We start from the raw sequence: 56880 nt of genomic DNA, 5'->3' as shown, positions 1-56880 counted from the left end.
TAATCCGGATGAGTTCTGGCAGATCCACCGCTCGGTGGTGGTTAAAGTGTCGGCCATCGATAAGGTGAAGAAAGGGCTCTCAGGTCAGATGTCGGCGTATGTGTCAGGGGAAAAGCTACCGATCAGCCGTGCCTCGCAAGCGTTGTTTAAGGGTATGTAGCGAACTAGCTTAAAGGCATGTAGCGAACTAGCTTAAAGGCATGTAGCTATTTATTTTAAATGGATGTAGTTAGCGAGTCTAAAATCGATGTAATAGGCTCTTATCAAAACACCACTTTAAATAAGCACAGCGATCTTACATAACGCTTAGTGATTTATAAAATAAAGATCCAGATCACAAAGATACTCATCCGGTTCAATATTAAATAATAATCGTTAACTCAATCTGTATATTGTCGGTGAATGACATTAAGAGGTTGTTATGAAAACATATTATTTAGCGACGGCTCTATGCCTCACCTTAGTTGGCTGTAGCTCAACATCAAAAACCACCGAAACGCCAATCCAGCCGGATCCGGCATGGACATCAGGCCAGCTAGAAAATGGCCTTACCTACCATGTTTATCCAGATCATGAAGAATCCGTATCTGTGCGTTTAGTCGTGCACGCCGGTTCAATTCAAGAGACTTCTCAACAAGAAGGCTATGCGCACTTCTTGGAACACATGGCATTCAATGGCAGTAAAAATTTCTCTGAAAATGACGTGATTCGCTTATTTGAAGATGCAGGCGCTAGCTTTGGCGCTGATATTAATGCTTACACCTCTTATGAAGAGACGGTATACCAGTTAGATTTGCCAGATAACATCCAATTGCAGTCTGCCCTGACGTGGATGCGTGACATTGGTGACGGTCTGGATCTATCAAGTTCAGAAGTTGAAAAAGAGAAAGGCGTGGTTCTTGGTGAGTTCCGTATGGCTCGCCTCGATGATAAGTCATTCGGAGATATATATTATGATCACTTCATTGAAGGCGGCCCGTACGAATCGCAAGATGCATTGGGGACTAAATCGTCGATCGTGAATGCCACTCCTCAAGGCATCACCAACTTTTATCAGACTTGGTATCAACCTCAAATAGTTGAGCTGGTCGTTTCTGGTGATGTGGATATCAAAACCGTGATTCCACTCATTGAAGAGAAGTTTTCTAGCTGGGAGCGAGGCGATACGCCGAGGCCAGAGAAACAGAAAACGACTTCATTCAATGAAGATGATTATGTTGAGTTCGCAGGAAGAGAAGCGCCAAGCATCACTTTGACGTTTAACCGAGGTTTAAATCGGGTTGAAAATCATGCTCAGCAGCATCAACGCTGGTTGGATGAAACCGCTCAACAATTGATTCGACAACGATTAGAAGCGGTATTCAATGATGCTGCGCTGCCGACTCAATGGATTGCGTCTGATAGCTATCGAATGGGGGCTCTTAATTATTCGTCAATAAGTGTTGGATTTCCGGCTGGTGGCCGTGAAGTGATCCAACAAGATCTGCTTTCTACATTGGCATCATTGCGTGATTTTGGTGTTTCGCAAACGGATATTGTTGGCGAACAGCACTATTACCAAGACTTGCTGGATAACATCGAGCATGACTGGGATAAATTGGATAGCGTTGAACACGCGAACTACAAAGCGAGTGCGTTAGTCACTGATCGAATCGTCCAATCACAGAACGACTATCAAGCAAGTTTGGAAGCCTTCATTGCTAACTTGAGCCTTGAAGTGATTAACGACAACATCAAGAATCTACTTTCTGATGATTACTTTATTGTTATTGGGATGGATGACTCCGAAGACAGAACAGCGATCATCAACTCTCTCGATAGTTTAAAAGCCACGTATAGCGAGGCGGGAATTGCGCCGCTTGCGATAGGAACAGCCAGTGCTTTTGCTGTACCTAGCTCACAAGGCGAGGTTGTACTTGCTGAACAAATGTCTGTCGACCCATACATCCAAAAGTGGACGTTAAGCAATGGCATCGACATGTGGTACCTGCGTGATTATGAGGCAGGTGATGATGTTGGGGTGATGTACATGAGCCTCGGCGGAAAAGCCGCTTTGGATCCGAGCTTGTACCCAGCGGTTGAGGTTGCGTTACCTACCTTCGCTCGAAGTGGTGTCGGTGAATTTACGGGGTCTGAGCTTTTAGCGCATTTTGATCGTGAAGATATTCGAGCCGATTCCTTTATTGGCAACACCCGCCATGGTGTTGAATTTAGTATTAACAAAGATGGGCTCAAAGATACGTTTGCTGCGCTGTATACCTTCATCACTGCGCCTAAAATTGTTCCCGAGCAGTTAGAGGCAGTGAAGCAGGAATTTGTACAAGGTCAAGAATCTTTCTTGAGTAGCCCTGTTGGTCAGTTTGAACGAGCGGTAAACCACAATATTTATCGTCAGGAAAGTGGTCATTATCTTGTAGATAAAGAGCGTGTTGAAACGGTTTCTGTGGAAGACGTCGCTAATCTTCATCAGCAGCTGTTTGGCCAATTGAGACATAACCAATTGGTGGTCGTGGGTGATATCGACCCAAATGAATTAAAGCCTTTGGTTGAGCAATACTTGGCTTCGATTCCATTAGAAAATGCCGAGGTTCCGGACTTTAAGGTGGCTTACAAGCAGCCATCTGAATCACGTATTGATGTAGCGATCAACAATGTGAATAGTGCAGAGTACATCCTACGAGTTATCTCTGTGCCTAATATTGAAGTTAAAATGTCGGCAAAAGATGTTTTCATGGAAGACTTACTGCAGCGCTTGCTGGCGACTCGTCTAGATACCTATATTCGTGAAGAGTTGAGCTTAGATTACTCGCCATATACCTATGCAACGTTACGAGACAGCGAGCCGAGTTATGAGTGGGTTATTGGTGCGATGATAGCGCCAGAAAATGTAGACCAAGTCGAAGTGGCGATCGATAAAGTGATTGCAGACCTTTTACAAGGCGTTTCTGAAAAGGAAATGCACGCAGTCGTGAAACAGTTTGAAGCGGACTTCACGCCTCTCGAGAAGAGCTCTATCGACCAAGCGTGGTATGTGTCTCGCTACTTGCTCCATGATTACGGTGTCGAAGCTTTGTCTCAAGTAGAGCGTGTTGCGAGATCGGTCTCTGTAGAAGAGATGAATGTGTTAGTGCAAAGCATCTTTGGTGAAAATAGCCGTAAGGTTAAGAACATCATGCGTCCTAAAGCCTAAAGCCTAAAGCCTAAAGCCTAAAGCCTAAAGCCTGAAACCAACAGAAAGAGACAGCTGAAAGCCAAGCGAGCACCGCTTGGCTTTCTTGTTTTTCCACCATTCATAACGTCTATGCATCACCTGTTGTTAAGCAGTTTTAGATCTATGTAAATCTAAATTTCGAGAACGCTTAATCGGTTGCATCGTATCATTTTCTAAAAAAATGTTTTAAATCAAGACAGCGTTTCATTTGTATTGTAGATTGACGATCTACGAGAATGTTGTTTGGATATTAGATTGCTTAAACTGGGTACCCGATTAGTCTTAATGTTGTTTTTACTGAGCTTTGGCTTAGTGAATTCTAACGGCTATTCGTTTCCTTCTAAGCCATTTCAAATATACTCGGCTCAAGAGCAATCTTCACAGAATGATCTTTGTAAACAAGCCGCTACGGATAATCCGTCGAGCTACTTAGAGTGCGATAAGGCTCAGTTTGGCACCGTGCCTTCTGGTGACAGTTCCAACTATCACGACACCGAATCAAGCCTTCAAGCAGCAAACTTCAGACGCATGCTCAGTAACGAGCAAGAAAGCGTGGCCGATCTTGAGCCTGCTTATCATCTACTGATCGACTTCTCTCCCCCTTCATTACTGGCTTCTCTGCTTTTCAACACACCACTGTTGGATTCCAAGCAGCACTGGACCAGCATTGTGAGTTCTCCGTCCTCCCGGCTTGCTGGGTGGAAAGAGGGCAACATCCAATACTCGCATTTCCGAGAACTTCTTAGCTAATCGTTTGACCCTAAATTGGTCGTATCGATGGTCACTTGTGCCCGTTGAGCTCGCCAGTTAACCAACACAAACATAGCGACATCAGCTTTAGCATCACTATCTTTCAATCAGCTTGTTCTGGTTGTGATTAGCCATAGCTCGTGTTCGCAAAACATTAGACATACCAATCGTAGTAAATAACTGAACACCCTAGCTGGTTAAAATGCTCGATAACTGCGTTAGAATTTTTGATTGTAGAATAGCTACTTATCGAAAAATCCTGCCTTGTTCTCAAGCCTTTTTCCTTCGCTAGTGTCGATCATTTATTCACCGTGATTGGTAAAAAGAAGAGATCTTGACTGTGAAAAAACGCATTCAAAGAAAACAAATAAACCACTACTCAAAGTGGAAATACGTGGTGCTTATCGCCACTATCATCATCATGGTTCTGAGTGCTTTACCTTCTTGGTATGGCGAGAATGCATCGGTTCAAATTAACAACCGTTCTGAACAGACCATCGACGCGAGTCAAATTACCCAATACCTTGCGAGCGAAGGCATCCAAGCCAAATCGGCATTTCAAAAAGACAACCGTTTGGTTGTGATCTTGGAAGATGCAGAACAACAGGCGAAAGCCAAAGAGGTGCTGAATGAGCGCCTATTGGATAACGCGACTGTTGCGCTAGCGATGGAGCCAGCAGCACCAAAATGGTTGACTGACATGGGCTTCGCGCCGATTCAGCTAGGCCTTGACTTACGTGGTGGTGTGCAGTTCCTGCTAGAAGTGGACATGGAACCGGTTTACCACGCACAAGCGCAATCTGTGGTCGATGAAATCACCAGCCAAGTGCGTTATGCACGCGGTAAAGTGGTGAACAACCAAGTTGAGTTTAACTTCCGTACTGATGCAGATTTCGAGAAAGCACAGAAACTGATTCGCGAAGAGTTCCCACAATGGCAACGTGACCGTTCAGATAAATCGCTAACGTTAACTCAGTCTGAAGAAGAACAAAGAACGCTACGCAACCTAACGGTTCAACAAAACCTGCAAATCATGCGCAGCCGTATTGAAGAGCTAGGCATCACTGAGGCATCGATTCAACGCCAAGGCGAAAGCCGTATCCGAATCGAATTACCGGGTGTACAAGACCCTGCAGCCGCGAAAGATGTGATTGGTGCTACGGCTTCATTAGCGTTCTACTCTGTGTACGACAACGCAACGCGCAATACTCAAACTCTGAAAGATTCAGATGGCAATCGTGTCGTGGTTGCTCGCAAAGCAGTGCTGAGCGGTGAACACATTATCGATGCACGCAGTGGCATTGGTGAAATGGGCAGTGCAGAAGTAAACATCACGTTGGATTCTTCTGGTGGTAAGAAAATGTCTGAGTTTTCTCGCCATAACATCGGTAAGCCAATGGCGACCGTTTACAGCGAATACAGCCGTGACAGAGCCGGTAACAGCGAAAAAACCAGTGAAGTGATCAGTGTGGCGAACATCCAATCTCAACTGGGTAGCCGCTTCAGAATCACTGGTGCAGGCAGCATGGCAGAAGCACAAGAGCTTGCTCTACTGCTACGTGCCGGTTCATTAACAGCGCCTGTTACCATCATTGAAGAGCGTACTATTGGCCCATCTCTGGGTGCTGAAAACGTAACGAATGGCTTTGCTGCTTTGGCTCTTGGCCTTGGTCTGACTCTAACGTTTATGGCGCTATGGTACCGCCGCCTTGGTTGGGTCGCGAACTGTGCATTGGTGGTTAACATGACCACGTTGTTTGGTTTGATTGCCTTGCTACCGGGTGCGGTATTAACTCTGCCAGGTATTGCGGGCTTGGTACTAACCGTCGGTATGGCGGTGGACACTAACGTGCTTATCTTCGAGCGTATTCGAGACAAGATGAAAGAAGGGCGCAGCTTTGCTAGCTCTATCGATCGTGGTTTCGATAGCGCATTCTCGTCAATTTTCGATGCTAACGTCACCACCATGATCGTTGCTGTGGCTCTATACACAATCGGTAATGGACCGATTCAGGGCTTCGCTCTGACACTGGGCTTAGGTCTTCTAACCAGTATGTTCACGGGCATTTTTGCTTCACGAGCGATCATCAATTTGGTTTGGGGGCGTGACCAACGCCACGATGTAAGGATTTAAGCATGAGTACTTCAAAAATGACTATTTCAGACCGCTATTTTTCAAATAGCTATATTTCGGATAAGAATATGACTCGCCTTCGTAAGGTGATGTCTGTGATTTCTATTGTGCTGTTCATGAGCTCTGTGATGCTGGTGGCGGTGAAAGGTTTTAACTGGGGCTTGGACTTCACAGGCGGTGTGGTTGCCGAGGTTCAGCTCTCTGATCAAGTAACCAAAGATGCGTTAAAAACAAAACTTGATACGGCTTTCCAACAAGATGTTCAAGTGGTTGGTATGGCAGAACAGGATCGTTGGACAATCCGTTACAGCCAACTGACAGACGCTCCACAGCCAAACTTAGTGGATGCTTTGTCTTCTGTGAGTGACCAAGTAAAAGTGCTTAACAGCAGCGTGGTTGGCCCTCAAGTCGGTCAAGACATGGTTGACCAAGGTGGCTTGGCGGTATTGGTGTGTTTCCTAATGATCATGCTGTACCTGAGTGTTCGTTTTGAATGGCGTTTAGCACTCGGCGCCCTTGCCGCGATCATCTATGACGTGACGCTTATCTTGGGTCTGTTCGCTTTTACTCAGTTCGAGTTCAACTTGACTGTGTTAGCGGCTGTGTTGGCGATTTTGGGTTACTCGTTGAATGACTCGATCATCATTGCCGACCGTGTTCGTGAAATGCTGCGTGGCAATCCAAACGGTGACACTGATAACCTGCTTAACGAATCGGTTAAAGCGACCTTCTCACGCACCATGGTGACTTCAGGTACAACGCTGATCACCGTATCTGCACTTTGGCTACTTGGCGGTGCTGCACTACAAGGATTCGCGATTGCACTGGTTGTCGGTATTGTCAGCGGTACGTGGTCTTCAGTGTCTGTCGGTATCACACTGCCTAAGTTACTTGGCCTACAGCCTTGTCACTACCAAGTGAAAGCGCCGGTCGAAGTTGAGGGCGAGTACCCTTAAGCTCTCTATTGGTTAACTGTACGACTTAGTCAATAACGTCAACAAGCCCTTCGTTTATAACAAAACGAGGGGCTTTATTTTTTATAAGAGTCAGACAGTTACAGAAAAGAGAGCCTATTTCAAAAAACGATGGATTGAGCAAGCAAGCCCTCATGATATGAAGTATGTTTAGATGACGTTCGTAGAAATGAGGCAAGGGAATGGAATATCGACATCAATGTCATGTAGGCGACCATGGTGATGCGCTAAAGCATCCAGTATTGAGTGCACTTGTTCAGTCATTAATGCAGCAACATTCACGCCTCAATGTTATCGACACCCACTCTGGTACAGGCTGTTATGACCTCACTACCGCTCCAAGCAATCACGCGGGTGAGTTTGCTGAAGGGGTCGGGTACTTGTGGCGAAACAAGGCTTATCTTCCTCCGGCATTTGCTTCTTTTATGTCGGTGCTGGAATACTACAATCCGAATCAACTTATCTCTCTTTATCCGGGTTCTGCAGCCATCACCTACCAACAAGGCCGCAGCCAAGATAGCTTCTATTTTTCAGACATTCAGCAAGATGAAGCCGACCTATTACAAACCAACATTGAGAAGCTGCAACGCGATCTTGATGTCTCAAGTAAGCTCACCATTACCGCGGGCGATGGCTTGAAAGCACTGCCTGACGACATAGCAAAACACGACAACCATCACCTGATTGTTATCGATCCACCCTATGAAACCGATTCTGAATATCTCGCGGTGATCGATGCCTTGGTTAAGGCGTATCAACAGTCTGAGAAGGTATCAGCCCTCATTTGGTACCCGCTTTACACGGATGACAAGAGCTCACTGATTCTGAACCACTGCGTGACAGCGGTGAAAGATGGCTTGCTACCAAGTCCGATTAAGTCGGAGCTTCGTCTTCGAGATCCCAAGGGTGATGATCGCCTGATCGGCAGTGGTTTGTTGCTGTTCAATCCGCCACAAGGCATCGCTGGAATGGTCGCAGAGACGCTCGATTATTTACACAGCCAACTCGCGACTAATGGTGAAGGTTACTGGCAAATGAGAAGCTTATAGATCTGATTTTTATGGGTTTTATGATGGTTTTCTAGACATCACTCACTAAATCACTGTTATCTATGTGGTTTAAATTGACCAAACGCTAACTTTTATCGATTGATTAATTGCAGTGAATCATTTAAAAATAGAATATCAATGCGCACAAGTGCATAATGGCTCATAAGTTAAATAATTACCCCTAATTAATATCAGATTGTGGTTTACCCCCTAAACTGCATTAGGCTCGCACTAGTCATGCGAGCCTTTCTTTTGCCTGTCGTAAAACTCAAGGCATCACTATCACTTCAAGATCCACTACAACGCTGGATAATCGATGTAGCCTTTTTCGTTGCCGCCGAACAGAGTGGCGCCATCGAGATCGGATAGTTCGCTGCCGTTTTGTAGGCGTGAAACGAGATCCGGGTTTGCTACGAATGGGCGACCAAATGCGACGAGATCGGCGTAGCCTTTGCTTAGTACTTCTTCGGCGCGTTCTGGTGTGTAACTGCCAGCGACGATGATGGTGTTGGAGAACAAGGCTCTTAGCTCGACACGGAAGCTTTCAGGGATAACTGGAGCATCATCCCAGTCGGCTTCTGATAGGTGCAGATAAGCGATATTACGAGCTTGCAGTTCCTTTGATGCTTCTAAAATCGTTGGCACGATGTCTGGGCAGTTCATGTCTTTGAAGGTGATGAATGGGGCTAAACGTACGCCCACTTTGTCAGCACCGATCTCTGCAATCACTGCATCAACCACTTCAATCAAAAAGCGAAGTCGGTTCTCACGACTGCCACCGTAGTTGTCGGTGCGCTTATTTGAATTGGTTCTTAGGAATTGATCGATAAGGTAGCCATTACCGCCGTGGATCTCGACGCCGTTAAACCCTGCCTCGACCGCTTTTTTCGCTGAGTTAGCAAAATCTTGAACAACACGATCGATGTCTGCTTGGGTCATCTCTCTTGGTTGGATGCAATCGACCATGTTGCCGTTACCATTCTCATCAGAGATCCAAACCTGAGTTTCAATTGGTGCTAGTGCTGAAGGGGCAATCGGCAACTCGCCCTTTTGAAAGGTAGGATGTGATACTCGGCCTACGTGCCATAGTTGGCAGAATATCGCGGCACCTTGTGCTTTTGCTGCTGTAGTGACTGATTTCCAACCTTCAATTTGTGCATCGGTATAAACGCCGGGTGTAAATGAGTAGCCTTGAGAGTCATCAGAGATTTGTGTCGCTTCAGTGATGATAAGCCCAGCACTTGCGCGTTGTTGGTAATAGGTTGCCATCATGTCGTTTGGCACGTTTCCAGGTTGGCTAGTACGAGCGCGTGTCATGGGTGCCATAACCACGCGGTTTTGCAGTTCTAGGCCTTTCAGTTCTGATGTTTCGAATAATTTGTTCATGGTTTCTACCTTGTTTTAATGCTGTGATCTTTCTTTTTGTATTGGGGCTATAAGTCGCGTTATTTGCTTTCTGCTGGGCTGAAAATAGAGTTGCTCTGTGGCTTTTCAGCTCGGTTAGCTTTGGCTATTAGCAGCAAACCAATCACTGGGACAACAACGGCTGCGAATGGAATCATGCCTGCGCCTAGTTGGCTGTCGAGAACCATGCCGCCAAGGAATCCACCAAAGGCATTGGCTAAATTAAACGCTGAGATATTCGCGGTTGCTGCTAGTTCTTGGCCTTCGCCACCGTGGTTCATTACTCGAAGCTGCATGGCTGGAACGTTGGCAAATGATGCAATACCAAAGACAAATGCTGCTGCAACGAATAGGATTTTGTTGTCTACCACAAGGCCAACCACCACCAATGAAACGATCATTGCGACGGCCCAAAACATTGAAGCTTTGCCTAGGTTTTTATCTGAAGAACGTCCGCCCAAGGTGTTACCGATGATTAAGCCGACACCAACAATCACTAAGATCCAAGTAACAGACTCTTGACCGTAACCGGTGATGTGCATAGCGATTGGAGCAAGGTACCCGTATAGCGTCATGAAGCCAGACCAAGCAAAAGCAGTGATTGCCAAGCTGATCAGCAGCATTGGGTTTTTGAACGCTAACAGCTGAGTTTTGATGTCTTTTGCTTCACTGTGACCGGTCGATTTAATTGATGTCAGGATTGAAATCATTGCGATGGTGCCAAGTGCTGCTACTGTGAAGAAGGTGGTGTGCCAGCCGAATTGCAAGCTAACCCACGTACCAGCCGGAACCCCAAGAACGTTAGCGAGCGTTAAGCCTGCGAACATCTGACCAACCGCACGGCCTGCCATTTTTTCAGACACTAAGTTGGTCGCAACAACCGCACCGATGCCATAGAAAGGACCTTGCACTAAGCCTGCGATAACACGGCTTGCCAGTAGTAATGGGTAGCTTGGCGCTAAGGCCGACAACACGTTACCGATGATGAACAGTGCCATTAAGCCAATCAGCACTATCTTCTTATTAAAGCGCGCAAGGTAGATGGTTAAGATCGGGCCGCCGATAACGATAGCCAACGCGTAAGCACTGATAAGGTAGCCAGCTTGACCTTCTGTGATTGAAAGTGATGTGGCGATCTGTGGAAGAATGCCTGCGATAACAAACTCAGCCGTGCCAATTGCAAATGCAGCGAGTGTCAGTATCCAAACTTGGAATGGCATTTTTTCTTTATGGATGGTTTCTTGTGTCATGGCTTTTGATTTCATGATGAGTTACCTATTTAAATTCTTGTTTGTTAGGACGTTGAGATAAACGTCCTAACGATGTTCTTTGTGTATTTGTGTATTTGTGTCTTTGCGGGGGTTTAGCCGAGTAGAGCGCCGCCATCGATGTCGATGATTGACCCTGTTACGTATGGGTTGTTAATCGCGAATAGGTAACCCATAGCCACTTCTGAAGGCTCGCCAACCTTGCCTGCGGGTAGATTGTTTTTGGCGTTGTCGTACATGCTTAGACGAGCGGAATCATCCATGTTTTTGTAGGCTTCCGTCATGGTCAGGCCCGGGCTTACGGCATTGACGCGAATGGGTGATAGCTCTTTCGCCAGTATTTTGGTTACGCTTTCTAGCGCGGCGTTGATGGCGGTTTTTACGTAAGTGCCAGCCACTACTTTGCGAGACAACATGCCCGTCGTGAGCGTGATAGAGCCGTTTGGCGTCATGTAACGTGCGGCATGTTTGGCTACGTTTAAGCTGCCCCAAAACTTAGTGTCAAAAGCTGTCTTAGCGTCTGCGGTTGCTACGTCTGTTACTTTTCCTGCGGGCGCTGATGAGCCAGCCGTTACGATTAAGTGGTCAAACACGCCAATCGATTCGAAGTATTCACAAATTGACTTTTCATTGCTGATATCAAGGCCTGTATGTCGGCTAGCGACGTGCACTGTGTTGTTTTCGTTTCTTAGTTGCATCGCTAGTGCTTTGCCGATGCCTGATGTGCCACCAATGATGACGAAAGTGCGTTGCTCTTGTTTAGTCGATTCGTTAGTCATGCTCTGAATTCCTGCGTTGTTCTGTTGATGTTTGCCATTATATTTATTCGACTAAATTTGATAATTGGTTAAAATATAAATTCATTATTCGGTTAAACTGAATAATGTGACTGAGTATTCAGATCGAGAAGTAAGACGAAGAGGTGGAAGCGAGAATCGTATGGATAAGTTTTCAGATATGGCAATGTTCGTCAGTATTGTTAAGCATCACGGGTTAGCGGCGGCGGGGCGTGAACTGGGTTTATCGCCTGCGACCATGACAGCAAGGCTTCAGGCACTTGAAGAACGATATGGTGTGAAGTTGTTGAATCGAAGTACGCGTCATGTGTCTTTGACCGACTCTGGAGAGTTGTATCACAAGGCGTGTTTGGAGATATTAGATAATGTCAGTGAGGCCGAAAACCTGATTCAAAATGGCGTCAAAGAGGTCAAAGGTCCACTCAAAATCGCCGCGCCGAAAGACATCGGAAAGCAGTACATTCTTCCGATTCTCTCTGAGTTCTGTCAGCAATATCCCGACGTGATCCCTTACCTCTACCTGAACGATAACCTCTCGAACATTGCTGAATCTGGCATGGATATCGTGGTCCGTTATGGTGAATTGGTCGACAGCAGTTTGATATCCAGACGCTTGTCGCCAAGCCGGCGTGTACTGTGTGCCTCACCTGAATATCTTGCCAAGCATGGAACACCGTTAACGCCACAAGACTTGGTTGAACACGACTGTTTAGCCATGCTGCGCAGCAATGAAGAGCTCAAGACATGGCACTTCCAAGATCATGACATGAAGAAGTCGATTACCGTTGTGCCGAAGCGATTTTCAGACGATGGCGAAGTGATTCGCTACTGGGCATTAAAAGGCGAGGGCATTGCTCTTAAATCGGTGCTGGATGTGCAAGACGACATCAATAACCAACGCCTTGTGACGCTGCTCAATGGCTACATGAAGAACTTCAACACCGCGATGTCGGTGTCGAGTGCCGATTTGAATGTGGTGTACATCAGCAAAAAGTATCAGCCTAAACGTATCCGGTTGTTTCTTGATTTCTTGTTTGAGCGGTTTGGAGATTGCGTCAACCCGAGTTGTTGATTTCAAAGTTACGAAAGTAAAAGAAATACAACGATGGCAACCGCTAACGCTCTTGGGATAAAGGTATCTTTGTCTATCATGAGAACCTCTTATCGTGCCTCAAATGAATGAGGCACGAGTTATTTGTTGGGGTTAACGAAGGTGTAGGTAGAACGGAGAGAAGGTATCAATTAAATCAACTAAACGTTGAAGTTGCTTGATATCACCCTTGGTTGCCTTCGCCGTTGATTCTTCAACATTGATGTCTTTGACTAGGAATAAATGAACAAGGTCTTGTTTTGACATCTCGACGGTGAGATCGGCGCTCACAGAACTAAAACCATTGTCGACAGCCATCGTGCGGTTAGACACGTTCACGAGGTATGGGCTTCCATCTACGACAAGGTTGATAACGTGCGTTTCGTTGGTGTTCAGTTGCTCCGCTATGAGGCGAGTTGGAATCAGTGACATCACGTCATCAGTTGGTGCCTCTACGAACTTGCTGGCATCGCCGAAGAAGTTCATTGTATCTAGTACACCATCTAGTTCTCCGCGAAGCTCTGCTGCACCTGTGAGTGCCCAGTGACGCCAACCCGGAGTCGATTGTTCCCAGCCCCAACGCTCTAGTGCAACGGCTTTTTGTCCACGAGCATACATATCGCTGTGATCGACGCGGATAACATGCGTTAGGATCTGCATCGCTTCACCGTACTGTTGTTTTTCGATCATGCGGTCTGCGGCCTTTTTAATGGCGTCTGGGCCACCCATCATATCAACATACAGTTGCGCCATGTCCTTGTGTGGTGGCTTAGCAAACTCACTGGCATCACCATTGAACCAACCAACATTGCCTGCATAGATATTGGCAACATTTTGATATTCTGAGCCACGCAGCGGGCGCAAGTAGTCATGATCCTTGAGTTCTTCTGGAAGGCGAATGCTGTCCGAAAGCTCATGCATGGTATAGCCTTTGTTGATATGGCGAACCGTTTGATCTTGCATGTAGCGCAGTGAATCCGCGTAGGCTTTCATCACATCTTCAACCCGCTCTTGGCTGACTGCAGAACGGCCGTGGTGTAGCGAAAGCGTTTTTGGCTGATAGCGGCGCATGCGGTCTATAGAGTCTGCCCATTCAAGGCCGTCACGGTACTCGGCACCACGAATGGTGTAGAGATTTGGAATGGTTTCACCTTGAATGGTATCGCCACCGACCATGTCTCCCGTTTCATGTACGTAGAGTGCAACACCATCTGGCGCTTCACCAGGTGTGTGGAAAAACTCCAATGTAAGCCCATCGACCTTCATGATCATCAGATCGTCAACTAAGATATTTGGCGCGAAGAAGGATTTGTTTTGCGATTGCATCACGATGTCTGCTGGGTAGCCAACACCTTGGTTTACACCTTTATCGTAGTCATTGTTATGAGGGATAAAGGCACCAAATGCATACGCGGTTCGAATCGACTGTTGATTAAGATAAATACCAGACTCTTCATTCATTTTCTTTTGGAAATCAACATGAGCGATGACATTAATTTTGCCTGATTCGAAGTCTTCTCGCGTTGCTAACCCCTCGGTTCCTGCCCATTGATCTGGGTGGTGGTGAGTATAGAAAATCGTATGAACTTCACGCTCGTCCCCTGTCGCTTCACGGTAAGCTGACAGCATGGCTTCACCAGTTTCAGCCGTTGAACCAGCGTCGATAATGATCAGTCCTTTGTCACCTTGGAGGAAGGTGATCGAAGCACCCTCAAAACCAAATGCGTTGTACATGCGGTCTGATAACTTAAAGATCACAGGGTTGGTCATTGCTTCTTCCATAGCTGCTAGCTCTGGATGAATTTTGCCTTCTTGCAAAGCCTTTTCCATGTTTTCTTTGTTGTATTCAGGCGTGAATAGAGGTTCACTTCGCCAAATTATTTCAGGGAATGACCCCGCTAGTTTTGTCGAGGCATTTTCAGATAAAGGAAAGTAACTTTGCTGCTCAGCAGACATGGTTGGAGAGAGGAACTCAATACCATTAGCAAACGGGTCATAGTTATTGGAAAGTACGACGTCGTACTCGCTCATATCGAATGAGTGGTCATGGTCGCCGTGAGTTAAACGTTCTGATGCATGATGAGAGTGAGCCATCACATTGCAAGACGCTAAAATTGAGAGAGCAATAATGGTTTTTTTCATAGTGTTACCCTGGTTCTGTATTTCGTATGAATCAGACTCAGAATCCATCCTGTTTCGTCATTCTTCAAAAGTTGAAGGATACGAGGTTGTGTAATGTGCCTCGTTGATGACGATATCTTAGGCAGTTCTTAAGCGGCGAACCATTGGGTAGTAGCTATAAAAAGCATAGATTTTATCTATATAAAGTGAAATATATTGCCATTAATTACGATTTATCACTTATTGCATAGTTTTTATTTATTTTTTGAAGGTGTTGTTAGATGCTTTTTGATGTGCTCTCGAACTTGAGCATGTCGTTGATCTTGAATACTACGTTTGTGATAAATCATTTTCATTTCGTAGTCACGCAGTGTAAATGGTGGTTCTAGAACTTTTAGCCCTAGCTCTTCTGCTAAATCAAACATGGATTCACTGACAATGCACACGGCGTCTGAATTACGGGCATTCAACAGTAGATTCGATTGGCCGGAAACTTCTCGAACCACGTTACGATCAAATGCTTCTTCAGTTCGGGTTTCTAGCGCGCTTACGTTTTTGTCTTTTAGGCGCAGCATGATGTGCTCGGCGTTTTTGAATTGCTCAAGAGAGATGCTATCGCCAATTGTTGGGTGGTCTTTACGGCATGCGAGTGCGAGCTTTTGAGAGCCGATCGATTCAACAATAAAGGAGTGATCAGTAACAGAGATATCGTCGACAACAATATCCACCTCTCCGGTTCTTAGTTTATCTAAAATACTGTATTCAATGGCGGGAGTTTCAACAAAGTAGACCCCTTCATAGCCAGGAAGTGCCTGCATGATCACTTCTGGGCAGCAGATTTTTAGTTTTCTCTCTTCTTTAAATACTGAGTCGAGGCGACCTAATATTTCTCGACATTGCTCAGCAAGATAATGCGCATCTTCTGTCGGTTGAATTGAACGACTGGTGCGATAAAACATGATTTTTCCGCTCTGCTCTTCAAAATTTTTGATCGCGGCGGTCATCGATGGCTGAGTCATATTCATATGTTCTGCTGCTTTCGAAATACTATTGAAATCATAGGCTGCGAGAAAGTGTTTAATCAGATTTAGATTCATATAGGTGTGCCCTGTAGAAAGAGATTAAATAGTTTGAATACGACTCGGTGATCGTTGTGTCGATAACGGTAGAGTCAGTAGCGTCGAGATTTAGCTTAAATTATGTATTGAAAACATGCGCTATATATTTGTTGGAAAACACATTTTTTTACCAAAATAACAAATCAAGATATGATGGGTGAAAAGTGACCAGTACAAGGAGTGCTCATGAAATTAGTCGGTAACACCGTTATCCAACCTTTTCACAAGGCAACCTGCCATTGCGGTGCGGTTGAACTAGAGCTCAGCTTACCTAACGGGATAGAAAAGCCACGCCGCTGTGATTGTTCTATCTGTCGTCGCAGGGGAGCGATTGTGGGCTCTGTTGCGCTGGATGGCATCAAGATCCTCAAAGGTGCAGAGCATCTCAAGCTTTATCAATTCAATACCAATACCGCGAAGCATTACTTCTGCTCAAACTGCGGCATCTATACCCATCATCAACGCCGTTCTAGCCCAAATGAATACGGTTTTAACATCGGCTGTTTGGAAGGGGTAAACCCTTTTGATATTGGTGATGTGGTGACCAATGATGGTGTCAATCATCCAGCTGATCGTTAATTTATTGAGCATTAAAAAGGGAAGAAATTATGTCTGAATATGGAGCGCTCATTCGCTGGAAAAAAGCAGAAGATGAAGTCTTTAGCGACAATCAATACAGTCGCGGTCATACGTGGGAGTTCGATGGTGGTGTCACTGTGCCTGCTTCGTCCTCTCCACATGTTGTGCCACTGCCGTTTTCGGTGGAAGCGAATGTTGATCCAGAAGAAGCGTTTATCGCGGCACTTTCTAGTTGCCATATGCTGACGTTTTTGGGCATTGCCGCAAAGCAGAAGTACGTGATCGACTCTTATGTCGATGATGCCGTCGGTGTGCTGGAAGAAGATGAATTTGGCCGCTCGTCTGTCACTAAGGTGACTCTGCGGCCTAAGATTGTGTTTCTAGGTACCAAAAAGCCCACCGCCAAGCAGCTCGACAAACTGCATCACTTGGCACACAAAAACTGCTTTATCGCGAACTCGGTAAAAACAGAGATTGTGGTCGAGATGCGAGATTGATTTAAAACAATCACAAGATTTCTTTAAAAGCTTCGTCCTTTTTATCTCGCGATCGTCTTAAGGGTATTCATGCAATTTCGTTGATTGCACAAAGACCGAACACACTATTTGAGGAATCCTTCATGACAGCGTTTAACAGTGCATCGAATTACGGTGAAAATGCATTTATCAAAAGCAAACCAGAGATGCTTGAGAGCATTTACAACACCACCGATGTATTTCCTTACTGGGTTGCCGATATGGATTTTCAGGTGGCGGAACCGATCACTCAAGAGCTGAATCGCTTGGTTGAGCGTGGAGTGTACTCGTATGAGTTCAATGAACAGGCAGTGTTTGAGGCGCTATCACAATGGTATTCAAAGCGTCATGGTTTAAGCCTGTCTGCTGACAAATTCGTTCAGGTTCCGGGAGTCTTACCAGGCATCGCGTTGTTACTGCGCCAGTTTACCAATGAGGGTGATGGTGTGCTTATTCATACGCCGGCTTACCATCAGTTTGCTAATTTGGTGAATAAGGCAGGCCGTCAGGTCGTGAATAGCCCGTTGATTAATGACGGACAGCGTTATCAGATTGATTTCGATGGTATGGAGCAACAGATCATCGATCAACAAGTGAAGACCATGATTTTCTGTAATCCGCATAACCCGACTGGGCGAGTGTGGACACCTCAAGATATTGAACAAGTCATCGAAATTGCTAAACGTCACGATGTGCTGATCATCAGCGACGAAGTCCATTCCGACATTATCTTTGAAGGCCATTCTTTTACGAGCTTAACCAGCTTTGATTACGACAAGGTTATTGCCTTGATTGGTTCTCCGGCGAAAACCTTCGGCATGCACAGCATCTCAAACGGCTATGTGTACACCAACAATAATGAGTTGTTTGAAGCGTTCAAAACTAATGTGGTGGCGATGTATCTTGACCATGGTAATGCGTTCAGTACGTTTGCAACCGTGGCGGCCTTTGAGAAAGGTGGTGAGTGGCTAGATGGCATGTTGGTGTATCTGCAAGACACGGTGAAATGGATCACTGAGTTTGCGGAGAAGCGTATTCCTCAGTTAAAAGTCTCCCAGCCGCAGGGCACTTACCAAGTGTGGTTTGATTTCTCAGGATTGGATTTCTCGGAAGAAGAGCTAAAAAATGTGGTGTTTGAGCAGGCTAAAATGGGCTTAACCCCAGGTGGTTGGTTTGGTGCGCAAAGCCCTAACTTTATGCGAATGAACATCGCAACGTCACGTGACAATATCGAGCAATCATTTAGGGCTTTAGCAGACGCGATTGATGGCTTTGAGAGAGGAAGTCAGACTTCTTCAACTTGTTGTGATAGCGGCGCTTCAAAAAGCTGCTGCTGATATCGAGCGTTAGGCTTTAAAGAACGAAAAACCGCGAGGCTGCTTAGTGCATCACTGGCGGTTTTTTTGTGTCTGTGTAATCCTAGGTAGGCTTTAATTGAGTGACAGTTAGAAAGTTCTGAGAAATAGGTAGAGAGCTCTTGAATGGTAGGAATAGATTGGTTAGCAGAGAGTTATGTTTAGCGTCCCATTGAATAGTTTTGTACATCGTGTGAGTGATAAAAGCCAAGTGATGGCGAATGCTGCGGAATGTGGATGTCAGTTGAAACGAGTTCGTCGTTCGCGTAATTGGCTGTTGGTCGCTCAAGAGCATCAACTCATTGAATTTAAAACGATGTTAACCCACGAAAAAGACGATTGGATAGCAATCGCAATCGACAAAGTGCTGCCTAAACCTGTGGTGTGTTTGGCATCTCTGTTGGCCGCTACACCTTCAATGACTGTGGCTCAGCTGGTGATCGAATCTGGATGTTCAATGGCTGAAGCAAGACGCGCGATTGATGAACATGAAGGGTTGTGAGTGCGAGCTTTAAGTAAGTTGATCGTGTTGTGACAAGAGAATCGCGAGCAGCAAAAAGCCCGTAACGATATTGCGCTGGAAAACGTCATATCGTTACGGGCTTTATCATCTGTGCTGCTGTTAAGCTAAGCCATGCGGCTTATGAAGCATTGATTCGATTAAGAATTCGCTACTTTTACACGAATCGTGTTTTTGCCAAGCTTTGACAAGTTCAGCTTGTTTAGTGCCGCTTTAGCTTCTTCTTGTTCTGGCATTTCAACAAAAGCAAAGCCTTTTGAGTCGCCAGTTTCTTGGTCTAAAACTAGGCTGCACTCTTTTACTGAACCGAACTCAGAAAATAGCACACGGATGTCTTGCTCAGAGGTAGAGCGCGATAGGTTACGAACTAGAAGTTTCATAATAAACCTTGAATATGAATTTACGCCGAGCATTGTCGCACACTTTCATGCTCACCCTCACAAATAATTACTCTAATCATTTCTTTGGTAACGCGTCGCTCTATTTACCGATTAAGCGAGCTGTTTACCTGCTAGCCGCGGTTTATCGTGATATCTGATACGAATCCATGCTCGGTGCTGGTTAACGCCTGCTGCAACATCTGAGCGGCTTCTTGCGCGGTCATAAAGCTCGAGGTATCCATGTCTTTACCGCTTGTATTCCAAAACTCGGTCGCCATTCCTCCAGGATAAACCGCCACGATTTTCATCGGGTGACCTTTTAGCTCCAACCTTACCGATTCGATAAAGCCTTTCACGGCCCATTTTGCCGCGCAGTAGGTGGACTCTTCCGCTTTAGCACCTTGTGCCGCCGTCGACATCACCACAGCAATGGTGACCGATTGATCTTTGTAGCGCTGCACAAGCTCGCGAATCAAAAAGATCGAAGACTCAATATTGTTTTTCAGCATGTCGCTGATGGTGGCTGGGTCTTGCTGTTCTATCTTACCGAAGTAGCCACTGCCAGCGCTGTGGATCACCAGCTTAGGCATTTCAGGTAACGCATCCAATAACTCACTCACTGAGTGCGGGTCACAGAGATCACACGCTTGGCTAATGGTATTCGCTGGCAGGCCTTGCGCTACTTCGGCTAAACGTTGTGCGTTGCGACCTGTAATGGCTACACGCTGAGCGTTGGTTGCGGCGTTAGCATATTGCTTCGCGAGCGCTGCCCCTAAACCGCTGCTTGATCCGGTAATTAAAATCATACTGTCTTAAGTTTGTAGAGTTGATTCGAGATAGTAAGGGGCTAGGCTAAGATTTTCTGAGATCTATGGCTAAAGTTGGTCGATGACTTGATTGATGAGCTGCTCGGTAAAGCTGATATTAAAGGTTCGAGTATGGTGAAAGGGTAGGTTATTGCATCTCGAGAGGGAAGTGCGTCAGAAAGTAAAAGCGCCGGCATAGAGCCAGCGCTTTTGAGTAATCATAAGTGATTATTCGTCGTCGAACTGTTTGATCGTGAACGCGTCTTCGATTCGGTTAAGCTCTTCTTGTTCTTTCACTCGCTTCTCTTCTTGCAGAGTCGCTCTCGTTTCGTTGAAACGTTTTTTCTCTGACTTAGTCAGGAATTTTACAGCTTTTTTGTTGGTCAGTGCGTAAGCAACTACGTCTTCACCTTTTTCTCTGCGCTCGTTTACGCGTTGTGAGAAACGTTCATTGTCGCGAGCTTTACGCTCCGCTGAGGTCAACTTGCTCATGCTTTAAAGCCTTTTCAATTATTCATGGTAGGGAATCTACGCTTAGCGAAACAAATGGGAACTGCTTAGTGTCAGTCTAGTCCATTTGTATGCTGGTGGCGCATCTTAGCACAGTGGCTTGAGCATGCAGGTATGCTATTCGAGGGATTAAACAAAACAGCCCACAATTTTCGTTGTGGGCTGTTTTGTAACGTACTGTAGTTATCGATGAAGTCATCGATTTAAAACTAAGAATCAGAAGCGGCAGCTAAATCAGATCTTCTCGATGTATAAGATGACCTCTCCGACTTTAAATCCAAATTTGGACATCTCAGTCTTGTTGAACAAGCGCTTGTCGTCCATCAAGAACATCCAATCATCGAGCACCACTTCATAAGTGCTGCCGTCTACTTCAATTTCTAGATCATATTTCCAATACAGCGCTGAACCTTGGGTCTCACCATAAGCGGTTCCAACGACATCGTTGGCGGTGCCCGAATAGGTGTTTTCGCCCGTTTTGAGCAGATTCCAAACGCGAGTAGAGCGCTCGCCATCAGCAAAAGAGAACCACTCTTTTATTTCTCCGTTGTCACCGTCCCAAGTCGCGATCAGTTTGGCATCAAAGCGGCGCAGTAGGTTACCAGAGCGGTCGAGCACCATGCCATAGGCCATGAGCTCGCCATTAAAAAAGGTTTCAAGCTTGAGCTCTGGCGTAGTGTCGACATGGTCTTCTAAACTTGCAGAGCCACAGCCCACTAGCCAAGTGAGTGAAAAAAATACCAGAGCGAATTTTATTATTGCTGTTTTTGGATTCATTTGTTCAAACCTAAAAGTTGTTTACGAAGACCGGGTTCAGAGGTGTTTTCAGATAACCAAATCGCTAGAAAGGCTTCGCCGAATTGTTTGTCTTGAATGGTGCCTATCGGTTGTTCATCGAAATAAAAGCGACTCACGTTATCTTCAGCGACACGAATCGTGAGTGTGCTTCCTTCTTCCACGTTCGGCCACATCGCGTACAAGGGTTTCAACCAACGTTGAATGTTGCTGTTAGAGTAGCCAAGCTTGTTCCACTGATCTTCGGTCGCGTCTACGAGGTCTTTGCTATCGATAGAGCGGTAATACTCAAGCTTCAAAGCTCGTTCAGAGTTGGTTGGCGTCGCGTAGAATTCTGCGGAGTAGAGAGTCCAAAATAGGTAGCTCATTTCACCCTCTCCACGTTTATTTAGATCGTCGACAGCAGAGGCTTTAACGCTTCCAGCAAATAACAGCGCAGCAAAAATTAACGAGAGAGTAATAAAGCTTAGAAGTGTGTTTTTTGCTTGCTGATGAGGGCGAACAATACCTCGCTCAGGTTTGAACGTTTGTGTCGGGTTGCGTGGATAAGCCATAAGTCACCTCGTTATTGCCATTTTAGGTTGTATTAAGTTGGAGTAGGCGGCCACCAGTAAGGGCAACAAAATCCCCCAACTTATTGCAAGGGCAGCAACTACCGATGCATCTGGCCAAGTAGTAAGAAGAGCACCTGCTTTGATGCCTCCCCAATAACTACTAGTACCTGCTACGAACCCTATGACAAACAAGATCACTTTCGAGCATTTTAATAGCCAATTTAGGCTGTGGTTAAAACTGATTAAGAACATGATCCACAGGCAGACAAGCCACACCGGGAACCAAGATTGATTCGCAATTTCAGAGTCGACGGCAAACACGCCGAAGTGCAGTAAGAGGCTATCAAGCAACAGCCCCAATGGTAATAAAATGAGTATCTTCAGATCGCTACTGCGAGTCGGTGATAGAAGGAAGTGAACCACTACAATCAGTGGTGTGACGAACGGGGCTTGCGCGGTAAAGAAGGCACTGCAAACCCAGGTCGCTTGAAACAGTACGAGATTAATAATCCAAAACCGCTTCATCTTTTGCTCCAAAGTAACGAGGTTTTCTTGCGACTACATGGTGAGTGCTGATCACGCGCTCTTTGAATGCGCCTTCACAGTAGCAGAAGTAGAAGATCCACAAGCGCTTAAACTCTTCTGAATAGCCGAGGGACTCTAACTCTTCCCAACTATTTTCAAAGGCGATGTTCCAATCATTCAGTGTTCGAGCGTAGTGCAGGCCAATGTCATCAATTTCTTGAACCACAAGGTCGGTGCTGGTCGCAAGGTGTTGGGTCATTACTGAAACCGAAGGTAGGCAACCGCCGGGGAAGATGTACTTCTGAATAAAGTCGACACCTTTGCGGTATTTGTCGTAACGACTGTCAGCAATAGTAATCGCTTGAATCAGCATCTTGCCTGAGGGCTTAAGTAACGACGAACACTTTTCAAAGAAGGTTTGTAGATATTCATGGCCGACCGCTTCTATCATCTCGATCGAAACCAACTTGTCATACTCACCAGTGAGATTGCGATAATCCTCTTTAAGCAGGGTGATTTTGTCGGTTAAACCAAGTGCTTTTACTCTCTGTTCCGCAAGCGTATGTTGTGCATCTGATATTGTGGTTGTGGTGACATGACAACCGTAGTGCTGCGCCATAAAGATGGCTAAGCCGCCCCAGCCTGTGCCTATCTCGACCACGCTATCTTTCTCCGACAGTTCTAATCGCTCACAGATGGTTTTCATTTTGTTTTGTTGAGCCTTCGACAAGGTATCTGCGTCTTCGCTGTAGATAGCGGAAGAGTACTGCATCGAGCTATCTAAGAAGCGCTCATACAGTTCGTTGCCAATATCATAGTGAGCGAGAATATTTCGCTTAGAGCCTTGCTCTGTGTTGGCATTCTTACGACGCAGCAATAGGTTTTTTAAGCGGGAAATCCATTGTGTCTTGTCATCAAGCTCATCCAATTGGGCTTGGTTACGAGCCATGATTTGAATCACACGCGTGAGATTCGGGCTGGTCCATTTACCATCGATGTACGCTTCAGATGCCCCAATACTGCCGTTGATAACTACATCTCTAAAAAAGGTCGCATCATGAATTACGATTCGACCTTTCAAGTCTGCTTCTCGGTCGCCGAACACCGAATGCTGGTCGCGCTCAATGATCTCGAGCGTCGCGAATTGCAGGCTTTCTAAAACCTTAAAGATTAAAGCTCGATATTTACAGTTGCTTGAAACAGCAACGGCTTTAGCTTGTTGTTCAATATTGTTGTTTTGTTTGGCAAGCTGTTCCATGTAAACCTCGCTGATAACTCATTCTAATATTTTGTGCCAACTAAGCTGAGTTCAGCTCCTTGATTGGAGCGAACCCAAGCTTCAATTGAGTTCTTTCATGTGCGCTTAAGACGTAGAGTCTGGATGCGCCACAAACGGTACTTTTTTCAGGAATAATTTGAGAGCCTGATAATAAATTCCCATCACGACTTTTATCGTCATCGCCGGAATCTTGAATACCGTTCGTCTAATGTTTGTCTTGGTTACTGACTGTTTCGTCAGAGCCAGTGTCGCATCGAAAAGCTTATCGTCTCGGCGGCTTTCGATGTGAACTAACGTGCGTTTCGCTGGTGGCTTAATTTTCCAAAAATAAGTCATGTTCAAATCCATGAACGGCGAAACGTGAAACTCTTTTTTTACCTTCAACTCTTGGTGCATGTCGATGAGATAGTAGTGTCTTTCTCGCCAAGGCGTGTTGCTCACCTCAGCCAACATGTATTTGCAATCTCCAGTTTCGTCGTAACAGAAGAAGCAGTTGATTGGGCTGAAATAGATGCCTAAACAGCGGCACTGAGCCAGCATCGTCACACGGTTTGAATCAGACCAAACCCCACCAAGTTGTTGCACTTTGGAAGCTATACGTTGCTTAAGTGATTTTGGTTCATCCGTGGTGACATTTTCTTTTTTTTCAGCGAGATAATCCGATTCGACAAACCGAATCGGGTTGTACCAACGAGTTCCGAACAGCGCACTGCGCGCTGTGGTTTGGGGCAGCTCATCAAGATCTAACCCCATCATATATAGCTGATAGCTAAACTCATGGGTGATGTCGCCAAAGCGGCGATGTCTGACGTTACCCCAATAGATACCGCTGAGCTCTTCACTCTTTTCGGATGCGATCCCCATCTCGGGTGTCAGGGTTTGACTGTTCATAGCGCGGAACTCGTACTCAAATCTAAACCGAAGCGTTTGGTTACATCGAGTGCACTGTGGACACCGTCTTCATGGAAGCCGTTGTACCAGTACGCGCCGGCAAAGTGCGTCTGGTTTTTGCCACAAATCTGCTCACGCTTGTGCTGAGCTTCGACCGTGTTCGAATTAAGTACCGGGTGATGATAAACAAAGCTGCGAATGATTTTTTCTGGGTCGATGGCTTCGCTTTGATTCAAGGTGACACAGAAGGTGTCTTGGCTTTCGATGCCTTGCAGAATGTTCATGTTGTACGTGACACAAGCAGGTCGTTTACTGTCGCCATCCAACATGTAATTCCAGCTTGCCCAAGCCAGTTTTCTATCTGGGAGTAAGCGAGTATCGGTGTGCAGAACGACTTCATTACGGCTGTATGGGATCTCGCCCAGTACCTGTTGCTCTTGTTTTGTTGCATCACCAAGCAGACGTAAGGCTTGGTCTGAGTGGCAAGCAAAGATTACTTCGTCGAAGTCTTGTGTGCTGCCATCTTCAAATTCAATCGTGACGCCTGTTTCTTGGCGAGTCACTTGTTTAATCGATGTATTCAGTGCAACAGGTTTGTTTAAGCGTGAAAGGATGATTTCAACATAAGAACGCGATCCCTTTGGAATCACATACCACTGAGGACGGTTTGCGATATCGAGCAATCCGTGGTTGTAGAAAAACTGGATGAAGAACTTCAGCTCAAACTCTTCCATCTCTTCCAAGCTTGTCGACCAAATAGCCGCGCCCATCGGCAGGATATAGTGCTGACTAAAAAAGTCGGAAAATTGATTATCGCGTAGGAAGCTGCCAAGGGTAACGTCTGGTGTGAATTTATTGCTTTCAAACTGAGCCTTACACAGTTTGTTGAACTTGAGAATGTCAGACACTAAAGACCAGAACTGAGGTTTGAAGATGTTACTCCTCTGCGCGAATAACGAATTAATGCTGTGGCCGTTGTATTCAAACTTGGTAGTCGTGTTGTGGACGCTGAAGCTCATCTCAGTCGGTTGCCTTTCGACACCGAGTTGTTCTAGAAGCTGATTGAAATTCGGGTAGGTTCGATCATTGAATACGATGAAACCTGTATCTATCGAAAACGCCGAGCCTTGATGTTCAATATCAACGGTAGCGGTGTGCCCCCCTACGTAATCGTTCTTTTCGAATACTGTTACGTCGTGGTGCTTATCTAATATATGCGCGCAAGTGAGTCCAGAGATACCTGAACCAATAATGGCGATTTTCTTCATTGTTATACCATCCTTGAAGCGAGTTTTTGCCAAACTGGAGTTGGAAGCATTCTTAGTAGCTTCATCAACATGATGAATCGTCTTGGGAAATCAATTTCACTCTTTCCTTGAGCGATACCATTTACGATTCGCTGAGTTGCGGCCTCACTACTAATAATCATAGGCATAGAGAACGTATTTCGCTCGGTTAATGGCGTTTCAACAAAGCCTGGGTGCACAATTGAGACATGAATGTTGTGCGTTGCCAGATCAACCGAAAGTGTTCTGCCTAAGTAGGTGAGGGCTGCCTTTGAAGCGCCATAAGCCTCGGCTCTTGGCAAAGGTAAAAAGCTGGCGCTGGAGCTGACTAAAACCAAACGGCCGCCTGGCTTGATGTTTTTTAACCAGGCTTTAAGAGCGTAGCCAATTGAAATTAGGTTTATGTTGATGACGCGCTCGAACAGCTCGGCATCAAAATTCACTGGGTCGTCGATGTACTCACAATCACCCGCATTTAGAATCAGCAGGTCGAGCGGTTTGTCTTGGTCGAGTTCTGGGAAGTTGTGGTAATCAGTCAGGTCGAAACAGAGCGGCGTAATGGATGAATGCGCGACGTCTGTCTCGTGCGAATCAACTAAGGCTTGCAGCTTGTCTGAGTTGCGGCCACAAGCAATCACCTGATGTCCTTGCTGAGCGTAATCTTTAGCTAGGGATTGGCCGATACCTGAGGTCGCGCCTGTAATCATAATACGCATTATCGGCTCGCCCTCTTTTTGATGGATTTGATCGCGCAGCCCAGTACTGGAATGTGTTCATACAACATAGAGCCGACGTCGAGATAGTCTCTGTGGTAGACCACTTGACCGTCGAGCATCTTAAGGTGGCTGTGTCCTTGTACTTCGATCGGCTTTTGCCCATTTAATTGTTTGTGAGCAAACTGCATCGTCCAGTAAACAGAAGCTTCGTCGTTCGCTTCGAAAGTGTGTTCGATATGAAAGTAACAGCTGGTTACTTGGGTGTAGAGGTTCTCGAAGTAGTGCGTAAGCGCCGAAATACCGCTGACATGATGCAGCGGATCTTGGAATTCAATATCAGGGTGATAAACCGTCTTAAGCACGTCGAAATTGTCGGTTCCGAGTTCTCGATACATGTTGAGAAAGTTATCAAGCCATAGAGAGTTATCCATAATATTCACTCTAATTATTTGAAGAAGGCTAAGGCTCTCAATCGTGCTTCTTTATGCTCAACGATGGGTTGCCAGTATTCGCTGTCTATTCCGTTTTTAGCGATAAATTCATGTGGGAAATGCACATGCTTATCTGGGATATTTTGCAGCTCTGGTATGTACTTACGAATAAAAATTCCTTTTGGATCAAACTTTTCACTCTGGGTGATTGGATTGAAAATTCGGAAGTAAGGTTGAGCATCACAGCCAGTACTTGAAGCCCACTGCCAGCCACCATTGTTGGCACTAAAGTCACCATCGATAAGGTGTGACATAAAGAAACGTTCGCCCCAACGCCAGTCAATAAGCAGGTGCTTGGTTAGGAAGCTTGCCACCACCATTCTTAGCCTGTTGTGCATCCAGCCCGTTTCAACCAGTTGACGCATTGCTGCATCAACCAATGGATATCCTGTTTTTCCTTCGCACCAAGCTTTGAAGCTAGGGTGATCGTGATACCAATCTAAACCATTGTATTTTGGCTGAAAGTTAGCACCTTTAACCAGTTTAGGATGGTGGAACATCAAATGCTTATAAAAATCTCGCCAAATCAATTCATTGAGCCAACAAAAGGCCGGTAATTGCGTATCAAATAACAGATCGGGTTGTTGCTGAATCAATTGAATCGCTAACCAACGTGGGCTCACGGCGCCAATCGCTAAATAAGGTGATAGCCCTGATGTCCCTTTAACTGAGGGAATGTCTCTCAGACGTGCGTAGTCGTTGACTTTATTGCCTAAGAAATTGGGGATCACATTGCCCAATACATCTTGGCTTAATGGCCAGCGACTCGAATCCACACGAGGAAAGTCGAAATCATAGTCAACGGAGAGGGTTAAGGCTTGTAAGTCGTCAGGAAGCTGTGTTTGTAAACGTTCAGCTGACTCGACAGGAGCTGGACTGCAGATGATGCCTTTCACCTGAACTTCTTTTAACCAAGCGTTCTTAAAGGGCGTAAAAACTTTGAACATCTCGCCTTGTTTGTTGAGAACGCTACCGAGTGGCAGCATAACGTCACAATCGCTGATCTTGAGGTTTAAGCCGCTTGAAATTAGCTTTTTATCGCGAGCCTGTTCATCGACCTCAGGCTCAGAGTTTGCGTAGACGCACTTGGCATCAAGCTGCTGGCATAAGTCGATGAGCTGTCTGGATTGGTCGTCAAAATCGGTCGCTTTCAGATGAAGCAAAGTCATCCCAAATTCAGCGAGCTGGGAATCGAGTTGTTTTAGATGACGATAGATGAAATCAGCTTTGATTGGTGCAAGGTGGTGTTGCTGCCATTGCTGTGGGGTTGAAATAAAAACGGCGATAGATACGCCGTTTTCAATTGCTGCGACGAGAGCTGGGTTATCGTGAATCCTCAGGTCTCGTCGTATCCATAAAATGTCGCTCAATATCCGTATCTCAGCTTAAGTTCTTGTGGGTGAGGGTTTAGGTAAACCTGTGATTCCAAGTACTCGTTTGGGTATTCCATTAGGTAGTGATTGATCAGTGTCAGCGGCACTAGCAGTGGAATCACGCCCTCTCTGAAAGAATCTATCTGGTTGGTGAGTTCTTGCTTGTGAGCGCTACTCAGTTGTTTCTTAAAGTAACCTTGCAAGTGATGCAGCGTATTGGCGTGACTGCCTCGATTAGCATGATGCGATAACGCCTTCATCAAACCTTCGATGTATTGAGCCGCCAATTCGTCGATGTCTAACTCATTACCCGCTAACAGTTTGCCCAAACTTTTGTATCCCTCAACGTGGTGACACATGACTAAGTACTTGTGAGCGCTGTGGAACTGAATCAGTTTGTGTTTAGTCACACCTTCATCCACAAGATCGAGCCATTTTTGATAAGTGAACACTCGAGTCATGAAGTTTTCACGCAAAATGGGATCGTTAAGGCGGCCGTTTTCTTCAACGGGAAGTAACGGGTTACCGTCCATAATTTGTTGGGTGAACATGCCTACACCAGTCGATTCAGAGCCGCGACCATGGTGGTGGTATACCTTCACGCGTTCCATTCCACAGGTTGGGCTTTTTTGACACACAATAAAGCCAGCAATGTGTTGGTTGTTCTTTGAGTAGTTTTGACCGAACTCGATCAGTTCGTTGGTCACATCACCTGAACCATCTGGGCGAGAAACGTGAATGATGTCATCTAACATTCTTGTTTGACGAATGGTTGGGCGAGGAGTTGGAAGGCCGACGCCCATTTCAGGACAAACCGGTTCTAACTCTACGTAATCCGCAAGATCGTCTGTGCAAAAGCGAGAACGTTTGTGTCCAGTATCGAACCGAACTTTATGACCGGCGACACATGCACTGATGCCTATTTTTATTTTTTTATCCATTGGTCAATTCCTTACGATCATTGCTCATCGTTATTCTTATATTATGTGGTTTGTTGCTTATTCCACATTACTTTAGTTCGGTTTTTACTTTTCTACCTAGCCAACTGTGCGAGTCTTGTGACGAGCCCAGTAAATACTTCAATCTAATAAATGTATTTACCTAGTGGGTTGAACAGTTGACTCACGCCTTTAGTGAAGTACAACGCATCACTTGAAACGGTTAAACAGACACAACCTTCTTTTGTTGCAGGTTGATGAGTGTGATTGCCGTCCAACCAGATGAAGTCACCTTTGTTGTAGACACCCATTTCGTCTTCGAAACTGCCTTCTAGAAGAAGCGTGATCTCGAAGCCTTTGTGGGTGTGACAAGGCACTTGTCCATCTTTGTCGATGTGCAACAAGCTGGTGTGGTGTGCTTCGTCAGCAAAATCGAGTCTTGCTCGTGAAATTTTGCCTAGGTTCATCCAGTCCTTTCTCGCGACTGAGTTGAGGGCGCGAGGAATTGTGAATGTTGTGTCTGCGACGGTTACTTTCTGAACCTCTGGAGTCACTTCAACTGACTGTGAAGCATCGGCTGTGATTTGCTCAATCGCGTCAAAATCAAAGTCCATGTCGTCCATTGAGAAGTTGTCTAGATCTTCATTTGAGAAGACTGGCTCTGCGTCAAATGCACTATTCGCCGCTTCAGCGGTAAGCTGCTTAACTTGTTGTTGGCAGTGTTCACACAGTTCTACATGGCTAGAAACAATCAAAGAAACTGAATCAGCCAGCGTGCCATCGACGAAGTCTTTCAAGATTGCCGCGTTTGGGTGATGTTTAATCATGGTCTTGTTCCCCCATGTGAACTTTTAATTTGGCTAAAGCGAGTCTCAGACGTGATTTCACAGTTCCAAGTGGGACGCCAAGTTGCTGAGCGAGTTGCTCTTGAGAGAGCTCTTGAAAATAGACGCCTTTGACGATGGTTTTCTGAGCAAGAGGCAATTTCTCTATTTGAGTCATTACGTGTCGGCTCATCAAATGATCACCGAATGGCAAATCTTCACTTTGAGATTCGGCTACCATCGCATCTATCGGCCAGATATCGTCGGCTATCGTTTGTTCGGCTTTCGCTTTCACTTTACGCAACATATCGAACGCTGCATTACGCATTACCGTGTAGACCCAAGTGGTCGCAGCGCCTTTATCTACATTGTAGAGATGTGCTTTCTTCCAAACATTAGTCATCGTGTCTTGAACTAGCTCGTTGGCAGCCGCTTCGCCGCCTAACTTACTAATGCCAAAACGCTTAATCTTAGGAGCGAAGAACTTAAACAAACAGGTGAATGCCTGCTTGTCTCGGTCGGTACCAACCAACACCAACCAGCTCGAGAGCTCTGTCGGTACTTTGTTGTCTGTAGGTACTTTGTTATCGGGAATAATGACATGCTCCTTGCCGTTCCCTGAACTTCTGCTTTCCACTTGCATAGTAACTAACCATCATGCGAATTTGATAGGCACTACGTGAAAGGAGAAAGTCGGGATCACTTTAATTTAAATTAATTTCCACTATACAAAATTATAGTGAAGAAAGGTGCTTATTGCCCCGTAATGATTTGATTCAAAAAAGGAACTAGAGACGGAAAACTGGCTGGCTCAGTAAATTCTGTTTTCTTTTCCAGTGGGATAGGCATCATTTCGAGCAATCGCGCACAGATCCATTGTGGGCTCTCAAAATCAGGAGTGGGATAGAGTGTTCTTATCGAATCGTGGTCGCGAAACAACTGAACCAAAAATGCGGTAAACACGTTGGGCACTTTATATTCATCGGTAGGCCAGTGAGGCAACAAGCTGAATTGGCTTTTAATCAGTTCATCGTCGTCTCGAAACGAACCATGCAATTGCACCAACTTTTCGCCTTCGACATCAATTTCTAAGATCTGGTCGTCCGACATATTGAAGTCGACGATTGTCACTTTTGTTCCCCAAGAACTAAGATGCTCAGAGTTAGAGTTATCTTGAGTGGCGATAATGAAACCATCGCCCTGCGCTGCGTGAGCAACCATCGCGAGGTACTTTGGCTCAAAAATGCGCAGTCTTTGTCTGCCTCCCGGTAGAAGGAAGATGGGGAGGGGAAACACTGCGAGCTCCAGAGAAGACTCTACGGGTGTTTCTGGTTCGGCGTTTGTCCGCGTGGTCTTCCTAGGTGAATTCGGCACATAGTACTCCTTAGTTCAAATGTGATTTGAGAAGATATACGCGGGGAGGGTGGTGTTCGATCAATTCGCTTCGGCTTATGTTGGCAAAGGGATAAGTATTTTGTTGCACCTGTTCATAAATTCATTGTTTTTACCTTTTCTCATACGCGTCATTAGGTAATATGTGTACAAATAGTAAGCGAATGGGTAGTCGCCAGGCGATGCTTCTATCTGACGTTCTTCTATACCTAACATCGCATCAAAGGAATGGTCATGATTGTTATTTATGGTATCAAAGAGTGCTTAAATCCAATTAAGTTGCAGCTCTCTAATGTGTTGCAGCAGTGCTTAAACAGTGAAATGGGTTTACCCGATGACAAGCGAGCACATCGGTTTGTGCCATTGGAACGAGATGACTTCTTTTACCCAGAAGGAAGAACAGAAGCTTATACCGTCATTGAGATCAACATGATGGAAGGTCGAGCGGTAAATACCAAAAAGCGCTTAATCAAGAAGATATTTTCTGAGATAGAGAAGCAGTTAGCTATCTCTCCAATTGATATTGAAATCACCATTAAGGAGCAGCCATCGCACTGCTGGGGATTTCGAGGCATGACCGGCGATGAAGCTCAAGATCTGAAGTATAAAGTGAAGGTCTAGGGTTAACTCTTAACACGTAAGACTTAAGCAAACCTATCGAGTGACGGCTTTGGAATTTGATGCCCAAGCCGTTTTGTCTCGTTCTCGACACTAACCTTTCAGCACCTAAGCATCGTCACTCTCTTTCAAATACTGATGCCAATTTTCATTGATCACGTCAAAGTGCTCAACGCAGAACTCTTTTCTGTCTTTCAAATAGTCGTTTTCCACTTCATCGAGCAAGTTTTTATAGGCATCAGGATCGCTGCCATACACTAAGCATAACGTGGAGAAGTAACGCTGCAGGTCGAAACTGTGCTCGTCGATGTATTCCCCCAAGTCGTAATACTCCGGGCGGTCTTCTGACTCGAAAGCGAACATGTCAGCAGCGCTGATAGCGGCATCAGCCCCATGCTCTACGTAGTTAAGCAGTAGCACGGTTGCTAGGTTATCAACCGCATCTTCTTCTTTACCCAATATGGCAATGTTCTGATCTTCGATATACGCATGCCCAGCTTCGTGTAGTAGGGTGTGCAGCAAGGTATCAATAGCGCCGGTTTGCGCAGATTTCCCATACTCTTTTTCGTATTGGTTCTTCTCGAAATAATGGAATGACTCAGCGTAAAAACTGTAAGGGATCAGCACTTGATGGGTTTGCGGATCGTAGAGTGGTCCTTCTTCCCCGCCATATTGAATGGTTAATGGCTTCTCAAACATGAACAGTTGGTTTGATAGGTCGACCACGGTGTCATTAACGCCACTGCTTTGAATCTCTCGTTTGAGCTGCTCTTCTTCGGTATTTTGCGGTGTAGAGTACTCGACGATTAGGTTACTTTGGGTGGTTTGTTCACTAGATGCATAAGTTGTGGCAAACATTGCACTTAAGGCTAGGCTGCAGGTCAATGTTCGTTTCAATAATGTCATCGGCTATCCTTGTGATTACGTGGTGAATCAGAGTCGTGCTGGGGGTAACAACTCCAAGCTGTGTACCCTGATTTAGTTATTGCGTTAGAGTATAAGTTTAGACGGAATTTTGATGCATCGAGGACTGCAATTTTTGATGTAGGCGCTATCCTATCAATGAATAATCCGCTTAGCGTTTCGCCACAAAGAATAGGTGAGCTGAATGAGCGGTATCTATGTGATTCGTTTCTGTTGGTAATTAACAGATAAATTTCGGTTCAACAGAACCCTTGTGCTATACTCCGCGCCCCAATCCGAATTGGCTTGTTTAATCTTAGGAAATTATTATGAGTGTTAAAAACGAACTTCAACAAATTAACAACCGTCTAGACAAGTGTCGCCACAAGTTAGATGCTGCTAAAACTCGTAATGATCGTCCTGTTGTTCGTCAGTTCGAGGAAGAGATTAAGAAGCTAACTAAGAAAATTGCCCAGCTTAAACACAAAGAAAGCTACGATGTGAACCAAGAGCGTAAGTCTCTGGTTGATATGCCATTTAGCCGTGAAATCACTAAGGCTGAGCAAGCGGATATGGGTAAACTTAAAAAGTCTGTTAAAGGACTCGTAATTGTTCACCCAATGACGAAGATCGGTAAAGAACTTCGCATTGAGGTTATGACGGGTTACGCACCGAAAAAATTCTAATTACCAGCGATGGTGATGAAAGAGGAGCTAGAAATAGCTCCTTTTTGCTTTTTTAGGTATTAAGAAAGCAGAGTCAGCGGCATAGATACTCACGCCGTTTTCAACTTTTAGGAGGTGATTGTTGTCACAAATCCTTTTATCTCCTATAAAAGTTAACGTGCTACTAACATGGCACTAAGCGATCGCAGTAATGTGTTCGCTTTTCGAATCCACACTTTCTCTCCAGTTTGTATAAATATAGGTAGAGCAGCACAAATAATTACAGATAAAACTAGACTCATTAGGGAAGATGAGAACGTAAAAAAATAGAGGTTATATGAATCAATTAATTTCAATTGGACCATTAGAATCCTTCCTAATCGCGATTAGTGTTTTGTTTCTAGGTCATTTCGTCAATGCAAAGCTTCCGATTCTCAAAAAGTACAACATTCCAGAGCCCATTGTCGGCGGCTTGATTGTCGCTTTTGCTATTACAGCCCTGCACTTTAACGGCCTTGACCTTGAGTTTTCTTTGCCCCTGCAGAACACGTTTATGTTGATGTTCTTTGCAACGGTCGGCCTTGCGGCGAACTACACGCAGCTGATAAAAGGTGGTGCTAAGGTATTCCTATTCTTAGGGGTAGCGTCGGTTTACATCATTATCCAAAACGGTGTAGGCGTAACCTTAGCAACGGCACTAGGCCTTGAACCCTTGATGGGTTTGATTGCTGGCTCTATCACGCTTTCGGGTGGTCACGGTACAGGCGCGGCTTGGTCTCAAACCTTTGCAGACACGTTTGGCATTGCAAATACGCTAGAAATCGCAATGGCTTCAGCGACCTTTGGTTTGATCATCGGTGGTATTATCGGTAGCCCAGTGGCGCAAAAGCTGATTGATAAAAACCAGCTTGAATCTGAGTACGGCACTGGCACGCAAACGCACGAGCGCTTCCCTGAACTTGTTACTTACAACGAGTATGAAGAAGACAAAGTGACGGCGAAGAAGGTGATTGAAGTGTTGTTCATCCTTCTTATCTGTATCACGGGTGCGAAGTACCTAGAGCAGTGGGTGGCGACTTTTGAAATTTCTTGGTTGATGATTCCTGACTTCGTTTACGCGTTGTTTATCGGTGTGTTCATCACTAACGTGTTTGAAGTGACTAAGCTGCATAAGACTGACAGCGAAACGGTCGATATTCTTGGTACGGTGTCATTGTCACTGTTCCTAGCAATGGCGCTAATGAGCCTTAAGCTTTGGAACATCTTTGATCTTGCGATTCCGTTCTTGGCTATTCTTGCGGTTCAGGCGGTGGTGTTAGGTATCTTCTCTTACTTTGTGACGTTCAAAGTAATGGGTTCTAACTACGACGCAGCGGTTATGGCGGGTGGTCACTGTGGTTTCGGCCTAGGTGCAACACCAACGGCAGTAATGAACATGGGCTCTTTGGTGAATCGATACGGTCCATCGCCACAAGCCTTCATGGTTGTGCCAATTGTTGGTGCCTTCTTTATCGATATCGTTAACCTGATTATCCTTCAAGGTTACATCTCGTTTATAGGTTAATGTTCGCCTTTGCTTAAGTGCGATAAGCTCATCGCACTAAGATGAATACAAGAAAGCCAGCCTGTTGACTGGCTTTTTTATTGCTTGCTTATACTCGAGTTGCTCTAGTATAAGCATCAAATTTTCCCGAATTTGATGTGCATTTTTGTGTTGAATACAGCCGAACTATGTAATGAGTCGACTGCTTTTACACCTTTGTACTTATGATGGTGAACTTATTTGCAACTCCTTTAGTAAAGGAAATGCAGCCTTGATGTGCTCTCCCGTGACAATGAATCCAACCAACTGGTTATCTTCATTGAAGCCTTTGGCGACAATGCCTTTAGGATCGAATCGAGTTTCCCAGCTCTGAGCTGTGTGAATATCGCGCCCTGCCAGCTGAATAGGGTAACTCGGTGTTTTCACCTTGGTGATCATATGAGGCAAGCTGAGCTTTGCATCGCCCACTTTGATCTCTCCTTTATCCATAGTCAGCTGCTTCGCCAACACGTTTGCCGACAAGATTGCTGGCTGTAAGTAGGCCATCACACGACCTTCAATTTCAGCGCAATCACCAATCGCATACACATTGTTGGCGCTGGTTTTCAGGGTGTCATTGACCACAATGCCTCTGTTGACCTCTATTCCCGCTTGCGTGGCTAAAGCCGTATTTGGCCTTAATCCTGCTGCGGCAATAACGATATCTGCTCGTATTAATCGAGAGGCGGTAGTTTGTAGCCTGACTCCATCGTGGAGGTAAGTCGCTCGACAAATCGCCGAGTCGGTTTCGACGGTAACCCCTGCTTTTGTCAGCTCCCTTTCCAACTCAAGTGAAACGAAAGGCGGCACAAGGCTGTTCAATAGATAACTTGCGGGTTCGATAATCGTGACATCTTTGCCCGCAGTTTGAAGGTCGAATGCAAGCTCGACCCCAATCAAGCCTCCACCAATCACAGTGATACGTTGTGCGTCATCAACCTGAGCCTTGTGTTTTTCGAACTCTTCCAAGCTATTGAGAGTAATGGTCGCGCTGCGTTTAAGCCCTTCCGCTGGTGGTATGAAGGGCGTTGCGCCAGTCGCTAATACCAACTTCGAATAGTGAATAATTTGCCCGTCAACATGAACACACTGCTGCTTAGTATCGATTTCACTGACGAAAGCCTTGGTTTTGATGACTACGTTGTACTGCTCAGCCAATTGCTGAGCGTTATTAACGGCTAACGACTGTGGTGTTTGAGCCTGGCTGAATACGTGTGAAAGATTCGGCTTACTGTACTCAACCCCTGCATCTGCCGTGATCATGGTAATCGCGACATCTTGGTCAATTTTACGTACCATCTTTATGGTTTGTAGGGCGGCGAAACCACCGCCCACAATCACAATGTTCGACATGTTACTTCTCCACAAACACTTCTTTACCTAAATGGCATTCAGGGCAAAGGAAATCATCTGGCACTTGTGCCCAAGGTGTTCCCGGTTCAACGCCTTGGTAGGGTTCACCTAACTGTGGGTCGTACACCCATTCACACACAGTACAGCGCCAGCAAGTGCAATCTGCGCTATGTACAGGCTTATCTTGCGCTTCTTCTGACTTCTGCTCTGTCGTGTCTTTTAGCTCTGTTGGGGTGCTTGTCGGTGCTGATTCAATACGTTGAACGTTGCGCTCAACTTGTTTAGGCTCACTAACCTCGTCCGCATCGGTGCGCCAAACTTCGGCCAGTGTCATCCCGTAGTCAATACATTGACGAAGTGCGTCTGTATCTGGTTTCCAGTGGATGTGCTGAGGTGCGCTCACCTCGAAGTTGGCTTCACGTAAGCGAGCATCGATGCGTTTTACTGCGCCGCCAGTCCAACCTGAAGAGCCAAATGCTGCGGCTCTTTTTCCTGCAAAGCGCAGGCCGTGTATTTCTTCAAGTAGCGCGGCGATTTGCGGCATCATCACGTTGTTCATGGTCGATGACCCAACAAGCACACCCTTTGAGCGGAAGACATTGGCAAGGATGTCATTCTTGTCGTGCTTAGAAATATTGAACACCTTGATTGCCGTTTCTGGGCTGCCTTTGCGGATACCCTTCGCGATAGCATCAGCCATCATGCGAGTGTTGTTGGACATGGTGTCGTAGACAATCGTGATGCGATCTTCTTTGTAGGCTTTCGACCACTCGTAATATTGCTCAACGATTTGAGTCGCATTGTCACGCCAAATACAACCGTGAGAGGTTGCGATAACATCGATCGGCACGCCTAAGCTCAGCACTTCTTCAATCTTTGCTTTAACCAGCGGCGCAAACGGCGTCAGGATATTCGAGAAGTAACGCAGACACTGTTCATGTAGTTCAACTTGGTCTAGCTGGTCATTGAATAGATTTTCGTCGCAGTAGTGTTGGCCGAAAGCGTCGTTACTAAACAGGATTTCATCACCAGTTAGGTAAGTTGCCATTGAGTCTGGCCAGTGCAGCATTTTCATCTCAACGAAGATAAGTTGCTTGCCGTTACCGACATCAAGAGTGTCACCGGTTTTGACGGTTCTGAAATTCCAGTCTGGTTGGTGGTGATGACCAACAATGGAGGTCACTCCAGCTTCAGTACAATAAACCGGCGTGTTCGGAATTTTAGCAAGCAGCGCAGAGAGCGCGCCTGAGTGGTCTTCTTCGGCGTGCTGGCAAATGATGTAGTCGATCTCGTTGATATCGATTTCCATCTCTAGGTTTGCAAGGAATTGCTCAGTAAAGCGATGATCGACAGTATCGACAAGCACTGTATTCTCTTCACGGATCAGGTACGAGTTATAGCTCGTACCTTTGTTCATGTGGTATTCCTTACCGTGGAAATGCTCGGTTTCCCAATCGTGGACGCCGACCCAATGAACATTTGATTTAACGTGAATAGTCATAATGATAATACCTTATTGAAATATCTAAGGCTCTCATTGCACTAGTCGTGCCACATTTTTAAATTGTTGTTTTAATTGTGTTTGTTTGCTTTTTGAGCTCTAATTTGTGTCTTTATGACTTGTTGGTTTTTGTAATCATATTGAATTTAATGTGTCTTTATGACTTTTTGGTGGGTAGTGGCTTGGATAAATAACAGATATAAAAAAGGCCAGCGAGCGTCTGGCCAAATAAAGCAGTGCGATTTGTTTGTGTCAGCTATTACAGATCAGTGTCTATTACAGCGTAGTAATGACTTCATCAAGAGCTAGGCGCGCTTTTGGTTTGCCGTAGTTGTAGTCTTCGCCGTCTTTGTGGTAGCCGATAGCTAGCGCTACATCAACAATGTGACCTTCTAGTTCGTCAGCAAACTCTTCGCTGATCATAGCTGCATCTACACCTTCCATAGGTGTTGAAGCGATACCTAGGCGAGCTAGTGTGTGCAGTGTGTTACCTAGTGCGATGTAAACTTGAGACTTAGTCCAGTTACCGTTGAAACCTGTTTCGTCTGTGTTCATTTCTGCGAATGCGTAAGCACCTAAGAATTGCTCGTACATTTCAGCTGGTAGGTGACCAGAGCTTACTTCTGTATCAGCACGCTTCGCGAATTTCTCTTTAGTGTACTTAGGATCGTGAGCAAACAGGATCGTGTGTGACGCTTCTTTCGCATGTGGTTGGTTAAACTGGAACATGTTTTCGAAAGTATTGTGGAAGCGTTGTTTTGCTGCGTCACTCTCAATGATGATGAATTTCCAAGGCTGAGAGTTGATAGAAGAAGCTGACAAGCGAAGTGCTTCTTTGATTACTTCCATGTCTTCCGCAGAGATGCGTTTTTCTGCATCGTATTTTTTAGCTGTGTAACGAGTGTTTAGATCAGTAATGATTGGATGAGTCATGTTGAATCCTAATATCTATCAATAATAAATGTTGTAGGGTTTTATGTTCAGTCACGTCAACAATAAACGGATAACGAATTTAAACGAATCTCTATAGATTGAACGTCTAAATAGTTATCGAACATGCCCCAATAAATCGAGTATCTGCGGTAGCTCAAGTCGATGGGTGTAAGATAATAGAAGAATGACTCGGGAAAAATAGCGAACATATCAAATCACTATGGTTAATAATGTCCATAATGATTCGATAAATGTGATCTTAATGGAGGTGGAATCTCTAGATTCAGTAGCTTAGTAAGCCTTGATACCATATTGGCGCAATAATGGCGGAAGTACGCTGTCTAGGTTGGGGATATCTTCTGGCGTAATTTCGATTAAACCAAAACCATGATCTTCATAGATTTTTCTCGTCGCTTCACGTTTATCTTCGGCGATTGGCGCAGAATCGGTTCCCCAGAACTGGATGTATACTTTGCCACTTGGTAGATAAAAATCGCTGATCACTTCTTTTGATATTGGTAGCGGACGCTCGTACGCATGAACCACTCCTGCCATATAAAGCCAGTTATCGATGATCAGTTCTCCCTTTGAACGAACATAATGCCCATCTAAGCTTCGGTGCTTCGCCTCAAATTTCTGACGAAAACTGGAGAATGACACATCGGTCGAGTGGCTTTCAGCATCATGCCCTAGGAATTCAACAACAGACTGCTTCAAACGTTTATTGCGAACCAGTGAGTCGTGCCATACCACGAATAAGTTTTGAGTCGCTTTATCTTCTCTTTGTTCACCACCGGCTTTTAAGCCTGTAGAGGTGACATGCCAACCGTCTTCTTCTTTTGTTATCCAACCAAGTTCATTGAGCAATAAGTTGATCTTCTTTGCGCTAAGTTGAAAAGCACTACCCAGTTGAGTCGCAGTTAGTGTTTTTCCTGAGAATGAGTCCAAATCGATAAGTAGTTTCTCTGGCCAGACAATAAAGACACCAAACTTCTTGTGTTCGACATATTCCCCACCAAAGCTTTCTCCCCGTTCTGTGAGAATCCAACGCTCTTGTGAACGCACTATATAGCCCGCTGTTTTTAGATCGCTAAATAAAGCTTTAGCTTCTATGCCTTTTTGTTTAGCGAGTGCGGATGTGGAAATTTTGTCTGACATAGTCTTTTCTCAAATAGCGGAGTCATCAGCTGATGGGTGTTGGAGATATATATGATGCGATAGCGTTGGTAAATACCATATCACATCTATCAATACTAACTGCAGTTCAGTGGTCTATGTTTTTAGTAGAGCGTTAGGTCTCGTTTTGTATTTTTAGCAAAATGTAGCTCAATCTGTAATTAAATTACATTTATAGTGATTTTACTCATCTGGCTGCATATTTTATATACGTGACACGATGTTCTTTTATACGGTTTATATAGATCTTAGATGCTATATTTTACTAAGTGTGATTTTGATCACTATTTATTTTTAAGTATTACAAAATAAAATGTGATCCCGATCGTGTGTTAATGATATCCATTATCATTAATTTGGCTTTGTAATTTAAATTCATGGTGTTTTTGTGATCTAAGGTGTGCTTGTTAACCCGAAAGTGTTTTTCGTGTGTGATGGCTGTCACGAAAGTTGGGCTAGGGTGCATTTTGGAAATGTTGTGATACATTTTAATCGACTTTTGAGTACACACTTTCGGTCATTTGACCAACCAATACACTACGGGGTTCTACCTATGTTATCACCAGAAGCAAAGATTAAGGTTCAAAACTTTGGTCGTTTCTTATCCAATATGGTAATGCCAAACATCGGCGCATTTATTGCGTGGGGTTTCATTACTGCACTATTCATCCCAACGGGTTGGTGGCCTAACGAAACGTTAGCATCAATGGTTGGTCCTATGATTACATACCTACTGCCACTATTGATTGGTTACACCGGTGGTAAAATGGTTGGTGGTGACCGCGGTGCGGTAGTGGGCGCTATCACAACAATGGGTGTTATCGTTGGTACTGATATCCCAATGTTCATGGGTGCAATGATTGTAGGTCCACTAGGTGGTATCGCAATTAAGAAATTCGATGAAGCTGTTCACGGTAAAGTGAAGAGTGGTTTCGAAATGCTAGTGAACAACTTCTCTGCGGGTATCATCGGCATGATCTGTGCGATCATCGCGTTCATCGTGATTGGTCCTGCGGTTAAGATTCTGTCTGGCGGACTTGCGGCTGGCGTAAACGCAATGGTAGAAGCGGGTGCACTACCTCTAGCATCTATTTTTGTTGAACCTGCGAAAATTCTATTCCTAAATAACGCAATCAACCACGGTATCTTCTCTCCACTAGGTATCCAGCAATCTGAAGAGATGGGTCGCTCTATCTTCTTCCTAATCGAAGCAAACCCAGGTCCTGGTTTTGGTCTTCTACTTGCTTACATGGTGTTTGGTAAAGGTAGCGCGAAGCAATCTGCTGCTGGTGCATCTATCATCCACTTCCTAGGTGGTATCCACGAAATTTACTTCCCTTACGTACTAATGAACCCACGTCTAATTCTTGCGGTAATCGCAGGTGGTATGGCGGGTGTATTCACTAACGTAATGTTCGATTCTGGCCTTATCTCTCCAGCATCACCAGGCTCTATCTTCGCAATCTTACTGATGACGCCAAAAGGCTCTTACATCGGTGTTGTCTTGTCAGTTATCGCAGCAACAGCAGTATCTTTCTTAGTGGCTTCAATTCTGCTTAAAACTTCAGCTCAAGATGACGACGAAGACTCTCTAGAAAAAGCTTCTGCACAAATGAAAGACATGAAAGCGTCTTCTAAAGGTGCAGCAGCAGAAGCAAACGTAAACCTAGCGGATGTAAAAGCAGTTTATGTAGCGTGTGATGCGGGTATGGGTTCAAGTGCAATGGGTGCAGGTCTACTACGTAAGAAAGTAGCAACAGCTGGCCTAGACATTGAAGTAACCAACTACGCAATCAACAACCTACCGGCTGATTCGCAAATCGTTATTACGCATAAAGACCTAACAGACCGTGCTCGTAGCACTGTGCCAGGTGCGATGCATATGTCTCTAAGCAACTTCCTAGACGGCGGCGTATACGACCAACTAGTTGCTGAGCTTGTCGATGCTCAAAGTGGCGAAGCGAAAGTAGAAGCTCCGGCTCCTGCAGCAGCTCCAGCGCATGAAGGCAACAAGCTTGCACTCACTGACGACAGCATCTTCCTTGGCCTTAAAGCGACTCAAAAAGAAGACGCAATCAAGTTTGCTGGCGAACAATTAGTAAAACTTGGCAACGTATCACCAGAATATGTAGATGGCATGTTTGCTCGTGAAGAGCTTGTGTCTACTTACCTAGGTGAGTCTATCGCAGTACCACACGGCACAATCGAAGCGAAACAGTACGTACAAAAAACCGGCATCGTTTTCTGTCAGTACCCTGAAGGTATTCAGTGGGGCGAAGATGAAGATGATATCGCGAAAATGGTTATCGGTATTGCCGCACAAGGCGATGAGCACAACATGGTGCTGATGGCTATTACCAATTCACTCGATGATGAAGAAGCTGTGGAATGCCTACAGAACACAACAAACCCTGCTGATGTTCTACGTATTCTCAACGGAAACTAAAAAGCTCTAGTCAAGCTCCTGAGTGAAGGAGGCCGGTATCCCCCTACTGGCCTCATTTTCGGTCTTAATCTTTCTAACAAGATTCAGTCTGAATAGCTTACTGCTTAATGCCTAGGGCACATAGTCAAGGCATGTTGTTGAGTAGTTAGCTATCTAGATTCAAATATTTATAAGGTCAAAATTATGAAAGCGTTACATTTTGGTGCAGGTAATATCGGTCGTGGTTTCATTGGTAAGCTTCTTTCTGATGCTGGTATGAAGGTTACGTTTGCTGACGTAAATGAAACGGTTGTAAATGCGTTAATTGAACGCCAAGAATACCCAGTTAAGATTGTTGGCGAAGAGTGTGTTGTCGAAGTTGTTAAGAACGTGACAGCAGTAAACTCAGCGACAAGCGCAGTAGTAGATTGCATTGCTGAGTCTGATCTTGTGACGACTGCAGTGGGCCCTACGGTTCTTAAAATCATCTCTAAGTCTATCGCTCAAGGCATTGAAAAGCGTGCAGCAGCAAACAACACTGCACCAATGAACATCATCGCGGCAGAGAATATGGTTCGCGGTACTAGCCAATTAAAAGCAGCAGTGTTAGAGCACCTTTCTGATGAAATGAAAGCTTTCACTGAAGAGCATATTGGCTTTGTTGATTCTGCGGTTGACCGTATTGTTCCACCGGCAGAAGCGGGCGAAACAGACCCTCTAGCGGTAACGGTTGAAACGTTCAGCGAGTGGATCGTAGACCAAACGCAATTCAAAGGTGAGATTCCAAACATCCCAGGTATGGAATGCACTGACAACCTAATGGCTTTCGTTGAGCGTAAACTGTTCACGCTAAACACAGGTCACTTGGTAACGGCATACCTTGGTGTGCTTGCAGGTCATGAGACTATTAAAGACTCTATCGAAGATGACGTAATCCGCGCTGAAGTAACAGCAACGATGGAAGAGAGTGGTGCAGTTCTGATTAAGCGTTACGGCTTTGATCCAGAAGCACACGCTGCCTACATCCAGAAGATTCTAGGTCGTTTTGCTAACCCGTTCCTCCGTGATGAAGTAGACCGCGTTGGTCGTCAGCCAATTCGTAAACTGAGCCCGCAAGACCGCCTAGTTAAGCCTCTAAACGGTACATTAGAGTACGGCCTACCGAATGCTCACCTAGTAAAAGCAATCGCTGCTGCGTTCCATTACAAGAACGAAGACGACCCTCAAGCGGTTGAACTTCAAGCAATGTTCGCAGAAAAAGGCTTTGCTGAGACATTAGCGCATTATTCTGAGCTGAATAGTGACTCAGAAGTTGTTAAACTAGCGGAAGAAGCTTATCTAGCATTGAAATGATAAACCATCAAAGTGCCACACCAGTGGCACTTTCTTATTGTCGAGCCGTTATGCCAATACAAACAAGCCATGAAACTGAATTACTCGAAGCCCTTTCGGAAGCTGAGAGTGCTGGCGCCTGCCTAATGGCTGCTTACGATGCATTGGACGACACGGTAGATGCCGTATTAAAAAACATCTTTAAGAAAGACGACACTGCAATTAAGTTCGTTGTAGAACCACTTCTCAACAGTGGTGGGCCGTTAGGCGAGATCATGATTCGTGCTAAGTTGCTACTCGGGCTTGGCGTGATCAGTAAAGAACTCTACGACGATCTCGAGGTTTTCGTTACCTTGAAAGAGTGGGCGAAAATACAGGGTGAAGACACCAGCTTTACAGAAGTTGATGTGATATTTGAGCTCAACAAGGTGCACGCAATTCAGCGTATTATGCCTATCGAATATGACGCGGAGATGGTGGAAACCATGTCTGGTCCAATGCTTGAAATGTTCTTGGGGCGACATAATCAAAAGGTGAAGTCGACGATTGTATTAGCTATCACTGACATTATCACTACCTTATGCCGAGATAACGCGCTGAGCTCTTAGCGCTAGTTTGCAGCCCTTGCTTATCTTGTTTCACATCCTACATATCTTGTAGCTGTTGGTTCGTTTCAATACAAAGTTTAAAATGATGGCGGTTTCTCTCGATGGAGAAATCGCTTTGTTGTTTTTGTGCTTCTAAAAAATATCCGAAACCTCTCCTCATTAAATACAAAAGCAGCAGGCACAAAAAAAGCCACATTCAGTGGCTTTTTCTATTCAAGACAATCGATTATAGGTCTTGGATGTTCTCAGCTTCTAGCTCTTGGAAGTAGCGTAGAGTCTTAACTTTTAGCTCTTGTTGAGCTGGCTCATCAGCAACGATGATAGCTTTACGGTGCATCTGTAGAGCTGTAACAGTCCACATGTGGTTTACAGAACCTTCGATAGCCATTTGAAGCGCTTGAGCTTTGTTGTGGCCTAGAGAAAGGATCATCACTTCTTCAGCATCTAGAAGAGTAGCAACACCGATAGTTAGTGCGTATTTAGGAACTTGGTTGATGTCGCCATCGAAGAAACGAGAGTTCGCGATACGAGTGTCTTCAGTCAACGTTTTGATACGAGTACGTGAAGATAGAGAAGAACCTGGTTCGTTGAATGCGATGTGACCGTCGATGCCTACGCCGCCCATGAACAGGTTGATTTTGCCGTATGAACGGATTTTCTCTTCGTATGCTGCACAGTGAGCATCGATGTCTTCAGCTTTGCCGTCTAGCAGGTTGATGTTTTCTGCTTGGATATCAACGTGGTTGAAGAAGTTCTCGTGCATGAATGTGCGGTAAGATTCTGGGTGGTTTGGTTCGATACCAACGTACTCATCCATGTTGAATGTTACAACGTGCTTGAAGCTTACTTCGCCAGCTTTGTAAAGTTCAATTAGCTCAGCGTAAGTAGTTAGAGGTGTGCTACCAGTAGGAAGACCTAGTACAAATGGACGCTCAGCAGTTGGCGCGAATTTGTTGATCGAATCTGCGATATGACGAGCAGCCCATTTACCTACTTTTGCTTTGTTGCTTAATGGAATAAGTCTCATTGATTTTGCCCCTAGAAATAAAATTTTATAGTGTTCTGAAACATTAATTCGCATTATAAAATAAGTTATCCAGTTCCGCTATTGTTTTAGGTCAAGTTTTTGCTTTTTTCGTCGTATCTGTGACTGGAACTCTCAAAATTGCACAATTATTGTATGGATATTTGGTGGCGTTAAACAAGATTAATACGTTTGTCATATACAGCAATATTGATCTAATTCAGCACCTGAAAGGGTTGGTGTGTTTCTATGTTTTGATACGCTTTTGCGATAATGGCGTTGTTCAAACCATTGAAGAACTTTGGTGCATTAACGTGTTGCGGCGTATAAACAAGCGTTGAGCGTATAGTTGAAGCTAGAAAAATAATGATGGCAATGGAGCGCTATCGTGATAAAAGACAGGGGCAGGATGAAGAACGATGAATCTCAGTGGGATGAATACCCATAAGATTGAACGAGAGCTGAGTTTTAGTCACGCTATCGCTATGAATTGTATATAAATATTGGTAAAAATGGACAGGTTGGCTAAACTTACCAATTACAAAGAAGATGTGTGTTTGAAGGCAAAAAAAAGCCCAAAGTGATGAGGTATCACTTTGAGCGATTTTACTAATCTTCTAACACTAACTCACTTTCGTATTCTTCCCTAGATACGTCGCCGCGTTTGCAGCCGTTTAGGGTGTGAAAGCGACGGCGTCCACGAGCCAGTTGAATGTACTTCAACCAAACACGCTCTAACTTGGACTTTGCCTTATGAGGGTGAGACAACACTTTAATGAAGTGTTTTTCTTCTGCATTGATTGGTGCTAGTTCACCAGTTTCAAGTGCAAGCATAGTGTCACCAAACAAGGTTAGGATTTCCTCTTCTGAAAGAGTAAAATCACCCGACTTAGCGAACCCTCTCGGGAATTTAATGGTGTCATAAAAACGTTTTTTTCCGTGTCGGAATTCGGTCTCAGACATATCAGCCTCAGTAATGTGGTTAGATAGAAATTAGTGTTTATTGCTCACGCGAAAATATTGTTAAAAGGCTAAAATAGGAAACAAAACGTTTTTGCCTTTACGATAAACAATCCTAGATCGGCTAGTTAGCAGATTTATTACAGAGATGTATTTGATGGATGTGAAAGTATTTAGAACCTTTCTTGAGGTTGCAAGGGTGCGCCATTTTGGGCGTGCAGCTGAAAACTTGTATTTAACACAAGCGGCGGTGAGTGCGCGGATCAAACAGCTTGAAGGCTATTTTGATACTCAGCTCTTCATCCGTGACCGCAATAACATCAAGCTTACCTCTTCCGGTGAACGTTTGATTGGTTATGCTGAAGTGATGGTGTCCACCCTACAACAAGCCAAATTTGAGCTGTCGTTAGAGAGTGGTAAAGCCTTGCAGTTAACGCTGGGCGGCACGCCGAATATTTGGGATGCGTATCTGCAAAACTGTTTAAGTGTGGTGACCGACTCTTTTGGCGGTTACGGCTTTATGGCAGAGGTGATGGGGCGCGAGCAACTGAACCGTAATTTGTTAGAACGAACCTTAGATATGGCTTTCGCGTTCGATCAGATCAAAGCAGAAGAGCTGAACTGTAAAAAAGTCGCTGACTTGGTTTTGGTGTTGGTATCAACGCAGCAAGATGACCTGGAATCTGTATTCCAACATAAGTATGTGTATGTGGACTGGGGTACGCGTTTTGGTTCTGAACACGCAGAACGTCACCCTAAAGTGCCAGCACCTTATCTACGTACCTCTACAGCCCGTATCGCCCTCGATTTCATTTTAGAGAAAGGCGGCAGTGCGTATCTTCCGGTGTCTCTAGTCGAACCTTTTATCGATTCGGGTCAGCTGCACAAGGTGAAAGGGGTTGAAGACTGGTATCGCCCAATTTATCTGAGCTACCGTAAAAGCAGTACTTCGGTTGATGCGATCATGCAGGTTGAGAAGTTGGTTAATGAGATTGACCCATCGACGGCTTACACATTGCAGCAAGCCGCGGAACAAGCGCCTGAGTAACGGCATTCGCGGTAAGCAATGGCTTTATTGATTAGATTCAATAAAAAATGGCTCCCAACTAATTGTATAGTTGGGAGCCATTTTTGTTTTAAACCAGAAATGTACTTCTTTTCGGAACTAGAGATCGTTTCTAATTCCATAAATATCGTTTAAGCCTGGTATGTGTAGCCTTTTTTAAAAGCCCTATAGGTTCATTAGATTCTCAATAGACTCTTCAAGAGAGTGTGACATGTACGAATGGATTTGACTGCCATCCGTTGCGTCAATCTCAATCATAGAAATCCCGTTGTCCGCTTTGTCTTCAAGAAAGCTCAGAGACTGCTCGACTGATTGACTGGTGAGAACCTGTTGGTTTGATAAAACAATACGACACGTGTGAAGAACCATAGCCTTTTCCTTTTTATATTTATATTCGATCGGTCTCTGCATCTTGGCGTGCTAAGTACCGATCGTTGACGTTGTGAGAAGATTGCCTTCTCTAGGTTAAATTTAGTCGAATTGAATAAAATTAAAACCCTTTTTTGTGATTTATCTGACCTTCGCTTCCGAAAGTGGCTAGCGACAATGGTGGTTCACGGTAAACTTTTAGGTATCGGATCAAACGCTATGGTAAATGGGAAGAGTACGGCATGTCGAAAAAGATCAATCACAACAGCACCTTAACCAGTGAACAGTGCCATTTGGCTCGATATGCGCGAGATGCTCGCTTTGATGGGATGTTTTTTACAGCGGTGAAAACGACAGGAATTTTTTGTCGCCCGATTTGCCCAGCAAGTCCGCCCAAAGAAGAAAACGTCGAATATTTTTCCCATCAAGCTCAAGCATTGAAAGCGGGGTATCGTCCTTGTTTACGTTGCCGACCAGACAGCGCGCCTTTTTCGCCAGCATGGAAGGGCGTCGAAACCACTTTCTTGCGTGCGATGCAGTTGATTGATAATGGCGCACTGAATTCAGGATCTATCGTCGACCTTGCAACGCGGCTAGGTATTTCAGATCGTTACTTACGAACCTTATTCGAAAATTACATCGGTGTGTCACCCAAGCAATATAGTCTGTACAGCCAACTGATGTTCGCCAAGCAGTTGCTGCACACCAGCAGCATGAGCATTACGGATGTCGGCTTTGCTAGTGGCTTCAATAGTACGCGCCGTTTTAATGATGCCTTTCAAAAAGAGCTGCAGCTTTCGCCAACCCAAATTAGGCGAGCCAAGCCAAGTGACACCCTGCGTAATCATATTCAGCTTGGTTTTCATGGACCCTTAGATTGGAATCACTTGTTGGGGTTTTATCGACGAAGAATGATTGAGGGCTTAGAAGATGTTGGCGAAGATTATTATCAGCGTTCGGTAAATGTGAACGGGTCAAAGGGTTGGTTCAAGGCGACTTTAGCCAAAGAGAACCGCTTGGATATTGAATTTGAGTTGGACGATATAAGCCAGTTAAGAAGCTTGATTGCGAATATCCGCCGTATGTTCGATCTTGATGTCGATATTGCCAAGGTCGAAGCGTTCTTCACGATTATCGATCCTAACTTGGTGGCTAAGAGTGGCATCCGTATTCCTGGCGTGTGGAGTGCTTGGGAAGCCGGAGTTAGGGCGATTCTAGGGCAGCAAGTTTCGGTAACCGCGGCGATTGGTCAACTTAACTTATTGGTCAAAGAGCTTTGTGATGAACATGAGAAAGCCAGCTTCCCAACACCAAAACAGATAGCGGAGGCTGACGTTAGCTTCTTAAGAATGCCGGGAAGCCGCAAAGAGACCCTAAAGCGTTTTGCCGAATACATGGTCGACAATGAAGCTGAGCATCCTTCTAAATGGATTGAGCTAAAAGGGATTGGGCCTTGGACGATTCAATATGCACTGCTTCGCGGGTTAAGCGAACCTAATCATTTGTTGGTTGGTGACTTGGTGGTGAAGAAGTTCATTGAGCATCGCCCCGCCATCAATACAGAGAGTGTTTCGCCTTGGGGAAGCTACGCAACGTTCCATTGTTGGAATCAATCTTAATCGGAATACTAAGTTAGGAGATATCATGGACAACCGATTTACTTATTATGAGAGCCCATTGGGAACTGTGACGTTACAGGCGAACGATGAAGGCTTGCTCGGCCTTTGGTTCGAGATACATACCACTAAGCCGGAACAGTTGGGTGTTCAAGATGATAGCTTTCCGATCTTTGCATTGGCTATCGAGCAGCTTAATCGCTATTTCTCGGGTGAAGCTATCCAATTTTCTGTGCCGATTGCAGCCAAGGGCACGCCATTTCAGCAGTCGGTTTGGCAGGCGCTGACGACTATTCCTTATGGAGAAACTTGGAGCTATGCACAACTGGCTGATGCGATAGGCAACCCGAAAGCCGTTCGTGCTGTGGGTTTGGCGAATGGCAAAAATCCGGTTTCAGTGATTGTGCCGTGTCACCGTGTGATTGGTAAAAATGGCAAGCTGACGGGTTATGCGGGTGGCGTAGAACGCAAACAGCGCTTATTGGTGATAGAAGGAAGAGAGCAAGACTAGCAAGCGATTTGGCAATGGGCCTGTCGAGATGTTGACCGAGGATCACGTACTACTCATAGTGAAGGCGAGTGGTTCTTAAAATGTGACTTTGCATTAAAATCAACGCTTTCTGGAAAATATCGATTTGGTTGCATATTCTTTGACTATGTTCTCTAGGCAAGGATGCCCAAATGAATAGATTCCCTTCACTAATATCTGGCTGCAGCTCTGCATTATTGCTGACAGGTTGTTTAACTGATACCAGCCGACCTTTCGAGGTTCCACAGCTTGCTCTGTTCAAAGGTATGTATGAGAACGCAGATAATGACAGTTATCTACTTTTTGAATCCGGGCAAGTGACTTATCAAACAACGGACAATTCCGTGACTCGAACCTATCGTGTTGATGATGACTTGATCACCATTGAGTTCAATTCTGGAAGCAGCCGAACTGACTCTAGATTGGTGATGCGAATTCAACATCAGGGCGAGATGTTAACTTGCAACCAATGCCCAGCGATACAATTGAGTAACGTCTGGACACGTGTTGATAAGCCTTTGAAAGTTGAATTGAATTAAAAAAGACCTCCGAATTAGAAAAGATCGCCATTAAGCCATAGGTGAGCAGCGATGCTGACGGCATAGCCAATCATGATCACTGGCATCCATTTCAAGTGGCCAAAGAAGGTGTATTTGCCATGCGCCGCGCCCATTAACGCCACACCTGCCGCGCTACCAATAGATAACAAGCTGCCGCCAACGCCTGCGGTTAAGGTGATCAGTAGCCAGTTACCCATCGACATTTGAGGCTCCATGGATAACACCGCAAACATCACCGGAATATTATCGACAATCGCAGATAAGATCCCCACCATGATGTTGGCCCAAATTGGATCCCACTGGCTGTACATCACGCCAGAGGCAAGCTCCAAGTATCCCAGTAGACTCAAGCCACCGACACACATCACCACGCCGTAGAAGAACAACAGCGTGTCCCATTCGGCATGCGACACTCTTCGAAATACATCAAAGGGTACGACTGAACCGAGTCGCTTCAATGCCCCCTCATCATTGTTGGCAATCGCGACCGCTTTTTTCTTCGCCAGAGAATTTGGCAAGGTCTTACGCAAGAAATACCCAAAGAACTGTAGATACGCCAGCCCCATCATCATGCCCATTACTGGAGGGAAGTGGAGTACGGCATGGAACGCAACCGCAGTGCCGATGGTCATGATGAACAACAACACGATGCGTCTTGCTCCGCGTTTTAATTCAACGTGCTGATGCACCGTATCGGGTTGGGTTGTGGGAACAAAGTAAGACATGATCATTGCAGGGACGAGGTAATTCATCACTGAAGGAATAAACAAGGGGATGAACTCACTGAAGCTCACATAGCCAGCCTGCCAAACCATCAACGTTGTGATGTCACCGAATGGGCTGAATGCGCCGCCAGCGTTAGCGGCTATCACGATGTTTACACAGGCTAGGTTAACGAATTTAGGGTTAGATCCTGCGACTTTCAGAACCACGGCGCACATCAATAGAGCTGTGGTGAGGTTGTCAGCGATAGGTGAGATAAAGAAGGCCAGAATACCGGTTAGCCAGAACAGAGAGCGGAAATTAAAGCCTTTGCCCACCATCCACGCTTGCAGCGCATCAAACAGTCTTCTCTCTTCCATGGCGCTGATGTAGGTCATCGCGACGAGTAGGAATAGTAGGAGCTCAGCGTATTCCAGTAAGTTGTGTTCGAGTGCTTGCTTAGCGACTTCAACAAGGTTGTGTTCTTGGTAGATAAATCCAATGATTATCCAGATCAGGCCTGCTGCAAGTAACACTGGCTTAGATTTTCGGAGCTTTAGGTACTCTTCCATCATCACTACGATGTAGGCGATAACGAAAATGGTCAGGGATAGGTAACCAGCAAATGAGTTGGTGAGCTTGAGTGGTTCTCCCAACTGAGAAGTGGCAGCACCTGCTACCGTAGAAAAGAGTAACAAAGAGAGAACAGCAGAAAGCTGGATACCTAACATGGATTACGCTCCGAAGTTAATAAGTTATTAACACGGGTAAAAGCGTAGACCTAAATAACCATGTGCAGTGTGATAGATATCTTAATAATTCAATAGATTATAATGAAAGGAATAGACTGTGATGTGAACGAAATACGGTCTTACATGCTCAAAATTACTGTCTTGTACATTAAGTTAAAGACTAAAGAAAAAGCCCTACCGGACTCAGTGCCGATAGAGCTTATTCGAAATTGCCAACATTATGCAGCATTGAGATCAAACGTCAGTGTTTGTTCTGCTGCACATACTTCAACAGGCCAGCCATAGGATTGGTATTCAAGCGCAAGTTTGTCCGCTACTACGCGAGATACTGTTGCAGTGATCCACATGCCTTTGCCCATTACTTGATATTTAAGCGTTCTCATTTCCATAGTCATCACCGTTCTCCTTCTATATTGGCTGCGCGAAGTCTATAGCACCTCTGAGGGCTGAAATTTCGAATTAAGCTCAAATTCTTTATAAAATGGCTCACTGTTTGCGCTTGGCTCAAAACTCAATCAACTAAGGGAAAAAGGTTGCGTTCTGGAAGCAAAATCACTCTTTAAGTCTCTGTATTATAATCGAATTAAAATTGACCAGAAAAACAATGTAAGAGATCTCTTATAGCATTATCAGAGATCGCACTAGGTAACAACTTCTCACTAGAAGCCAGACTTGTGTGGTGATTGTGTGCGTTTTTGGTTGCGCTGTTGAAGCAAGATTTGTTTAGTTTTGTATGTGAAATATTCTAATTTATTTAGCGTATGGTCCTGCTTTTAAATCCAAATCACAGTTTTATATGTTGCTGTGCTTCTTTTATTCAAACCGATACGCTATTTGATTTTGGTCATTAACCTTTTGCTCATTAGTTTGCACTATCTATACGTGTTCTGTTCCACATAAACGAGATGTATAGAGGTCCTTATGACTAATCCAACCAAAACCGATCGTAAAGTCACGATCGGCAGCTATATCGCACTCGCGTTCGCGATTGTGTTCTTTTCAGGCTTAATGCAGTCCAATGAATGGTATGGAGTGTTCGATTTTACAACGCTCAACGGTTCATTCGGTAAGGTCGCTTACGATGTGAGTGAAACGGCCGATGGTATTCAAGCGGCAACGACGTCACTGCGTGGTAAAGGCGGTAGTGGTGCTCGCGACGGTTTCATTTTTGCTTTGACACTTATTCCGACCGTGATGTTTGCATTGGGTATGATCAACGTACTTGAGCACTACGGTGCACTGGATGCGGCTCGTAAACTGCTGACACCTCTGCTTCGCCCTTTAATGGGTATTCCGGGTAACTCAGGCTTGGCACTGATCGCGTCTTTGCAAAGTACCGATGCTGGCGCAGCGATGACACGTCAGCTGAAAGACGAAGGGCATCTCACTAAGCGTGAAACCGATGTGTTCACCATGTTCCAGTTTACGGCGGGTGCAGCGATTGTTAACTTTTTCTCTTCAGGTGCGGTGCTGTTCACTCTAACCGCGATGGACGGTTCTTTAGCGGTGACATCGTCAATTGGTTTGGCTGTCGCTGTGATGTTTATCTTTAAGTTTGTCGGCGCGAACCTGTTCCGTATTTACCTCAACATTACTGAAGGCAAAGAAGACAAACCAAAATCAGACAAAGAACAAAAACTGGAAGAGGAAGTAGCATAATGAGCGAAGTTAAAGCAAAGAAACCAATGGTTACTGATATTTTCGTTGAAGGTGCTAAGAAAGGCTGGGTTATTGCGACTACCTCTACGGTACCGAATGTTCTGATGGCATTTGTGATCATCAAGGCATTGCAGATCACCGGTGCGCTGGATTTGATGGGCAGTGTATTTGCTCCAATCATGGCGGTATTTGGTTTGCCTGGCGAAGCGGCAGCGGTATTGATCGGTGCGTGGATGTCGATGGGTGGCGCGGTGGGCGTGGTTATCACGCTGTTTGATCAAGGTATTTTGAACGGCAACCATATCGCTATCTTGGCGCCTGCTATCTACTTGATGGGCTCTCAAGTGCAATACATGGGTCGTATTATGGGGCCAATTGGTACTGAAGGTCGCTACATCCCGGTGATGATTGCGATTTCGGTATTGAATGCCTTTGGTGCAATGTTCTTGATGAACATTATTTTGTAACGTGACTTTGAACGGTTAGCTGCTAACAGCTTTCAGGCGTTACAAAAAAGGAAACCCCGTTTGGCTTTCACCAAACGGGGTCTATTCTTTTCGTAGCCATCCTGCTACTGCGCGTTACTTATCTTTCAATAGGTAACTGGTGCTCCCTGCATCGTTCCTTGATGTGGCTAAATCCTTTAACCTATCCAATTCATCGCCGTCCTAGCGGTGTCCTTGCAAACTCATCATCTTGATAAGCGACTCTATCCTAGAGCATAACTTCCTTGCTGATAACTCATCCTAAAGCTATCAAATCTTCATCCTGAAGATACCTAATCCGTTAGGCTTTTTCCTGTTCCTGCCAACTCCCTGTCGACATGTGTATTAAACACTGCAGAGGCTTTACTCACAATCCACCTCAAGAAATAAATGTACCCACTGATCGAAAGAAATATGCGTGGATTCATACAAAACAAGGGCTTGGGTTTGTATTTTAGGAATTTTCTGCGAAGCTTGATTGTGATCTCTTACGTTCGGTGTGAGAGATCTCTTACAAGTGCTCGGGCGCGATTTTCATTTTATCTCGGCGGGTGTTGTCGAACAGATAACAAAGAACACTGAGTAAACACAAAATAATAGGGAAATATGATGGTTACAGCACTTTACGCAGCCTTGCTGACGGTCGTAATGATTTGGTTAGCAATAGAGGTGATCAAGCAAAGGCGAATCAATCTGGTTGCTCATGCTGATGGCGGTGTCGAGTCGTTACAGATAGCACGTTCGGCACAAAGTAATGCCATGGATTACATCCCAATCACGGTGATTTTGATGGGATTGTTAGAGATGAATGGTGCTGGTGTGTGGCTGATTCATGTCATTGGTGTGGCGTTTATTGTGGGGCGTGTGATTCATGCGAAAGGGATCTTAGCGAAGAACTTCAAAGGTCGAAAAGTGGGGATGGTGTTAACGCTTATCTGCATGATCTCTTTGATTGTCCTAAACTTAGCTTACTTACCTTTTGATAAAATGTTCTAGGGAGCATTATGGCGTTGCGTCTTCCTCCTGCTTGGGCGATTGTCCTTGCAGGCTTGATACTCAACATCATGGCGATTGTCATGTCGAGCTTGGTGCTCGATAAAATTGAAGCTGAGAAAGCGGAATACAACGATCGCAAATACGGCAATGTGTACTCAATACAGCTTGCTTGGAATACGATCGAAACCCTAGAGCGCAAGCGTGAAGCGATCCTGATTCACCTTGATAAACCAGAAACGGTGCAGCCGACCACGGTTCTCGACGAAGCACTGCGTGGGCAACTTAGGCGTTGGGTGAGTAGCGAAGTGCCAAGCATCTCTTTGGCTCACTTACCGAAACTGATGATGCTGATAAACCGTGCACAAGAAGCGCAACGAACCCGAATTGATGACTACTATTTGGATAACCTGACCTTGGTTGAGTTAATCCAAAGGCTTGATGAGAAAATGGCTTTCTATAAGAACATCGCCCTGTTTCTCCAAGTGTTTGGTTTGGCGCTTATCTTAGCTCGCGATCTCGCTAGAAGACCTTAATCTTTAACCTTAATTCCTCCATTTACTTATCGACTTGTATCGTTAGCGAGACTCGCTTGGCAGGTTAGGGTGCTGTTGGCCTTGGTACTTTGGTAACTGTTCTTTTAGCCCCTTAAACGTGCTCAGTGCACTGCCTATCGATAACTTGTTCATCAACCAATTTGGCAAGATGCCACCTGCGTTCGCATATGCGGTGTAGGTAATGTAGGTATTGCCATTAGTCAGCGGTTGCAGAGTCCAAAGTGCATCCACATCGTAGATTCGAATGTACCCCGACTCTTTCGCCAAATAGTTCGACGCATCCTTTATCGACAAGACAAACTGGCCATCCTCGATGCTGTATTTTGAGTAGGTCACCATGTCTCGATCTCTGGCAGGCCACGGTGCTTTGAATTGGGTATAGACGATGTTTTCATCTTCAGATATCTGCATCAACACACGACTTTGCGACACGTTATCTATCCAGTTTGGTACGTTCTCGCTGTCTTCCAGCAACAACAGAAAACCGGAATAAGTGGTGGGCGTTTGCATCTGTGCTCGTATCTCGACCAAGCCTTCGCTGTGTGGCCTTTTATCAATCATGATGCCATCTTCACTTTTGACGAACTGCCATGGGTTGGCATAAGTCAGTGTCGATAGGGCGCAGAGGCCGAGTACCAAAATCCTAGGTAATGTCATTATTCTTCCATAAAAAGAAAAGCTTATCTGCTAGGAGTATAGAATAGAAATGGACTTAGTAGGTGTTGCCAATCGCTTTGGGTTGACCTCTTTGGGGAAAATCCCAATGAAAACGGAAGCGTTCGGTCGCTTCCGTTTTATTCTTGGGCAATGGATAAGCGCTGTAGGCTAGAACTTAGAACTTAGAACTTAGAACCTAGAACCTAGAAC

General features: G+C 45.2%; 58 protein-coding genes (1 of these 58 only partly in view). 26 read left to right on the top strand and 32 right to left on the bottom strand.

Features of this window, described 5'->3' with window-relative positions:
• From AB4484_RS05220 to rlmJ, 6 genes are all read left to right on the top strand, one after another.
• Positions 1-160, top strand: the final stretch of a protein-coding gene (locus tag AB4484_RS05220; RefSeq protein WP_372076758.1) for a LytR/AlgR family response regulator transcription factor. Its footprint begins 689 nt before the window's first position; only the last 160 of its 849 coding nucleotides appear in the window; its start codon lies beyond the left edge, outside the window; it ends in the stop codon at positions 158-160.
• Between the two features lie 261 nt (positions 161-421).
• Positions 422-3190 (top strand): M16 family metallopeptidase, encoded by a 2769-nt coding sequence (locus AB4484_RS05215; RefSeq protein WP_372076756.1) that lies wholly within the window; start codon positions 422-424, stop codon positions 3188-3190.
• Between the two features lie 306 nt (positions 3191-3496).
• Positions 3497-3961: a hypothetical protein gene (locus AB4484_RS05210; protein ID WP_048610107.1), complete on the top strand. Its 465-nt coding sequence runs from the start codon at positions 3497-3499 to the stop codon at positions 3959-3961.
• Positions 3962-4295: 334 nt separating this feature from the next.
• Positions 4296-6095, top strand: coding sequence for a protein translocase subunit SecD (secD, locus tag AB4484_RS05205; protein WP_017061263.1), 1800 nt, complete (start codon positions 4296-4298; stop codon positions 6093-6095).
• A gap of 2 nt (positions 6096-6097) precedes the next feature.
• Complete coding sequence (secF, locus tag AB4484_RS05200) at positions 6098-7051, top strand: protein translocase subunit SecF (protein WP_048614133.1); 954 nt, start codon at positions 6098-6100, stop codon at positions 7049-7051.
• Between the two features lie 200 nt (positions 7052-7251).
• Positions 7252-8118, top strand: a complete 867-nt coding sequence (gene rlmJ, locus AB4484_RS05195; RefSeq protein WP_122081426.1) for a 23S rRNA (adenine(2030)-N(6))-methyltransferase RlmJ — start codon at positions 7252-7254, stop codon at positions 8116-8118.
• A 297-nt stretch (positions 8119-8415) separates the two neighbouring features.
• Here the strand turns inward: rlmJ and AB4484_RS05190 are convergent, their stop codons facing one another.
• The 3 genes from AB4484_RS05190 to AB4484_RS05180 form a co-directional block, all read right to left on the bottom strand.
• A complete protein-coding gene (locus AB4484_RS05190; RefSeq protein ID WP_333008041.1) occupies positions 8416-9504 on the bottom strand; it encodes an alkene reductase in 1089 nt (362 codons plus the stop codon).
• A 59-nt stretch (positions 9505-9563) separates the two neighbouring features.
• Positions 9564-10772 carry an MFS transporter gene (locus AB4484_RS05185; protein ID WP_333008044.1) on the bottom strand — a complete coding sequence of 403 codons (1209 nt, stop codon included), beginning with the start codon at positions 10770-10772 and terminating at the stop codon, positions 9564-9566.
• A 113-nt stretch (positions 10773-10885) separates the two neighbouring features.
• Entirely contained in the window at positions 10886-11569 is a 684-nt protein-coding gene (locus tag AB4484_RS05180) for an SDR family oxidoreductase (protein WP_333008040.1), read from the bottom strand.
• Positions 11570-11729: 160 nt separating this feature from the next.
• On the opposite strand from AB4484_RS05180, the gene AB4484_RS05175 reads away from it, so the two are divergent.
• Complete coding sequence (locus AB4484_RS05175) at positions 11730-12659, top strand: LysR family transcriptional regulator (protein WP_333008038.1); 930 nt, start codon at positions 11730-11732, stop codon at positions 12657-12659.
• 132 nt (positions 12660-12791) lie between these two features.
• Here the strand turns inward: AB4484_RS05175 and AB4484_RS05170 are convergent, their stop codons facing one another.
• Both AB4484_RS05170 and AB4484_RS05165 read right to left on the bottom strand, forming a co-directional pair.
• Positions 12792-14819 (bottom strand): alkyl sulfatase dimerization domain-containing protein, encoded by a 2028-nt coding sequence (locus AB4484_RS05170; RefSeq protein WP_231717426.1) that lies wholly within the window; start codon positions 14817-14819, stop codon positions 12792-12794.
• Positions 14820-15052: 233 nt separating this feature from the next.
• Complete coding sequence (locus AB4484_RS05165) at positions 15053-15895, bottom strand: LysR family transcriptional regulator (RefSeq protein WP_050632604.1); 843 nt, start codon at positions 15893-15895, stop codon at positions 15053-15055.
• Positions 15896-16102: 207 nt separating this feature from the next.
• Between AB4484_RS05165 and AB4484_RS05160 the strand changes: the two genes are divergently transcribed.
• The 4 genes from AB4484_RS05160 (at position 16103) to AB4484_RS05145 (ending at position 18867) form a co-directional block, all read left to right on the top strand.
• Positions 16103-16495 carry a GFA family protein gene (locus AB4484_RS05160; protein ID WP_050651206.1) on the top strand — a complete coding sequence of 131 codons (393 nt, stop codon included), beginning with the start codon at positions 16103-16105 and terminating at the stop codon, positions 16493-16495.
• Between the two features lie 29 nt (positions 16496-16524).
• Entirely contained in the window at positions 16525-16992 is a 468-nt protein-coding gene (locus tag AB4484_RS05155; RefSeq protein WP_333008036.1) for an OsmC family protein, read from the top strand.
• A gap of 122 nt (positions 16993-17114) precedes the next feature.
• Positions 17115-18347 (top strand): MalY/PatB family protein, encoded by a 1233-nt coding sequence (locus AB4484_RS05150; RefSeq protein ID WP_372076754.1) that lies wholly within the window; start codon positions 17115-17117, stop codon positions 18345-18347.
• 175 nt (positions 18348-18522) lie between these two features.
• Positions 18523-18867: a ribosome recycling factor family protein gene (locus AB4484_RS05145; protein WP_372076753.1), complete on the top strand. Its 345-nt coding sequence runs from the start codon at positions 18523-18525 to the stop codon at positions 18865-18867.
• Between the two features lie 158 nt (positions 18868-19025).
• Here AB4484_RS05145 and AB4484_RS05140 read toward each other — a convergent pair whose 3' ends face one another.
• The 16 genes from AB4484_RS05140 to AB4484_RS05065 all read right to left on the bottom strand — a co-directional run bounded on the left by AB4484_RS05140 (position 19026) and on the right by AB4484_RS05065 (position 31627).
• Positions 19026-19265 carry an RNA-binding protein gene (locus AB4484_RS05140; RefSeq protein WP_017061273.1) on the bottom strand — a complete coding sequence of 80 codons (240 nt, stop codon included), beginning with the start codon at positions 19263-19265 and terminating at the stop codon, positions 19026-19028.
• A gap of 131 nt (positions 19266-19396) precedes the next feature.
• Positions 19397-20071 (bottom strand): SDR family NAD(P)-dependent oxidoreductase, encoded by a 675-nt coding sequence (locus AB4484_RS05135; protein ID WP_065676024.1) that lies wholly within the window; start codon positions 20069-20071, stop codon positions 19397-19399.
• 228 nt (positions 20072-20299) lie between these two features.
• On the bottom strand, positions 20300-20563 hold the full coding sequence (locus AB4484_RS05130; protein WP_050632599.1) for a hypothetical protein: 264 nt from the start codon (positions 20561-20563) through the stop codon (positions 20300-20302).
• A 252-nt stretch (positions 20564-20815) separates the two neighbouring features.
• Positions 20816-21358 carry a DUF3833 domain-containing protein gene (locus AB4484_RS05125; RefSeq protein WP_248336348.1) on the bottom strand — a complete coding sequence of 181 codons (543 nt, stop codon included), beginning with the start codon at positions 21356-21358 and terminating at the stop codon, positions 20816-20818.
• Complete coding sequence (locus tag AB4484_RS05120) at positions 21355-21930, bottom strand: chalcone isomerase family protein (RefSeq protein ID WP_050651211.1); 576 nt, start codon at positions 21928-21930, stop codon at positions 21355-21357. The genes AB4484_RS05125 and AB4484_RS05120 overlap by 4 nt, the downstream gene beginning before the upstream one ends.
• 3 nt (positions 21931-21933) lie before the next feature.
• Positions 21934-22455: a DUF2878 domain-containing protein gene (locus AB4484_RS05115; RefSeq protein ID WP_017061278.1), complete on the bottom strand. Its 522-nt coding sequence runs from the start codon at positions 22453-22455 to the stop codon at positions 21934-21936.
• The gene (locus AB4484_RS05110) at positions 22433-23713 is read right to left on the bottom strand and encodes a cyclopropane-fatty-acyl-phospholipid synthase family protein (RefSeq protein ID WP_050651212.1); all 1281 of its coding nucleotides are present in this window, start codon (positions 23711-23713) and stop codon (positions 22433-22435) included. Before AB4484_RS05110 ends, AB4484_RS05115 begins: the two co-directional genes overlap by 23 nt.
• Positions 23714-23818: 105 nt before the next feature.
• Positions 23819-24625, bottom strand: coding sequence for a DUF1365 domain-containing protein (locus AB4484_RS05105; protein ID WP_017061280.1), 807 nt, complete (start codon positions 24623-24625; stop codon positions 23819-23821).
• Positions 24622-25893, bottom strand: a complete 1272-nt coding sequence (locus AB4484_RS05100; protein ID WP_372076751.1) for an NAD(P)/FAD-dependent oxidoreductase — start codon at positions 25891-25893, stop codon at positions 24622-24624. Before AB4484_RS05100 ends, AB4484_RS05105 begins: the two co-directional genes overlap by 4 nt.
• A 2-nt stretch (positions 25894-25895) precedes the next feature.
• Positions 25896-26627, bottom strand: a complete 732-nt coding sequence (locus AB4484_RS05095) for an SDR family NAD(P)-dependent oxidoreductase (protein ID WP_248336350.1) — start codon at positions 26625-26627, stop codon at positions 25896-25898.
• Entirely contained in the window at positions 26627-27058 is a 432-nt protein-coding gene (locus AB4484_RS05090; protein WP_017061283.1) for a nuclear transport factor 2 family protein, read from the bottom strand. Before AB4484_RS05090 ends, AB4484_RS05095 begins: the two co-directional genes overlap by 1 nt.
• Positions 27059-27072: 14 nt before the next feature.
• Positions 27073-28488 (bottom strand): deoxyribodipyrimidine photo-lyase, encoded by a 1416-nt coding sequence (gene phrB, locus AB4484_RS05085; protein WP_333008260.1) that lies wholly within the window; start codon positions 28486-28488, stop codon positions 27073-27075.
• Positions 28485-29432 (bottom strand): DUF523 and DUF1722 domain-containing protein, encoded by a 948-nt coding sequence (locus AB4484_RS05080; protein ID WP_050620197.1) that lies wholly within the window; start codon positions 29430-29432, stop codon positions 28485-28487. Before AB4484_RS05080 ends, phrB begins: the two co-directional genes overlap by 4 nt.
• Before the next feature lie 143 nt (positions 29433-29575).
• Complete coding sequence (locus tag AB4484_RS05075; protein WP_050651217.1) at positions 29576-30256, bottom strand: ChrR family anti-sigma-E factor; 681 nt, start codon at positions 30254-30256, stop codon at positions 29576-29578.
• Complete coding sequence (locus AB4484_RS05070) at positions 30249-30896, bottom strand: sigma-70 family RNA polymerase sigma factor (protein ID WP_017060967.1); 648 nt, start codon at positions 30894-30896, stop codon at positions 30249-30251. The genes AB4484_RS05075 and AB4484_RS05070 overlap by 8 nt, the downstream gene beginning before the upstream one ends.
• A 110-nt stretch (positions 30897-31006) precedes the next feature.
• Complete coding sequence (locus AB4484_RS05065) at positions 31007-31627, bottom strand: LON peptidase substrate-binding domain-containing protein (protein ID WP_333008255.1); 621 nt, start codon at positions 31625-31627, stop codon at positions 31007-31009.
• 252 nt (positions 31628-31879) lie between these two features.
• On the opposite strand from AB4484_RS05065, the gene AB4484_RS05060 reads away from it, so the two are divergent.
• A complete protein-coding gene (locus AB4484_RS05060) occupies positions 31880-32266 on the top strand; it encodes a tautomerase family protein (protein WP_017070218.1) in 387 nt (128 codons plus the stop codon).
• Between the two features lie 105 nt (positions 32267-32371).
• On the opposite strand, the gene AB4484_RS05055 is transcribed toward AB4484_RS05060, so the two are convergent.
• A complete protein-coding gene (locus tag AB4484_RS05055) occupies positions 32372-33169 on the bottom strand; it encodes a DUF4344 domain-containing metallopeptidase (protein WP_372076748.1) in 798 nt (265 codons plus the stop codon).
• Positions 33170-33495: 326 nt separating this feature from the next.
• Here AB4484_RS05055 and AB4484_RS05050 point away from each other — a divergent pair, with 326 nt between their 5' ends.
• A complete protein-coding gene (locus AB4484_RS05050; protein WP_017060971.1) occupies positions 33496-33852 on the top strand; it encodes a YibL family ribosome-associated protein in 357 nt (118 codons plus the stop codon).
• Between the two features lie 316 nt (positions 33853-34168).
• Complete coding sequence (gene gltS / locus AB4484_RS05045) at positions 34169-35395, top strand: sodium/glutamate symporter (RefSeq protein ID WP_048610056.1); 1227 nt, start codon at positions 34169-34171, stop codon at positions 35393-35395.
• Positions 35396-35596: 201 nt separating this feature from the next.
• On the opposite strand, the gene norW is transcribed toward gltS, so the two are convergent.
• The 4 genes from norW to AB4484_RS05025 form a co-directional block, all read right to left on the bottom strand.
• Complete coding sequence (norW, locus tag AB4484_RS05040; RefSeq protein ID WP_248336356.1) at positions 35597-36766, bottom strand: NADH:flavorubredoxin reductase NorW; 1170 nt, start codon at positions 36764-36766, stop codon at positions 35597-35599.
• Position 36767: 1 nt separating this feature from the next.
• Positions 36768-38267 carry an anaerobic nitric oxide reductase flavorubredoxin gene (gene norV / locus AB4484_RS05035; RefSeq protein ID WP_372076746.1) on the bottom strand — a complete coding sequence of 500 codons (1500 nt, stop codon included), beginning with the start codon at positions 38265-38267 and terminating at the stop codon, positions 36768-36770.
• A 276-nt stretch (positions 38268-38543) separates the two neighbouring features.
• A complete protein-coding gene (locus tag AB4484_RS05030) occupies positions 38544-39200 on the bottom strand; it encodes a nitroreductase family protein (RefSeq protein ID WP_048610277.1) in 657 nt (218 codons plus the stop codon).
• Between the two features lie 291 nt (positions 39201-39491).
• A complete protein-coding gene (locus AB4484_RS05025; RefSeq protein WP_248336358.1) occupies positions 39492-40358 on the bottom strand; it encodes a glycerol kinase in 867 nt (288 codons plus the stop codon).
• 571 nt (positions 40359-40929) lie between these two features.
• On the opposite strand from AB4484_RS05025, the gene AB4484_RS05020 reads away from it, so the two are divergent.
• The 3 genes from AB4484_RS05020 to AB4484_RS05010 all read left to right on the top strand — a co-directional run bounded on the left by AB4484_RS05020 (position 40930) and on the right by AB4484_RS05010 (position 44741).
• Entirely contained in the window at positions 40930-42822 is a 1893-nt protein-coding gene (locus tag AB4484_RS05020; RefSeq protein ID WP_372076745.1) for a PTS mannitol transporter subunit IICBA, read from the top strand.
• Positions 42823-43005: 183 nt separating this feature from the next.
• Positions 43006-44154, top strand: coding sequence for a mannitol-1-phosphate 5-dehydrogenase (locus AB4484_RS05015; protein ID WP_009846102.1), 1149 nt, complete (start codon positions 43006-43008; stop codon positions 44152-44154).
• Between the two features lie 50 nt (positions 44155-44204).
• On the top strand, positions 44205-44741 hold the full coding sequence (locus AB4484_RS05010) for an MltR family transcriptional regulator (protein WP_017065079.1): 537 nt from the start codon (positions 44205-44207) through the stop codon (positions 44739-44741).
• 226 nt (positions 44742-44967) lie between these two features.
• On the opposite strand, the gene nagB is transcribed toward AB4484_RS05010, so the two are convergent.
• Together nagB and AB4484_RS05000 are read right to left on the bottom strand one after the other, a co-directional pair.
• Complete coding sequence (gene nagB, locus AB4484_RS05005; protein ID WP_019819998.1) at positions 44968-45768, bottom strand: glucosamine-6-phosphate deaminase; 801 nt, start codon at positions 45766-45768, stop codon at positions 44968-44970.
• 606 nt (positions 45769-46374) lie between these two features.
• Positions 46375-46728 (bottom strand): DUF413 domain-containing protein, encoded by a 354-nt coding sequence (locus tag AB4484_RS05000; RefSeq protein WP_017061517.1) that lies wholly within the window; start codon positions 46726-46728, stop codon positions 46375-46377.
• 154 nt (positions 46729-46882) lie between these two features.
• On the opposite strand from AB4484_RS05000, the gene AB4484_RS04995 reads away from it, so the two are divergent.
• A complete protein-coding gene (locus AB4484_RS04995) occupies positions 46883-47773 on the top strand; it encodes a LysR family transcriptional regulator (protein WP_029405267.1) in 891 nt (296 codons plus the stop codon).
• A 183-nt stretch (positions 47774-47956) separates the two neighbouring features.
• On the opposite strand, the gene AB4484_RS04990 is transcribed toward AB4484_RS04995, so the two are convergent.
• Entirely contained in the window at positions 47957-48160 is a 204-nt protein-coding gene (locus tag AB4484_RS04990) for a hypothetical protein (RefSeq protein ID WP_048610044.1), read from the bottom strand.
• Positions 48161-48402: 242 nt separating this feature from the next.
• Between AB4484_RS04990 and AB4484_RS04985 the strand changes: the two genes are divergently transcribed.
• From AB4484_RS04985 to AB4484_RS04975, 3 genes are all read left to right on the top strand, one after another.
• Entirely contained in the window at positions 48403-49779 is a 1377-nt protein-coding gene (locus AB4484_RS04985; protein WP_048610042.1) for an AlkA N-terminal domain-containing protein, read from the top strand.
• Positions 49780-49804: 25 nt separating this feature from the next.
• Entirely contained in the window at positions 49805-50287 is a 483-nt protein-coding gene (locus AB4484_RS04980) for a methylated-DNA--[protein]-cysteine S-methyltransferase (protein ID WP_048610040.1), read from the top strand.
• Between the two features lie 170 nt (positions 50288-50457).
• Positions 50458-50844 (top strand): hypothetical protein, encoded by a 387-nt coding sequence (locus tag AB4484_RS04975; RefSeq protein ID WP_372076744.1) that lies wholly within the window; start codon positions 50458-50460, stop codon positions 50842-50844.
• A 14-nt stretch (positions 50845-50858) separates the two neighbouring features.
• On the opposite strand, the gene nhaD is transcribed toward AB4484_RS04975, so the two are convergent.
• Both nhaD and AB4484_RS04965 read right to left on the bottom strand, forming a co-directional pair.
• Positions 50859-52298: a sodium:proton antiporter NhaD gene (gene nhaD / locus AB4484_RS04970; RefSeq protein WP_372076742.1), complete on the bottom strand. Its 1440-nt coding sequence runs from the start codon at positions 52296-52298 to the stop codon at positions 50859-50861.
• Positions 52299-52537: 239 nt separating this feature from the next.
• On the bottom strand, positions 52538-52714 hold the full coding sequence (locus AB4484_RS04965; protein WP_017061524.1) for a hypothetical protein: 177 nt from the start codon (positions 52712-52714) through the stop codon (positions 52538-52540).
• Positions 52715-53240: 526 nt separating this feature from the next.
• Here AB4484_RS04965 and AB4484_RS04960 point away from each other — a divergent pair.
• The 4 genes from AB4484_RS04960 (at position 53241) to AB4484_RS04945 (ending at position 55992) form a co-directional block, all read left to right on the top strand.
• The gene (locus AB4484_RS04960) at positions 53241-53978 is read left to right on the top strand and encodes a nucleoside recognition domain-containing protein (protein ID WP_048610036.1); all 738 of its coding nucleotides are present in this window, start codon (positions 53241-53243) and stop codon (positions 53976-53978) included.
• A complete protein-coding gene (locus AB4484_RS04955) occupies positions 53978-54445 on the top strand; it encodes a YjiG family protein (protein ID WP_004737023.1) in 468 nt (155 codons plus the stop codon). Before AB4484_RS04960 ends, AB4484_RS04955 begins: the two co-directional genes overlap by 1 nt.
• A 627-nt stretch (positions 54446-55072) precedes the next feature.
• Positions 55073-55459 (top strand): MAPEG family protein, encoded by a 387-nt coding sequence (locus tag AB4484_RS04950; RefSeq protein WP_050632578.1) that lies wholly within the window; start codon positions 55073-55075, stop codon positions 55457-55459.
• An 8-nt stretch (positions 55460-55467) separates the two neighbouring features.
• Positions 55468-55992 (top strand): DNA mismatch repair protein, encoded by a 525-nt coding sequence (locus tag AB4484_RS04945; RefSeq protein WP_372076740.1) that lies wholly within the window; start codon positions 55468-55470, stop codon positions 55990-55992.
• A gap of 42 nt (positions 55993-56034) precedes the next feature.
• On the opposite strand, the gene AB4484_RS04940 is transcribed toward AB4484_RS04945, so the two are convergent.
• Positions 56035-56670, bottom strand: coding sequence for an START domain-containing protein (locus AB4484_RS04940; protein WP_050632577.1), 636 nt, complete (start codon positions 56668-56670; stop codon positions 56035-56037).
• Between the two features lie 49 nt (positions 56671-56719).
• Between AB4484_RS04940 and AB4484_RS04935 the strand changes: the two genes are divergently transcribed.
• Positions 56720-56842 (top strand): hypothetical protein, encoded by a 123-nt coding sequence (locus AB4484_RS04935; protein WP_301540139.1) that lies wholly within the window; start codon positions 56720-56722, stop codon positions 56840-56842.
• Positions 56843-56880 lie beyond the last annotated feature (38 nt).

It is taken from the genome of Vibrio sp. 10N.261.46.A3, assembly GCF_041472995.1.
Classification (GTDB): Bacteria; Pseudomonadota; Gammaproteobacteria; order Enterobacterales; family Vibrionaceae; genus Vibrio; species Vibrio coralliirubri.
The sequence above is the reverse complement of the archived record's forward strand: the minus strand, read 5'-3'. Positions and strand labels throughout refer to the sequence as shown.

What these genes read in the sequence shown, in the direction of transcription:
- AB4484_RS05215 (WP_372076756.1), top strand. Translation starts at nt 422, where the DNA reads ATGAAAACATATTATTTAGCGACGGCTCTATGCCTCACCTTAGTTGGC.
- AB4484_RS05210 (WP_048610107.1), top strand. Translation starts at nt 3,497, where the DNA reads ATGTTGTTTTTACTGAGCTTTGGCTTAGTGAATTCTAACGGCTATTCG.
- secF (WP_048614133.1), top strand. Translation starts at nt 6,098, where the DNA reads ATGAGTACTTCAAAAATGACTATTTCAGACCGCTATTTTTCAAATAGC.
- rlmJ (WP_122081426.1), top strand. Translation starts at nt 7,252, where the DNA reads ATGGAATATCGACATCAATGTCATGTAGGCGACCATGGTGATGCGCTA.
- AB4484_RS05190 (WP_333008041.1), bottom strand. Translation starts at nt 9,504, where the DNA reads ATGAACAAATTATTCGAAACATCAGAACTGAAAGGCCTAGAACTGCAA.
- AB4484_RS05185 (WP_333008044.1), bottom strand. Translation starts at nt 10,772, where the DNA reads ATGACACAAGAAACCATCCATAAAGAAAAAATGCCATTCCAAGTTTGG.
- AB4484_RS05180 (WP_333008040.1), bottom strand. Translation starts at nt 11,569, where the DNA reads ATGACTAACGAATCGACTAAACAAGAGCAACGCACTTTCGTCATCATT.
- AB4484_RS05175 (WP_333008038.1), top strand. Translation starts at nt 11,730, where the DNA reads ATGGATAAGTTTTCAGATATGGCAATGTTCGTCAGTATTGTTAAGCAT.
- AB4484_RS05170 (WP_231717426.1), bottom strand. Translation starts at nt 14,819, where the DNA reads ATGAAAAAAACCATTATTGCTCTCTCAATTTTAGCGTCTTGCAATGTG.
- AB4484_RS05165 (WP_050632604.1), bottom strand. Translation starts at nt 15,895, where the DNA reads ATGAATCTAAATCTGATTAAACACTTTCTCGCAGCCTATGATTTCAAT.
- AB4484_RS05160 (WP_050651206.1), top strand. Translation starts at nt 16,103, where the DNA reads ATGAAATTAGTCGGTAACACCGTTATCCAACCTTTTCACAAGGCAACC.
- AB4484_RS05155 (WP_333008036.1), top strand. Translation starts at nt 16,525, where the DNA reads ATGTCTGAATATGGAGCGCTCATTCGCTGGAAAAAAGCAGAAGATGAA.
- AB4484_RS05150 (WP_372076754.1), top strand. Translation starts at nt 17,115, where the DNA reads ATGACAGCGTTTAACAGTGCATCGAATTACGGTGAAAATGCATTTATC.
- AB4484_RS05145 (WP_372076753.1), top strand. Translation starts at nt 18,523, where the DNA reads ATGTTTAGCGTCCCATTGAATAGTTTTGTACATCGTGTGAGTGATAAA.
- AB4484_RS05140 (WP_017061273.1), bottom strand. Translation starts at nt 19,265, where the DNA reads ATGAAACTTCTAGTTCGTAACCTATCGCGCTCTACCTCTGAGCAAGAC.
- AB4484_RS05135 (WP_065676024.1), bottom strand. Translation starts at nt 20,071, where the DNA reads ATGATTTTAATTACCGGATCAAGCAGCGGTTTAGGGGCAGCGCTCGCG.
- AB4484_RS05130 (WP_050632599.1), bottom strand. Translation starts at nt 20,563, where the DNA reads ATGAGCAAGTTGACCTCAGCGGAGCGTAAAGCTCGCGACAATGAACGT.
- AB4484_RS05125 (WP_248336348.1), bottom strand. Translation starts at nt 21,358, where the DNA reads ATGAATCCAAAAACAGCAATAATAAAATTCGCTCTGGTATTTTTTTCA.
- AB4484_RS05120 (WP_050651211.1), bottom strand. Translation starts at nt 21,930, where the DNA reads ATGGCTTATCCACGCAACCCGACACAAACGTTCAAACCTGAGCGAGGT.
- AB4484_RS05115 (WP_017061278.1), bottom strand. Translation starts at nt 22,455, where the DNA reads ATGAAGCGGTTTTGGATTATTAATCTCGTACTGTTTCAAGCGACCTGG.
- AB4484_RS05110 (WP_050651212.1), bottom strand. Translation starts at nt 23,713, where the DNA reads ATGGAACAGCTTGCCAAACAAAACAACAATATTGAACAACAAGCTAAA.
- AB4484_RS05105 (WP_017061280.1), bottom strand. Translation starts at nt 24,625, where the DNA reads ATGAACAGTCAAACCCTGACACCCGAGATGGGGATCGCATCCGAAAAG.
- AB4484_RS05100 (WP_372076751.1), bottom strand. Translation starts at nt 25,893, where the DNA reads ATGAAGAAAATCGCCATTATTGGTTCAGGTATCTCTGGACTCACTTGC.
- AB4484_RS05095 (WP_248336350.1), bottom strand. Translation starts at nt 26,627, where the DNA reads ATGCGTATTATGATTACAGGCGCGACCTCAGGTATCGGCCAATCCCTA.
- AB4484_RS05090 (WP_017061283.1), bottom strand. Translation starts at nt 27,058, where the DNA reads ATGGATAACTCTCTATGGCTTGATAACTTTCTCAACATGTATCGAGAA.
- AB4484_RS05080 (WP_050620197.1), bottom strand. Translation starts at nt 29,432, where the DNA reads ATGGATAAAAAAATAAAAATAGGCATCAGTGCATGTGTCGCCGGTCAT.
- AB4484_RS05075 (WP_050651217.1), bottom strand. Translation starts at nt 30,256, where the DNA reads ATGATTAAACATCACCCAAACGCGGCAATCTTGAAAGACTTCGTCGAT.
- AB4484_RS05070 (WP_017060967.1), bottom strand. Translation starts at nt 30,896, where the DNA reads ATGCAAGTGGAAAGCAGAAGTTCAGGGAACGGCAAGGAGCATGTCATT.
- AB4484_RS05060 (WP_017070218.1), top strand. Translation starts at nt 31,880, where the DNA reads ATGATTGTTATTTATGGTATCAAAGAGTGCTTAAATCCAATTAAGTTG.
- AB4484_RS05055 (WP_372076748.1), bottom strand. Translation starts at nt 33,169, where the DNA reads ATGACATTATTGAAACGAACATTGACCTGCAGCCTAGCCTTAAGTGCA.
- AB4484_RS05050 (WP_017060971.1), top strand. Translation starts at nt 33,496, where the DNA reads ATGAGTGTTAAAAACGAACTTCAACAAATTAACAACCGTCTAGACAAG.
- gltS (WP_048610056.1), top strand. Translation starts at nt 34,169, where the DNA reads ATGAATCAATTAATTTCAATTGGACCATTAGAATCCTTCCTAATCGCG.
- norW (WP_248336356.1), bottom strand. Translation starts at nt 36,766, where the DNA reads ATGTCGAACATTGTGATTGTGGGCGGTGGTTTCGCCGCCCTACAAACC.
- norV (WP_372076746.1), bottom strand. Translation starts at nt 38,267, where the DNA reads ATGACTATTCACGTTAAATCAAATGTTCATTGGGTCGGCGTCCACGAT.
- AB4484_RS05030 (WP_048610277.1), bottom strand. Translation starts at nt 39,200, where the DNA reads ATGACTCATCCAATCATTACTGATCTAAACACTCGTTACACAGCTAAA.
- AB4484_RS05025 (WP_248336358.1), bottom strand. Translation starts at nt 40,358, where the DNA reads ATGTCAGACAAAATTTCCACATCCGCACTCGCTAAACAAAAAGGCATA.
- AB4484_RS05020 (WP_372076745.1), top strand. Translation starts at nt 40,930, where the DNA reads ATGTTATCACCAGAAGCAAAGATTAAGGTTCAAAACTTTGGTCGTTTC.
- AB4484_RS05015 (WP_009846102.1), top strand. Translation starts at nt 43,006, where the DNA reads ATGAAAGCGTTACATTTTGGTGCAGGTAATATCGGTCGTGGTTTCATT.
- AB4484_RS05010 (WP_017065079.1), top strand. Translation starts at nt 44,205, where the DNA reads ATGCCAATACAAACAAGCCATGAAACTGAATTACTCGAAGCCCTTTCG.
- nagB (WP_019819998.1), bottom strand. Translation starts at nt 45,768, where the DNA reads ATGAGACTTATTCCATTAAGCAACAAAGCAAAAGTAGGTAAATGGGCT.
- AB4484_RS05000 (WP_017061517.1), bottom strand. Translation starts at nt 46,728, where the DNA reads ATGTCTGAGACCGAATTCCGACACGGAAAAAAACGTTTTTATGACACC.
- AB4484_RS04995 (WP_029405267.1), top strand. Translation starts at nt 46,883, where the DNA reads ATGGATGTGAAAGTATTTAGAACCTTTCTTGAGGTTGCAAGGGTGCGC.
- AB4484_RS04990 (WP_048610044.1), bottom strand. Translation starts at nt 48,160, where the DNA reads ATGGTTCTTCACACGTGTCGTATTGTTTTATCAAACCAACAGGTTCTC.
- AB4484_RS04985 (WP_048610042.1), top strand. Translation starts at nt 48,403, where the DNA reads ATGTCGAAAAAGATCAATCACAACAGCACCTTAACCAGTGAACAGTGC.
- AB4484_RS04980 (WP_048610040.1), top strand. Translation starts at nt 49,805, where the DNA reads ATGGACAACCGATTTACTTATTATGAGAGCCCATTGGGAACTGTGACG.
- AB4484_RS04975 (WP_372076744.1), top strand. Translation starts at nt 50,458, where the DNA reads ATGAATAGATTCCCTTCACTAATATCTGGCTGCAGCTCTGCATTATTG.
- nhaD (WP_372076742.1), bottom strand. Translation starts at nt 52,298, where the DNA reads ATGTTAGGTATCCAGCTTTCTGCTGTTCTCTCTTTGTTACTCTTTTCT.
- AB4484_RS04965 (WP_017061524.1), bottom strand. Translation starts at nt 52,714, where the DNA reads ATGACTATGGAAATGAGAACGCTTAAATATCAAGTAATGGGCAAAGGC.
- AB4484_RS04960 (WP_048610036.1), top strand. Translation starts at nt 53,241, where the DNA reads ATGACTAATCCAACCAAAACCGATCGTAAAGTCACGATCGGCAGCTAT.
- AB4484_RS04955 (WP_004737023.1), top strand. Translation starts at nt 53,978, where the DNA reads ATGAGCGAAGTTAAAGCAAAGAAACCAATGGTTACTGATATTTTCGTT.
- AB4484_RS04950 (WP_050632578.1), top strand. Translation starts at nt 55,073, where the DNA reads ATGGTTACAGCACTTTACGCAGCCTTGCTGACGGTCGTAATGATTTGG.
- AB4484_RS04945 (WP_372076740.1), top strand. Translation starts at nt 55,468, where the DNA reads ATGGCGTTGCGTCTTCCTCCTGCTTGGGCGATTGTCCTTGCAGGCTTG.
- AB4484_RS04940 (WP_050632577.1), bottom strand. Translation starts at nt 56,670, where the DNA reads ATGACATTACCTAGGATTTTGGTACTCGGCCTCTGCGCCCTATCGACA.
- AB4484_RS04935 (WP_301540139.1), top strand. Translation starts at nt 56,720, where the DNA reads ATGGACTTAGTAGGTGTTGCCAATCGCTTTGGGTTGACCTCTTTGGGG.